Below are 40,418 nucleotides of genomic sequence, written 5' to 3'. Positions count from 1 at the left end.
ATCGCTTGCAGCGCCCCGCCCATCGCGATCAGTGGAAACAGCCACAGCGTGCTAGTCGAAGTCATCGGAAAATCCCTCCGTCGCTAGATGACTGAGCGTGGGCACCGGGCGCTGGCGCGCTCGTGTCGCCGCAGCGCGCCCGCCACAAACCCGACAACCGGCGCCAACTCGCCCAGCTGGTTGCGTCCGTCCGTCAGTGACACCGGTCCGACGCCTACCGCGATCAGCTCCGCAACCGCTGTACTCAGACGACCACTCTCCTGTCCCGCATCGAACCGGGCATTCCGGACGGTGCTCGGTCAATCCGTGTCGAGTCAATTGTGGGCGACCAATCTGAAGTCAGTCTGAAGCTGGGAGTCGCTATTTCGTCGAGGTGATGGGAAGGGTTAGTCGGAATCGCGCGCCGCCGTCGTAGGCGATACAGACGAGATCGCCGTGGTGTGCGCGCGCGAGCGCACGTGCGATAGACAATCCGAGCCCGGCCCCGCCGTGATCGGCGTTCCGCGCGGCATCGAGACGGACGAGTCGCTCGAAGATCTGTTCGCGCTCGCTATCCGGGATTCCCGGGCCTGAGTCGGTAACGGTGAGTTCAGCAGCGCCCGTGCCGGTGTCGGAACCGACGTCGACGACGATCGAGCCGCCGGCAGGGGTATGTCGGCGCGCGTTGTCGAGCACGTTGGAGAGTATTTGGGCCAGCCGGGTGGGATCGGCGCGGACCAGTGCGGCGGCGTCGCCCGTTCGCGCCACCCGCAGTGCGGGCGAAAGCATTCTGGCGCGTTCACATTCGGCATCGGCGATCGTGACGAGATCTGTGTCGGTCAAGTCCAACGCCACGCCGGCGTCGATGCGGGTCAGGTCGAGCATGTCCGATATGAGGCGACTGGCACGACGGGATTCGGCGAGCAGCAGTGCAGCGCGGCGGTACTGGTTCGGGGCGTCCGGATTCTCGCTGTGCTGGACGGCAGCGTTGTGCAGTTGCTCGGCGGCTGCACGGATACCGGCGATCGGAGTGCGGAGTTCGTGGGCGGCGTCGGCGATGAAGCGGCGGGTGGTGGCCTCTGCGTGCCGCGCAACCGCGGCCGAGTGCTGGGCGCGTTGCTCGGATGCCTCCAAGGTGTCGAGCATGCCGTCGAAAGCCGCTGCGGCACGGCCGAGTTCGGTGTCGGGACGGTCGGGCCGCAAACGCCGGCCGCGGTCGCCGCCGGTGATTGTCCGGGCCAGTGCGGTGAGCCGATCCAGTGGGCGCAACGCGGCGCGGGTCACAGCGCTGAACAACGCACCAGCGATGGCCAAAGTGATCAGCCCGGCGGTGAGCATGACCTTACGAAGCCGGCGGATCAGCGCCGTGGTCTGGGTTGTGTCCGCAACGAGGATGAGGCGCCCGCCCGTCTTGAGCGGGTGCACGATGACAGTCGCGGTGGCATCCGGCCGCGGCGGTGGTGGCGGCGGCCCCCAGGGCGGCGGGGGTGGCGGCGGCCCCCACGGCGGTGGCGGCGGTGGTGGGGGCGGAACGATCGGGCCCGTCGTGGTGTCCGGTCGGATTGCGCGGTCGCCGTAGGTGGAGCCGTCCGCGGTCACCAGCAACGCCCTGATCCCGCCACCGCCCAGTTGGGCGACCAGTTGGTCAGGCGGGGTGTGGACGCTGGCCAGCGCATCGGCCCTGGACACGCCGGCCATCAATCGATCATGTCGATCGCGCTGAGCCTGTACGCCCACCAGCGCATCGATAGTCACGCCCAGCACTAGTAACAGCACGGCCAGCACGGCCAGCACGATCAAGCTGACCCGCCGATGCAGGGACGGTGTGGCAGTTACCGAGCTCAGCGCGGCGCGATCAGCCGTCATGATCGCTGAGGTGCCATGCGGTAGCCGATCCCGCGCACGGTGTGAAGGATGCGTGGGCCGTGCGCTTCGAGCTTGCGGCGCACGGCACTGATATGGACATGCACCAAGTTGGCGTCGTAGGCGTCATACCCCCACACCGCGGTCAGGATTTGGCTGGTGCTGACAATGCGGCCGCGCTGCTCTACCAAGAAGGTCAGCAGACGTAATTCGGTGGCAGTCAGATCTAACCGGCAACCTGCGCGGGCGATGACGCCGGCGTCCAAGTCCAAGGCCAGATCGCCATATTGAAGCACCGACGGCAATCGGCCGAGTCGACGCAGCACCGCCCCGATGCGTGACACCAACTCCGCCAGCTCGAAGGGCTTGACAACGTAATCGTCTGCACCGCCGTCCAATCCGCGTAATCGGTCGGGCAGTCCGTCCCGTGCGGTGAGCAACACGATTGCCGCTTCGCCCCAATCGCGGACCACATCGATCAACGCGAAACCGTCGCGGCCAGGCAACATCACGTCCAGCACCACCAGGTCGGGCCGAAATCCGTCCAGGACATCTTCCATCTCGGCCCCGTCCGGACGAGTCGCGGTGAGATATCCGACGTCGCTCAACGCCTCGCTGACCATCTCACGTATCGCCGCGGAGTCTTCCACGATCAAGATCCGTGTCGGGTGCGCTTGTCGCAGCTCACCGGCGCGCCCTAGCCGATTCTGCGGACCGCCAACATCAGTCATCGTCTCATTCTCTTTGCTGCCAACGCCGGCTTCTGAAGCGAACCTGAAGAAATCTCGAACGGCCGCGCTCTTCAGGTTGACTTCAGCTGCGCTTCTTAGCGTGGCGGCCACTGGTAGACATTTTCAACTGTTCACAGGGGGCAAGCATGGCCGACGACGAATTCGTGCAACGAACCTCGGATCCGGGTGGGCAGGCGTCCCAGGCTCGCGGCGGCGAGCCGGAAACACCGTTGCCGGCAGCACGCGCCGTCACCCCGCCGGTGGTCACCTCGATCGTGCACCGCAACCCCGTCGGTGTGGCGATCGGCGCGGCGGTCGCCGGCTTCCTGGTCGGTGCCCTCCTGGCCGGCGTCTTCGCCCGTTTCTTTGCACCGGCGCCCAGCCCCTGGGACGGTCCTCCACCACCGAGGAGCTGGTCGAACCAGCCGGCGCCCGGCTGGGGCCCGCCGCACCCACCGCCGCCGCACTGGCACCCGGCTCCCCCGCCATGGGCTTGCGGGCCACCGCCCGCTCCGGGCGGTCCGGCCGGTCCGCCGCGACCTGGACCCGGCGAACCTCCGCCTCCGCGGCCTGCGCCGCCAGCGGGCTGACCGTCGAAGGAGTCGCGTGATGATCTCATTCAAGCAGGCACTTGCCGCCGCCGGGCTGGCCGCGGGGTTAGGTCTGGCCGTCGCAGGGGCGGTGGCACATGCCGATCCGCTGCCTCCGCCGCCGGCGCCCTGGGGACCACCGCCACCACCCCCTGGGCAGTGGGGACCGCCGCCGCCGCCGGCGCCTTGGGGACCGCCGCCACCCCCTGGACAGTGGGGACCGCCGCCGCCGCCGGCGCCCTGGGGACCACCGCCACCACCCTGAAGGACCAGCAGATGGAGGACACGGTGATTTTCTTGATACTGACGGCTGTGGCAGCGGGCGCGTATTGGGTCGGCGCGCAGAGTAAATCGTCACGGATCCGCGGTGACCGGAAGGCCGCCCAGGCTGCCGGTCATCCGGTGGCACCCACCCCGTACCCGGCGCGGGCCTGGCTGATCGCAGCAGCGGTCGGGACCGTGCTGCTGCTGGCCGCACTCATCGGTGCGCCGGCATCGCTTGGTCCGATCGGCGGGCCCGGGCTGTTTGGCCCCTGACAATGTTGCGCTGCAACGGGTTTGCGGGATGCCCGCTGCCCCAGGAGGTGTTGCCAATGCGTGCAAGTAGGTACGAACGTCGACGGACAGGCGTCACATGTGAGCGGTAACGAATTACTACGACCCGAGGCGGCCTCGCCCGCAAAGAAGCGGCCTGGCGCTGTAGTCGCCGAGAAGGCGACTTCCAGAAAGCCTAGCAAAAAGGCTGTCGCTAAAAAGGCCGCTAAGAAGGCAGCTCCGGCTAAAAAGGCAGCCAAAAAGGCGGCCAAGAAGGCGCCCGCCAAAAAGGCGGCCAAGAAGGCGCCCGCCAAAAAGGCAGCCACGAAGACCCCACCGGGGTGTTCGCCACGACGAGGACACGCCGAGAGAGCCAAGCCGAAACTGAGCCTGCCCGAATTACCAGCCCCACCAACAGATCCGGTGGAGGTGCTCGGGCTGTGTGAGTCGTTCACCGCGGTCGATCTCCGTCGAGCTTGGCGCGCCTTCGCCGCACGCCACCACCCCGATCAAGGGGGCGACGGGACGACCTTCACCCGCGGACGCGAGGCCTACGACGAGCTGCGCAGCCGACCGCGGTAGTCCGGGCGCTGCGAGGCATCCGGGCGATATGGCTGACATGGCGTCGCATCCCGTGGCCGCGCACGAGGGTGGAAAAGCCGCGCTGACACCCTGCTCGCCCGCGAAGCGCGCGCAGCCAAAACTATTGTGGAGACGTGTCGGACGCGGTGCTTGGTGTCTCAATGACGCCAACCTCGGTGCGCACCGTTCTGGTAGCGGGGGCAAAAGCGGACGGCGTCGTGGTCAACCACGGCAATTTCGACATCGCACACGGTGCCGACCTGCCGTCTGGCACCACGATCGAGCAGATTATCGCCACCATCCTCATCACCCGGGAAACCGCGGCCAGCGCCGGCTATCAGGTGGGATCCACCGGGGTGACCTGGGTCGACGCCGCAACGGCGACGGCTCTGCGCGAGGGCCTGGCGACGCGCAGGGTCGACAACGTCTTCCTGGTGTCGCCGTTCCATTCCGCGACCGCTCTGGCCGGCGCGGCCGGTGAGTCGGCCGGCTATCACCACACGGCGCTGCTGTGTATCGAGCCGGACGTCGCGACGCTGGCGGTGGTCGGTACGGCTGACGGGGTGGTCATCGAGGTGCGTCGGCGGTTTTTGCCGGATGACGACGACGAAGCGGTGGCCGCACTCGTGGAGATCGTCAACGGTGCGGGCGAGATGAAGGGTGGCCCGCAGGGCGTCTTCGTGGTGGGCTCCGGTGTCGATATCCCGTTGATCATGCCCGCGCTGGTTGACGCGACGACGCTTCCGGTCAGCGCGCCCGAGCAGCACGATTCCGCGCTGGCCCGGGGCGCGGCGCTGGCATCGGCGAACACCAAGCTGTTGACGTCGACGGCGATCGAGTTGGCCCGCACCGAAGGCCGGGCTGCCGGGCACACGCACATCGCGCTGCTGTGTATCGAGCCGGATTCGGCGACCTACGCGGTGCTGAACACCTACGACGAGTCGATCGCGGAGGTGCGGCGACGGTTCTTGCCCAGTGACGACGCCGAGGCACTGGCCGCACTCGTGGAGATCGTCACAGGTTTCGATGCGACTGAGGGTGGCCCGCAGGGCCTGTTCCTGCTCGGTTCCGGTGTCGACGTCCCGTTGATCATGCCGGACCTTGTTGCGGCGACAGCACTTCCGATCACCACACCCGAGCAGCCCGCGGTCGGGTCGGCGCGCGGCGCGGCGCTGGCATCGGCGAGCGTTGCGTCGTTGGCGTCGTCCGCGGTCGCGTTGGCCCGCGCGGCAGGTGAGTCAGCCGGCTATGACAGCACGGCGCTGCTGTCGATCGAACCGGACACCGCGACGCTGGCGGTGGTCGGCACGGCCGACGGGTTGATCGTTGACCTACGTCGTCGGTTTTTGCCGCATGACGACGACGAAGCGGTGGCCGCGCTGGTGGAGATCGTCAAGGGTGCGGGCGAGATGGAGGGTGACCCGCAGGGCGTGTTCGTGGTCGGCTCCGGTGTGGACGTCGCGTTGATCATGCCGGCCCTGGCCGAAGTGACGTCGCTTCCGGTCAGCGCGCCCGAACAACCGGTGACCGCACCGGTCGACGACGTGACTGCCGCCCGTTCCCCGCTGTTTGCCTCGTCGACCGCTTTCCTCAACGGGCAGGCTCAGGGCGGCACCGCCCCGGGCCAGTTACCGCCGCCCGCCAATGCACGGCCGGTGATCCTGGAAGCCCGCGGCCTGTGCAAATCGTTCGGTTCCGGTGCGACGGCGATACCGATCATCCACGACATCAATGTGCAGATACACGTCGGCGAATTCGTGGTCCTGGTGGGACCTTCGGGCTCGGGCAAGTCGACGTTGCTGAGCATCCTCGGGTTGCTGGAGCCTCCGACGCGCGGCGAGGTTCTGGTGAACCAAATGAGCGTCGCCCAGTTGTCTGCCCGGCAACGGGCACGCGTTCGCGGTCGCCGGATCGGGTATGTATTCCAGTCCTTCAATTTGCTGGCGGGTTTGTCCGTCGCCGAAAACGTGATGCTGCCCAGTCTGCTGGCCGGTCAGGCCGGTCGTGCCCAGCACGACCGAGCCGTCGCGCTGCTGGACCAGTTCGGGCTGGCCGGGATGGCCAACCGGGTGCCCGCGGAGTTGTCCGGTGGCGAGCAGCAGCGCGTCGCAATCGCTCGAGCGCTGTTCATGGCACCGCAAGTCGTGCTCGCCGACGAGCCCACGGGCAACCTCGACACCAAGAACGGCCGCCGCGTGATCGAGGCACTGTACAACCTCAACGCAGCGGGCCAGACCATTGTGTTGGTCACCCATGACCGGTCGATTGCCGACGAGGCCCCCCGGTTGGTCTCCCTGCTCGACGGCCGCATCGAAAGCGACGAGCGGCACGTTCGGCACGCTGGGGCGGCATGGCGAGCACCGCACTAGCCGCGACCGTCAGCGTTGTGCGGCTGATCAACCTCCGGGCCATTCGGCGACACACGCTGCGCGCGTTGCTGGCGGCGCTGTCCCTCGGCGGCGGGGTGGCCATCGTTGTGGCGGTCATGATCGAAACCAGCAGCGTCCGTACCGCTATCGACGACGTCGGCTACCGGATCGCCGGCCCCACGCCGCTGCGCATCGTCGGCGCCGCCACCCAGGGTGGAATCGTGCCGGCGGTGATCCACACCGCGAGCCAGGTGCCTGGCGTATCGGTGCTCGCCCCGGTGGTCCGCGCGGCGACCCAGGTGCACGACGGCGACCGCGAGACCGTCGTGTTGGCGTTGGGGATCGACTGCTCAGCCCGCTGGATGATCGACCCGAAGGTGTGTGGCGCGGGGCAACAAGAGCCGCAAGTGTTGGCAACCTCGACCACTTTCGGCCGCTCGCTGGGTAAGTCCCCGACGTTGGCGACCGACATCGGCCAGCTGCCGCTATCCGGACTCGCTCAGATCCCGCAACTGGACAGCGTCAACAACGGCCGCGTCATCGTGTTGCCGCTCAGCGCGGCCCAGCGGCAGTTCGCCCGCGGCGACCGAGTGGACAGTGTCTACGTCACGGTGGCAGATCACGTCAGTGCGACCGGCGTACAGGGGCGTGTCGCCACGGCGCTGGAAGCGCTCGGACCCGGATACCGGGTGCTGACCCGCACCGACCCGGCCGCAGGATTCAACGTCAACGTCATCTTGTTTCCGCTGCTGGCGATCTTCGCTCTGATCGCGATCGGGATCGGGGTGATCCTGATCGCGCAGCTCACCCGGTTGTCGATTCAAGAACGCCGACGGGAAGTGGCGATCGCCGCGGCTCTGGGCGCCGCACCGCTGCTGACGTTCGGCGGGTTCCTCGCAGAGGCTGGGCTGCTCGGCGCTTCCGGGTCAGTCATCGGAGTTCTGCTCGGAATTCTGATCGCCCACCCTGTCGTCGCCAGTGCCAGTGAGCTGACGCAACAGTTCGTCGGGGTCACCGTCCCCGTCGTGGTCGAGGCGGATGTCGTCGTGGCGGCGCTGGGAATCGGGATCCTGCTCGCCGTGCTCGCCGCCCTCTTACCGAGCCGGTCGGCGTCGAGGACCGCGATAGCGACCGAACTCTCCGGCCGCGCCGCACTCGAGGACAACACGTCGGCGCTGGTGTGGCCCCGGGTGGTGACGCTGCTGGGAATCGGCGTCGCCGGCGTCGTCGCCGTGTGGTGGGCGACGTGGTCGGGTGGGCTGGCGCCATGGCAGGCCGGGATCGCCAACGGCGGGGTCGTCGTCGCCATCGTCGGTTTGCTGCTGGCCACCGCCTATGTGGGCCCAGAATTCCTGGACCTGATCCGGCTCCGGCCGGAAAGAATTCGCCGCGCGGCGCTGGCGATCGCGTTCACCGGACTGCGCGCGGATCCGTCGCGGATGATCGCGATCGGCGGCGCCGTCGCGGTGCCGGTGGCCGTCGCGACGCTGCTGTCCGGGTTCTTGATCGCCATCAACGACGGAGTCGACAACGTGGCGAAAGCACAGGCGACCGGACGCCTGGTACTGACCACCACCCGGTTCACCGACTGGGGCTCGACAGATGCGAAGTTCTCGCCGGACAGCATGGCGAAGCTCGCCGCCCTGCCCGGGGTCGGCGCCGTAGAGCGAATGGCGGAGGTGGAGATCACCCTGGCAAACGGAGAGTTGGCCTACGTACGCGCCGAGGATCGACCGACCTTCTCGTACCGGGCGCTCGCCGGGCCCTCCCCGCGGCGAAGCGTGGCGGCGAATCAGCTTGTCATCGGCGGCATCCTGGCTCGAGAGACCGGTGTCCGCGTTGGCGACACGATGCTGCTGGGTAGCGGACCCAGCGCCCGCAGACTCGTCGTCGGGACGATCGTGGCCACCCCTGAAGTGGGCGGGCGCAGAATTCAGATGTCCTATCCGCTTGCCGAGCAGATCTTCGGCCGGCAGCCGCCCGGGTTGGTGTTCATCAAGCCGGCGGGGGGTGTCAGCCTGCACCGCGTCGCCGACGAGATCAAGGCCGGGCAGTTCAATCAGCCGCTGACCGTCGTGGACGCCCACGGGTATCGCGATGCGGTGGTCAGCGGTGAATCCCGTTTTCTCGCACCGTTGAACACGCTGAAATACGGTCTGCTGGCGATCGCCTTCATCTCGGTGTCCTCGACGCTGCTGCTGCTCGGAATTCGGCGCCGCCGCGAAATCGCGCTGATCCAGGCGCTCGGCGCCACCCCGGCCACCGTCTTCGCGGTGACAACCATCGAGGCTGTCATCGCGAGCGCGACGGGTGCCGTGCTGGGCGGACTGGTGTCGGCCGCCATCATCGGCGCCGTGGCGCGGGCCGCGATCGTCGACGTGGGCGCTGTCGTTCCGCTGATCTTCCCGGCATCCGAAGCGACTGGTTATGCGATCCTCGCCATCGTGTCGGCGGTGTTGGCAGCGATCGGTCCCGCGTGGCAGACCACCCGGGCTGCGCTGGCATCCCAGCTACGCGACGAATAACCGTCAGAAACGGTAGGTCGTGCAGCCGACCTGGAGCCCGGAGCCCACGCTCACGATCAGCCCGACATCGTCCGACCTCACCAGCCCGTGTTGCCAGGCGTGCTGCAATCCGTGCGGCACCGACGACGAAAACGGGTCGGCATCGCCCGCGGGGGCGACGAAAAGCGAACTCGCAATACCCAATCGGGTGGCCAGTTCGTCGCGATCAGCGGGTGACAGATGCGGGGGGAACACGGCGGCGATATCGGCAGAGGCGATCGCCTCCAGTTTGAGCAACTCGCCCACGGCGTCGGCGATGATGTCCAGATAGTGCGCCGCCAGTTCCGGGTCGCGGTCGATCTCGAGCCAGGTACGGTCGTCGGAGTGGCTGGTGTAGGTGACCAGCGCATCGGCGTACTCGGGGTAGTGACGGAAGACGAAGCGGCCAAATCCCTGGCTGCCGTCGGTCGGCGACAGGATCACCGCCGACCCCGTCTCGCTCAAGCCGTAGGCGGGATGCCCGCCGCTGCCGGAGTTGTTCTCGATCTCCGAGGCAACGACCATCGCGTGCCCGGTTCTTCCCGCGCCGATCATCTGGACGGCAACCTGGCAGGCGTTGAGGAAGCCGACTGCGCCGTTGAACACGTCGAAGGCGAGCGTCTTCGGGCCATCGGGGGACCGCACGTCGTCGTTGATCCCGAGTTCGCCGGCAACCAGTGCCGCGATCGCCGGCTCGCTGATGAATTCGTCCCGATAGACACCGGCGTGAATGATCAGGCCGAGCTGGTCGCGGTCGAGCCCGGTCCGGTCGAGGCATTGCTCGGCGGCCTGCGCGGCCAGTTCCACCGAGCCCCGTGAGCCGGGCGGGCCGGCCGGGATGGTGCCGACGCCGGCGATTCCGACCGCCGGGGGCGGCGGAGGCTCCATGGTCGCCGCGTCGCGCGGCGCCTGCAGGCCGCGGTGGCTGTCGGAGCCGCGGCGCAGCCGGTCGGGCAGGTCGTCGAAGGTGTACAGCGCGGCGCCGACGGTCTGGCCGGAGCCGCTGATGCCGAAGACCGCGTTGTCGCCCGAGCGGATTCGGTTGCTCAGGATGTGATCCTTGACGGCGACGAAATGTGTTGTGCTGGCCGTATTTCCACGCTCAGATAGGTTGTAGATGGTGTTGCCCGGGTTGGCGGATCCTTCGCCGAACATCCGGTTCACCGCGCCGACCGCGTCGTTGATCGACGATTCCGACGTCTGGTGCATCACGATGTGGTCGCAGTGCTCCGGGCGCCAGCCGTGGCGTCGCATCACGCCGGCCACGTACGGCACCGCGGCTTGCACCGCGATCGCGGTCGCCGCAATCGAGTCGACCGTCATGATCGCGCCGCCTTCCGGCCCGGCGGTCGCTTTCCCGATGCACATGGGGGCGTAGCGGCTGAGCGTGGCGATATCGATGTCGTGGAAGCCGGCACGATCGCCCCGACCACGCTCCAGGATCACCGCGGCGCCCGCATCCCCGACCGTCAGACACGCGAGCCGCGGGTCCATCGGACCCTCGATTTCCCGTTGCGCGGTGGCGCTGATGTGGGTGATGTATTCGCCGCTGACCACCATGGCGCGACCGATCAGCCCGGTCTGCAGGAACGCGTCGGCGATTGCGATCCCGGTGAACATTCCGGCGCAGGCATTGGTGATGTCGAAAGCCACCGCGTTGTCCAGGCCGCACTGATCCCGCAGCCGCGCCGCGGTGCTGGGCTCGAAGACAAATTTTTGGTCGGGCCCGTCGCAGCGGGAAATGCTGCACGAGATCAGCAGGTCGATCTCCGCCGGCCGGTAACTCGACCGGGACAGGCAGTCGGCCGCGGCTTGTCGGGCGAGATCGATGGCGAACTCGCCGTCGGCCACCACCCGTCGGTGCTTGATTCCGGTCAGCCTTTCCAGCGGTATGCCGATGTCGTTGACGCACCCGGCGAGAAGGTCGGCGGTCGACACCACTGTGAACGGCAGGTAGGTGCCGATGCTCTCGATCACCGTGTTGCGGGTCGGCTTTGTCGACGGCGTTGGCTGGAATTCGCTTGGCGCACTGAGGGGCTGGGGGCTGGCATCGGGCCTGACGGCCGGCGCGTCGCTGGGCGCCTGGTCGCCGTATTCCGCGGCCAGTTCTGCGATCGTGCCGAACAAGAACACCGACTCGGGTTTAAGCGGCAGACCGGCCGTTTCCGCACGGACCGCGACCTCCAGGCTGTGCGTCGAGGAGCCGCCGAGGGCGAAGAAGTCGTCGTGGACGCCGACCCGGTCGACACCGAGAACCGTGCGCCAGATCTCGGCCAGCACTTGCTCGGTCCGGTTGCGCGGAGCGACGTACTCCCGGTCGCGCTGCGCTGCTGTCGAGCCGTCCGCGGCGAGAGCGCGCCGGTCGACTTTCCCGCCGGAGGTACGCGGCAACTCGCTCTTCACGACGAAGTGGGCCGGCACCATGGCCGCCGGGAGCCACTCGAGCAGGAAACGCCGTAACTGCGCGGTGGTCGGCCCGGGCTCGGTGCTGGCCGCGACGTGGGCGGTCAGCCGGGTGTGGCCGCGCTCGTCGGTGCCGGCGACCACCACTGCCTCGTTCACGTCGGGATGCCTGCTCAGCACGACCTCGACCTCGCCGGGCTCGATCCGGACGCCGCGGATCTCCACCTGGCTGTCCCGGCGTCCGAGGTAGAAGATGTTGCCGTCAGACCGATAGCGAGCCAGATCGCCGGTGCGGTAGAGCATTGCGCCGGGCTCACCGGAGAACGGGTCGGCGACGAACCGGGTGGCCGTCAGGTCCGGCTGACCGGCGTAGCCACGGCCCACGCCGGCTCCACCGATGTACAGCTCGCCGGGCACGCCCACCGGCACCGGTTGGAGGTAGGCGTCGAGGAGGTGAATCGCGACATTGGCGATCGGCCGCCCGATCGGAATCGACGGCCCGGGCGCACCGCGCTGGCAGTGCGCGTAGGTGGCCGTCACTGCGCATTCGGCGGGGCCGTACTCGTTCCACAATTCGACGTCGACGGTGTTCAGGAAACGCTGGGCCAGGTCGTAGGGCAAAGCTTCGCCGCCGCACGTCACCCGCCGCAGCGTGACGCAGTCGTTGAGGCCGGGCTCGCCGAGCCAGGACTGCAGCATCGACGGCACGACGTGCACGATCTGGGTGATGCCCTGCTCGGCGATGGTCTGGACGAGGTAGGCGGCGTCGCGGTGCCCGTCGGGTTTCGCGATGACAAGCCGCGCGCCGACGATCAACGGCACGAAGATCTCCGCCAGCGACGCGTCGAAGGTCACCGGCGTGTGGTGCAGCACCCGGTCGCCGGCGTCGAGCCGGTAGTTCGCCTGCATCCAGAGCAGCAGGTTGCGCAGCCCGCCGTGGGTGTTGAGCACGCGCTTCGGTACGCCGGTGGACCCCGAGGTGTGGACGACGTAAGCCAGTCCGTCCGGCCGCGGGACGGGGGAGGACGTGACCGCGCCCGTTTCGGACGCAGCCGGCGGCAGGTCCAGGCAGAGACGATCACCGCCAAATCCTTTGATTGACTGTAGGTTTCGCTGGTGCGTGACCACCACCGACGCGCCGGAGGTCTCGATCATCGCGGCGATGCGGTTCGCCGGCTGTCCCGGGTCGAGCGGCATGAACGCGGCACCGGACTTCGCGACGCCGAGCAGCGCCACCACCAGGTCTTCGCTGCGGTCCAGCAGGACGACGACGATGCTGTCCGGGCGCACGCCGCGGCTCAGCAGTCGAGCCGCCACATCGTCGGCGCGCCGGTCGAGTTCGGCGTAGGTCAGGTCGCGGTCGTCGAATCTCACGGCGATCGCCGCCGGGCTGCGGCGGGCCGCCGCGGTCACCATCTCGGGCAGGGTGTCGGGGCCCTCGAAGCGGACCTCGGTGTCGTTCCACGCCGTCTGTTGCGAGCGCTCAGCCTCGGTGCGGATCGGCAGCTGCGACAGGCTGAGGTCTGGATCGGCGACGATTCCGCGCAGCAGCGTGGTGAAGTGCTCGGCCATCCGCTCGATGGTCGCGTCGTCGAACAGGTCGGTGTTGTACTGCAGGGCGCAGAGCAGCTCGCCGTCCTGTTCACCCATCAGCAGCATCAGGTCGAGCGGCGCACCGCCCTGGCCGATGTGGGTGGTCGTCAAATCCAGCACACCCGGGACCGACGCCGCCCCCGCGCCGTCCTGGAAGCGCCGGGTCTGTTCCCACGCGAACGAGACTTGGAATAGCGGCGTATGACTCACATCGCGTGCCGGGTCCAGCTTTTCGACGAGCAGCGCGAACGGAAAGTCCTGATGCTCGAGTGCTTGCAGGACAGTCGTCTTGACCCGGCCGAGCAGCGAGGTAAAGGTCGGATCGCCGCTGAGGTCGGGCCGCAGCACCACCGGGTTGGCGAGGTAGCCGACCAGACTCGCCAGCCCCGCGTGGTCGCGGCATCCGAACGGCGAGCCGATCAGCAGATCGTCCTGTCCGCTGTAGCGGTGCAGCAGAGTCGCGTACGCCGCGAACAGCGTCATGTAGGGGGTCGCGCCGCCGCGGCGGCCGAGTTCCTTGAGCTGGGCGGTCAGCGTGCGGTCGACGGTAAAGCGTTGTACCGCACCGCGATACGTTTGGACCGCGCCCCGCGGCCGGTCGACGGGCAGCCGGAGCAGCGGCGTCTCCCCGGCCAGCTGCCGGCTCCAGTACCGCCAGAGCCGGTCGCCCTCGGCTCCCTCGATGGCGCGGGTCTGTTCGAGCGCGTAGTCGACGTAGCGCATCGGTGGGAGCGGCGGCGGCGGTGAGCCGCCGTGCTCGGCGGCGTAGAGCAGCCGAAGCTCGTCGAGGATCAGGTCGATCGACCACATGTCCACGGCGATGTGATGCAGCGTCAGCACCAGCAGGTGCTCGCCGGCGCCGTGGCTGATCAGGTGAAACCGCAGCACCGGTCCGGTGCGCAAGTCGAAGGGCCGATCGGCTTCGCGTCGCAGCCAGCGCGGCGTCTCCTCACGGTCCAATTCCAGGTGCGTGACCCGCACCGGCCAACGGGGATGGACGAGCTGGACCGGCTGACCGGCACGCGTGGTGTAGGTGGTCCGCAGGATGTCGTGCCGGTCGACGAGCGCCTGGGCTGCGGCCTGCAGCGCGCTCACGTCGAGGTCGCCGCGGATCTGCCCGGCGTAGGTGATCGTGTAGGCGGGGCTGCCGGGCGCGAGCTGGTAGAGGAACCACAGCGACCGCTGACCATAGGAGAGCGGATGCGCTGACGCCGCAGCTTCCGCCTTTTCCATCAGCAGGCGGGCCAGCAGCACGCGCTTCTCCTCGGCGGAAAGGCCGGCGAGGTCAGTTGTCATCCTGGGCCTCTCGTGCCGCGAGGACGTCGCGAAGCAGCGCGTCGACGTCGTCGTCGGAGATGTCGGGCAACGTGCCCAGGACGTCTATCCACTGCGGCTCAGTGGCGTTGGTCCCGTTGACGGTGGGCGCGTCGTCCGTCTCGACGGGTTCGGGTTTCGCTGTGGCACTGGATAACTGCTCGGCAAGCCAGCCGGCCAGCCCCGTCACGCTCAGACCGTCGAGCAGGCGGACGACCGGCACGACGATGCCGAGGTCGCGTTCGATCTGAGCGCGCAATTCCACCGCGACCAGCGAGTCGACCCCGAGCTGGTGCAGTGCCGACTCGACGTCCAGGCGCGACGGTGTCTGACCGAGCTTGGCCGCCGCCTGTTCGCGCAGATACGACTCGAGCAGCCGTCGACGCTCGTCCTCGTCGGCGCGGACGACCACGTCGCGAAGGTCCTCGAGGCGCTCCCGGGAGTCGCCGGCCGCCGGCGTGTCGAGCAGGTCCGCAAGCAACGCCGGGTCCATTCGCAGCACGGCGACCTGGGTGGCCGACGACCGTAACAGTCTCGACAGCGTCCGCACGCCGTCGGCCACCGGAATCGGAATCATGCCGTGCCGGTTGAGGTTTCGTTGCTGCTCTGGCCCGCTGGCCAGACCGACCTCGGCCCACGGGCCCCAGTTGATGCTCAGCGCGGGCTTGCCCGCCGCACGTCGATACCACGCCAGCGCGTCCAGGAATGCGTTGGCCGCGGCGTAGTGCGCCTGCCCTGGTGAACCCAAAAGCGCTGCGGCAGAGGAGAAGAGCACAAAAAAGTCCAGCGCTGCGTCTCGGGTGAGCGTGTGCAGGTTCCAGGCGCCTTCGACCTTGGGCGCCATCACCTCGCGCAGCCGCCGGTCGTCGAGGCGCGCGAGGATGCCGTCGTCGAGAATCCCCGCCGCGTGAATCACGCCACGCAGCGGCGGCATGGTTGCGCGCATCGAATCGAGCACCGGGGCGAGCTGATCGGCCCGGCTGACGTCGCCGCGGGCGTAGACCACTTCGCTGCCCGCGGTGCGTAAATCGTCGATGGCCCGCAGCCCGTCGTCTGATGCCGGGCCGCGTCCGAGCAACACCAGATGCCTGGCGCCGCGCTCGACCAGCCATGACGCGGCGGCCCGACCGAGGCCGCCGAGCCCGCCGGTGATCAGATAGGTGGCCTCGGCATCGAACTGCTCAGGGAGCCGCTGGTGGTGGACGCCCGGTCGCCCTCGCCCAGGTACCGACACCGCGACCTTGCCGATCTGCCTGCCCTGCGACAGTGTCCGCAGGGCGGTGGCGGTCTGTGCGGCCGGGAAGGCGCGCACCGGCAGTGGGCGGAACGCTGCTTGCTCGAGGTGAGCGACGATGTCACCCAACAGGGCACCCACGTAGGCCGGCCGATCTGTGATCAGCTGTGCCAGGTCGACGACGATGTAGGACGCGTTGTTGCGTAACTGCCACAGCCGAAGCCGGCCTTGCCCGTAGATGTCGGCCTTCCCGATCTCCACGAAGCGGCCGTACCGGCTCAGCGCCTCGAGCCCGTGCGACAGTGCCTCGCCGGTCAGCGAGTTGAGCACCACGTCCACCCCGTCGCCGCCGGTTGCGGCCAACACCTGATCGGCGAAACCAAGTGAGCGCGAATCGAATACATGCTCGATACCGAGGCCGTGCAGGTGATCGCGCTTCTCCGGGGTACCCGCGGTGGTGAGCACCGTCGCGTTCAGCCAGCGGGCCACTTCGACGGCGGCCAGACCGACGCCGCCGGCCGCTGAGTGAATGAGCACCCGCTCGCCGCGCCGCAACCGAGCCTGTTCGTGCAGCGCGTAGTAGGCCGTCAGATACGCGATCGGGATCGCCGCGGCTTGCTCGAAGCTGAGCTGGACCGGCTTGGGCGTCACCAGGACGGCCGGGGTGGTGACGAAGGATCCGACACCCTCTGCTGCCAAGGCGATCACGGCGTCGCCGACCCGCACATCGTCGACCTCGTCGCCCACGGCCGTCACGACGCCGGAGCATTCGACCCCGACCTGCGTCGGGCCACCTTCTTGACCCGGGTATACGCCGAGGGCGCGCATCACGTCGATGAAGTTCAATCCGGTTGCGTGAACATCGATTTCGACCTCTTTAGGCCCCGGCGACCGACGGGCGACCACCCGGGTGTCGATGTCATCGAGCACGCCGGGCCGCGAATACTCCATCCGGAATGGGGAATCCGCTTCCGGCTGAGCGGTTTCCGGTTCCACGACGAACTGGGACAATTTGGCGACGTAACGCCGTCCGCCCCGAAACCCGACATCGGTGTCGCTCACCCCGGCGAGTAACTCCTCGACAAGAGCGGCCAGGTCCTCGGGTTCGGAACCCAGCGGTAGGTCGACCCGCGAGCAGCGCAGCTCCGGATGCTCGTGTGCGATGCTGCGGCCCATGCCCCACAGCGGGGCCTGAGCGAGCGCCACGACGTCCGCGTCCACCTCGACCGGCTGGGCGTGTCGCGTCACCAGCCACAGCCGCGGTGCGGGTGACTGCGGTGCCGGCGTCAACGCCTGCACCAGATGCAGCACGCTGGTCGGGCCGAGGATGCGCGCCGCGTCAAGCGAATCCGTCGACGCCGTCAGGCTGCACAGGTGCACGATGCCCTGCAACTGCGGCAGGTCATCGAGAAGACGCCGGAAGTGTTGCGGCTCAGCCGGATCCAGCTGGTAATGGTCCGGCGCCAGTCGGGCGAAGTCGGTCCCCGGCTCGACCAGGACGCAGGTTTGAGAGCGCTGTTCGAGCAGCATCCGGGTGGTGTCCGCGGTGGCGCCGTCGTCGCCGAAGATCAGCCAGGTGCCCGCCGCCACCGTCCGGCCCGGCGTGACGAGACTCGCCGGCTCCCACCGCGGCAGGTAGAGATCGCCCCGGGTATCGGCCCGCGTCGTGCTCGGCGCCGTCTCGCGGATTCGCGCGAGCCGCAGTCCGCGTACCGCCGTGCAAACCGTCCCGGACCGGTCCAGCAGGAACACATCGCCCTCGACGGTGTCGGGCGCGGACCCGTCGCGCAGCAGCGCATGGCACCACACGCCGTCCGAGAACGCCCCGCGGACAACCAGATCCGCAATGCTGACCGGCAGGTACGTGTCGTGGGACTGCCCGTTGCTCGCAGGAAGTGTGGCGGCGAGGACCTGAAAGCAGCCGTCCAGCAATGCCGCATCGATATCGCTGGCATCGCCCGGCGTCATTCGGGCGATCGCCTCACCGTCGCGGCGCCAGACGTCGGTCACCTTCTGGAAGGCCGGCCCGTACTCCAGCCCATGCTGCGCCAGCCGACCGTAGAATGACGCCGCGGAAACCGTTTCCGTGCAACGAGTTTGGATGTCTTCGGGGTTGTGCGGGTCGGCGTCGCCGACCGGTTCGTCGGCGACCAGCGCGCCGCTCGCCACCAACGACGCAGCCGGATCCATGCCCAGCAGATCGAACGAGACGTCGCCCGAGGGCGCGCCGCGAAGAACCAGCTGCACGGTTCGCGGCTCGGCGTCGTCGAGCACCAGCGACCGGTGGAAGACGACGTCTCGCGGCATCCGGGGAGGCGCGCCGAAGGCTCTCGCGGAGCCTGTGACGACAAGCTCGAGGAGGGTGGCCGCCGGGACGACGACCGAACCGTGCACGCGGTGGCCGGTCAAGAGCGGCATCAGATCGGTGCTGACGTCGATTTCGCAGCACACCGTGTCCGGCTGTGCCGACGAGCGGATCGGCCCGCGCCACGGCGACCCGCCGGCGGCCGCGGCGTCGAGCCAGAACCTCTCGCGTTGCCACGGGTACGTGGGCGCCGAAACCACCCGGCCGCCTAACGGATTCAGCCGGTCCCAGGCAACGGTCTGTCCACTGGTGTAGAGGGCGCCCAGCGCTGCCAGCGCGGTCTCGCGCCCGCCCTCAGCACGGCGCATCGAGGGAATCAGCGTGCCGGCACGACCGAGGTCGTCGGCGTCCTCGCGCAGCGCGCTCAACAACACCGGGTGCGGACTGACCTCGAGGAATACCTCATGGCCCTGCTCGAACAGCCGCCGTGCGGCCGGCGAGAACCGCACTGGCGAACAGAGATTCTCCACCCAGTAGGCGGCGTCCAGAGTCGCGTCGTCGATCGGCTCGGCGGTCACGGTGGAATACATCGGTGTCGCGGGCGCCGACGGACGAAGGCCGTCGAGCGCGACGGCGAGGTCGGCGCGCAGCGCGTCCATGCGCGGACTGTGCGATGCCACGTCGACGTCGATCCAGCGGCAGAACCTCATCCGCTGCTGGATCTCGGTCATCAACTCGGACAACACATCCGAATCACCGGAGAGCACGGTCGAGCGCACCGAGTTGCTCGCCGCGACGGCGATCCGGTCCGAACGTCCGGCGACGAGTTCGTCCGCCTCGGCGAGAGACAGCTCCGCGGTGATCATCGATCCGCCGCGAGCTGCTGCCCGGAGCAGGCGCGCTCGCGCACAGATCACCCGCGCCGCGTCGTCGAGGTGCAAGGCACCCGCAACGTGCGCGGCCGCCACCTCACCCATGCTGTGCCCGATCACGGCGGCGGGTTCCACACCCCACGATCGCCACAGCGCGGCCAGCGCGACCTGCATCGCGAAGATGGCCGGCTGGATCACCCCGATGTCATCGAGGCTGTCGCCGCCCAGCAGCGCATCGATCACCGATGAGTCCAGGTGCGGGCGCAGGGCTCGGTCGCACTCGGCCAGCGCGTCCCGGAACACCTCCTCCTCGCCGTGAAGTTGCTGTCCCATCCGGCGCCACTGGGATCCCTGCCCGGAGAAGACGAACACGACACCAGGCCCGGGCCGGCGTCGTCCGACCGACAACCCGGGCCGGCTCTCGCCCTGCCGGTAGGCGGCGAGCGATTCGGACAGCTCTGTGGCGTCGCGACCGAGCACCGCCAGCCGGTGGTCGTGGTGGTCGCGCCGCGCGCCGGCGGTGTAGCAGAGGTCGGCCGGCGGCATCCCGGCCTGCAGAGCCTGCTGGTAGCCCTCTGCCAGGGCGGACAGCGCCTCGGGCGACCGGGCCGACAACGGCAACAGCTCGACGCGACCGGTCACCGGCGGTTGCGGGGCCCGGACTTCGGGCGCCTCGGTCATCACGACGTGTGCGTTGGTTCCGCCGAAGCCGAACGAGCTGACCCCGGCGACCGCCCGCCGATTGGTCGGCGGCCACGGCGTACGAGTGTCGGCCACCTGCAGCGCGAGTCGTTCGAATGGGATGTGCGGGTTGGGCTGATCGAAGTTCAGGCTCGCGGGGATCTCGCGGTGGCGCAACGCCAGCGCCGTCTTGATCAATCCGGCGACCCCGGCGGCCGCCTCCAAATGGCCGAGGTTGGTTTTCACCGATCCGATCAAGCAGCGATCGTCCGGCGCGCGACCTTCGGCCAGAATCGAGCCGAGGGCGGTGGCCTCGATCGTGTCGCCCAACGCCGTGCCCGTGCCGTGCGCCTCGACGTACGCAACGGTGCCGGGGGACAGGCCCGCGTGCCGGTACGCCTCGGTCAGCACCGCCTGTTGCGCGTGCCGGCTGGGTGCGGTCAGACCGTTGGTCCGACCGTCGTGATTGGTCGCGCTTCCGCGCAGCACCGCATAGATCTGGTCACCGTCGGCCAGCGCCCGACTCAACGGTTTCAAGACGACGACGCCGGCACCTTCGCCGCGGACGTATCCATCGGCCGCGGCGTCGAATGTCTTGCAGCGACCGTCGGCTGCCATCAGCGAGGCCTTGCTGAAGTTGACTCCCAGAGCCGGCGACAAGATGACGTTGACGCCACCGGCAAGGGCCAGCGTCGACTCGCCGTCGCGCAGGCTGCGGCAGGCCAGGTGGACGGCGACCAGCGACGACGAGCAGGCGGTGTCGATCGCCATGCTGGGTCCGCGCAGATCCAGTGCGTAGGACAGCCGGTTGGCGGCGATGCTCAGTGCGCCGCCGGTGCCGCTGTAGGCGTCGATCAGATCCGGCCGGCCGAACTGGAGACTTCCGTAGTCGTAGGTGGAGACGCCGACGAACACGCCCGTGGGGCTACCGGCAAGCCGCTCGGTGACCTGGCCGGCGTCTTCCAACGCCTCCCAGGCCACCTCTAGCAGCAGACGTTGCTGGGGGTCGATGCGCGTCGCCTCGCGGGGCGAGATGTTGAAGAACGCGGCGTCGAACTGGTCGACGTGCTCGAGGAAACCGCCCCGTTGGGCGCCGCCGGGACCGGGGGTCCAGCGCTCCGGTGGAACGTCGCCGACGGCGGCACGGCCTTCGGTGAGCAACTCCCAGAACGCCGCCGGGCCGTCGGCTCCGGGGAATCGGCAGCCGATGCCGATGATCGCGATCGGCTCGTCGGCGCTCTGCGCGCGGGCGGCGGCGGCCGGTGGCGCGGGGTCCGCGGCGGTGCCGTCGGTCAGGTAGGCGCACAGCGTGTCAATGGTCGGGTACTCATAGGGCAGCGTAGGCGAAAGGTCCTGTCCCACATGCTCTGCCAGCGCGGCGGTCAGCCGAACCGCTTGCACTGAGTCGAGCCCGTAGTGAGCGAACGGAAGCGATGTGTCGACGTCGGCCCGGGGGAGGTCGAGCAGTTCCGAAAGCTGCGTGGCCAACCAGGCCGCCAACTCCCCGGCGTCCGGCGCGGCGTGCGCCGGTGCCGGTGCCGCGGTGCCGGAAACGTCGCGGGGCGCGTCCGGCGACGCTGCCTGCCACTGCGCAATCGCTGCGAGCTCACCATCGAGGTAACGTTGCCGGGTCCTGCTGCGCCGGATCTTGCCGCTCGACGTCGTGGGTATCGTCGACGGTTCCGTGAGAACGATTGCGTACGGGCGGATTTCGTGGTGCTCGGCCACCGCGGTGCGGATCGCGGCGAGCACCACGTCGGTGTCGATCGCACCGGCCCGGTAGCGGTCGACTTCCTGCACGACGACGAGTTGCTCGCCGGAATGCGCATCGAGCGTGATCGAAAACGCGGCTCCGCGGCCGCGCAGCAGCCCGTGGTGGCTGTCCTGCGCCGTGGCTTCGATGTCTTCGGGGTAGTGATTGCGGCCGCGGATGACGATGAGATCTTTCAGCCGTCCGGAAACGAACAGCTGACCGTCCAGATGGAATCCGAGGTCACCGGTGCGCAGAAACGGCCCGCGTCCGGTGTCGGCGAGAAATGCGTTGAATGTCTCCTCGGTTTCGGCCGGCTTTGCCCAGTAGCCCTGGGCGACACTGCCGCCGGCCAGCCAGATCTCCCCGACCTGGTCGGCCGCGCATGGTCGGCCGGTCGCCGGATCGACGATGACAGTCTCATGGCCGGGCTGGGCGTGGCCGCAGCCCACCAACGATGCCGAATCTGGATGTTCCGGTGCGACGGGGACGATGCGGTGGTCGCGCAGCGCGTCGCTGTCCAGGTGCCGCACCACGGGCGCGGTTCGATCCGCTTTTCCGGAGACCAGCAGGGTGGATTCGGCCATGCCGTACACCGGATCGAACGCCTGCGGCCGGAAGCCGGCAGGGGCGAAAGCGTCGATGAACCGCCGCAGGGTGGCGGCGCGAATCGGCTCCGCGCCACACATGGCGGTCGACAGCTTGGACAGATCCAGTGCCGCGCGTTCTTCGGGGCTGCTGTGGTCGATGCACAGTTGGTAGGCAAAGTTGGGCGCTGCGGTGATCGTGCCGCCGTTGCGGGACAGCGCCTCCAGCCAGCGCATCGGTCGCTCGATGAATGACTCGGGCGGCATGAAGTAGGACGTGGCCGCGACGTAAATCGAGGTGAGAATTCCGCCGATCAGCCCCATGTCGTGGTGCAGAGGCAGCCAGAACACGCCTCGGGCGCGGTCGTTTCCGTCGCCCCATGCGGTGCGGATGGCCTCCACGTTGTGCAGCAGGTTGCGGTGGGTCACCACAACGCCTTTCGGCGAACCTGTCGAACCCGAGGTGTATTGCAGCAGCGCCGTCGTGGCGGCGTCGATGTCCGGCGCGACCCACTCATCGGCGGAGGCGGTGACCTCGTCGACGGCGCACCACTGCATGGCTGGGCCGTCGGCCATCCCGGCTACCGCGTCCGAAAACTGTGCCCGGGTCTCGGCAGTGGTCACGGTGACCCGCGCCGCGGTGTCGTTCACGATCGACGCGACGCGGCCGATCACCCGGGTGCGGGCGGGCGGGTGCACCGGCACTGGCACGACGCCGGCGTAGATGCATCCGAAGAACCCGACGATGAAGTCCAAGCCCGACGGGCACAGCACCAGCGCGCGTTCGCCGGTAGCGCCCATTCGCTGCAAAACGGACGCGATTGACCGCGCGTGGGCGTCGAGTTCGCCAAAAGTCAGTTGGCTGTGCTCTTCGCCATCGGGCGAATAACGGCAGTAGTCGAAAGCGGCTTTATCGCGGTGAGTTCCGGCTCTATGCCGTACGAGATCCAGGAAAGTCTGGTCCGTCAATCGCGTGCCTTCCGGCGCACATTCTGGAGACCGGGTCGGGGCCTCGACCACGAGGTGACGGCGATACCGCCGTAGGACCATCTGCAACGGTGCGCGCGATGACGCAATTCCCCGCAGCACCTGCGTCGCACTGTGCCTCGCATTTGTTCTCCCGTCCTTCCAGGTAAATCTTATTTGCCGGCAAGGATGCCCGGTCGGGAAATTACGTGGTCGCTGGGCGCGGTGCAGACGCTACAGCGGTGGCTGACCGCCTCAGCGCACCGGCGCTGGCCGCTCACCTAGGAATGGTCTCCCGCCGCCGATCTACCAGCTCGGTGGTAGGTGGACAGCACAACCGGAGCGCCGTTGGTGGGCACCGGCAACGGGTGTTTACGGCTGGGGCGACCGCCGGGTCCACCGTCGACCGCGCCGAGCCTGCGGTGTTGCAGCAGGGTGCGCAGCAGCACGCGAGCCTCGAACAGCACGAACTCGGCGCCGACGCAGCGGTAAACGCCGCCGCCGAACGGTAGCCAAGTGTTGGGGCCCGGCCGCGAGTCCAGAAATCGTTCAGGTCGAAAGGCCGCGGGGTCGGGATGCAAGTCGTCGCGTTCGTGCATCGCCATGATCGCGAGGATGATGTACGCGCCGCGCGGGATATGCAGCCCATTCAGGTCGAAATCCCGCAGTGCCCGGCGCCCGGTGACGGGTAACGCCGGCCGCAAGCGCATCGACTCGGCGATCACGGCATCGAGATAGGCGTCCTCGCCCCGGTCGATACTCTCCTCGAGCGCGGCGAGCGTCTCGGGTTGATGGACCAGCAGCTCAGCCACCCACCCCAAGGTGACCGCGGTGGCGGCGTAGCCGGCCAGCATCAGCCCGCGCATCGAGCGCGCCAGAAACGCGTCGTCGCGCGGATGCTCGTCCTGCTGATTGATCTCCAAGAACAAGCTCAGGCAGTCGTCGGGGCGAGACCCGGTGCGTCGTCGTTCGGCAATCTCTTCGAGAACGATCGCGTCGACCGCGGCGGCCGTCCGAGCGACCTGGGGCACCGCCAGCCAGCTGCCGCGAACCGCCATGGACAGCATTCCGACACCGAGAAAGCTCGGGCTCTCGGTGACCGCGCAGTGCGCGAGCATCGCCCGCTCCAAGCGCTGCATCCGCTCGGGCTTCGAGACGCCGAAGATCACCGTCATCATGACGTCGAGTGACAGTTGGCCGCCGATGTCGCAGAACTCGACCCGCTCGCCGAGCGGCCAGTCCGGCAGCCTGTGCATCACGATGTCGGTCATGGTCTGCTCGTAGGACTTCAGTGCCTTGCCGTGCAGTGGTGGCGCGACCTTGCGCTTCTCTTCCATGTGGGCTTCGCCCTCGAGAAAGATGAACGCGTCGCTGCCGAACAGCCGCTCGTGCGGGGAGAACCGCTTCAGCAGTTCCCCAAACGACAGTGCGCCGTCCCGGTCGGCGAACACGGCCTTGGCGTCGTCGGGGGATGAGGTGACAACCATCTTCGGGCCGAACGGGATGTCGATCAGGAACTGCTCGCCAATTCCGCGAAGCGCCGAGTGTTGCCCCAGCGGTCGGAAGAAACGTCCGCGATCGCGCACCAAACCACGCACGCCGACGCGCGGCAGTGTGTCGATCGTGCGCAGGGAGCGTTGCGGGGTCGGTTCGTGACCGGCACCGGCAGTCATCTTCACCTCCAACTTGAGATCACGGCCTAGCGGGCTCAACCCTGCGGTGTCGACCATCCCGGTCTCGACGTTTCGCTATCTCATCGTACTGACCGGGACTGACCTCATCTCGCGGGCCGCAATGCGGCCATGCCTTCACGACGCGTCGACGGTTCGCTGTGACAACGCTGATCAGCAGTAACGGTCGCAGCCGACCAGGCGGGTCAATGGGGGGTTGATCCAAACCCGCGTGGCCGCGTGGCGCGGTCGACTACCTCAGGGATGCAGGTTCCATTGGCCGCAGTCCTGGGCCAGGGCGTCGTTGACGTCGACTTCTAGCCCACCGACCAATGGCCCCGGGGTAGACGCCGTGCTCACGATGCGCTGGTAGAGAACAGCGGCAGGGTCGACCTGGCCGTGCGACCAGGATCGGGTCTGCCAGGCCCACCGCCGGCCAGGTGTGCTCGAATTGCCGATGACGCCATCGGCGGCGGCCCATTGGCAGGTGTTGATGCCCCCGTAGACGCCGGTGCGCTGCACCCCCAGTACCGAGTTGATTCCGCGAAACCACTGCAGCGCAACGTTATTCCAGGTGTCACGATTGATGTCGTCATCGACGGTGAAGAAGATCGGCGCACTCTGACCGCCGCCCGCCGCGGTATGCAGCTGCCAGGCGGTGCGCGCATCGGCAACCCCGCCGGCGAACCCGCGGGTGAAGTCCGACGGTGCGGTGCCGCCCGGCTTGCCGTATTGGTAGTTGCTGACGATCGCCAACCCGGCGGCGGTCAGCGACTGAGCGTAGGGCCGGGTGATGGGTTTGGCGCCAAACGACGAGCCGGGACGCGACTGCGAGACGTAGCTGATCACGCCGGAATAGCCGGCAGCCCGGATGTCCTGCGCCGGAATCGGACGCATGGCGAAGTCGATCAGTTGGGGAGCGGCCGCGGACGCCGTGGGGATGCCGACACCGACCGCTGCCGCACCCAGACCGGCCAGCGTTGTCGCCGCGGCGGCGTAGCGCAGCGCCTCGCGCCGGGAAACCGGGCGCTGAAGGTTCGTGATCGCCGACGGATCCTGCACCGAGCGATGTTAACAATGTGACTGCTGTCAACGGTGTTGCCGCACTGGTCGAATGTCGCGCTTCTGTACCGTTTCAACCACGCTGGCGTGACCACGTTGCCGCTGCCAGCAGAGTTCAGTCCGTGCGGCGCGGGCCTTCTCGGCAAATGTAGAGCCACGAAGCGATGGCAGGCGGCGCGACATTGCCCGGTGTCGCGGCTAGTTGGCGACCATCATCGATCGCACGGCACTCGACCGTGCCGCACCGGCCGCCATGTCGAACGGTTGAAGCGCGGCATCATCCGTCGCGAAGTCTGCGGCGTACGCGGCGAAGGCCTCGGTGGCGCGAGTGACGAGGCCCTCGGTTGGGCGGCGCTGGCGCGCCGCGTTGGCAACGTCGAGCAGGGTGAGTAGCACCGTCACATTCAATATCGCGGAGTCGTGCGGCAGTCGATGGCCGGATAACGCTTGGCCCAGTGAGCTTTTGAAGACATCCAGCAGTTCGTCGTATGTCAGTGCAGGGTCTCGATGCCCCATGACGCCCTCTCTTTCGATCAAAGTTCGTAACGACGGACGGCTACGCCTCAGCGCCCGTGCAGAACCGGGTGGTACCCCGTTTGCTACCGCACGAAACAGCGGGCGGGTGGTAGCGCCTGACGGCTGCGGGCTCTTTCGCCGTCCCGCACTCCGATGCCAGACCGCCCGCCGTGCCACCTGCGCTATCACGAGGAGTCGCAGGACGACGCGGAGCTTGACGACAACAAAGGCGAGGACGAGGCGCAACGGTCAGCCTTCCAACACGGCGACGACCTTCTTCGCCGTCGCCTTGGCCGACCCCGGATTCTGACCCGTCACCAGCCGCCCGTCGACCACGACGTGTGAAGCGAAGGGAATCAAGCCCTTTCCGTATCGGGCGCCCCGCTTCTTCATCTCCGCTTCGACGTTGTAGGGCACCAGCTTGCTGACCCGGGCCAAGACCTCCTCCGACCAGGCGAACCCGGTGAGCTTCCGCCCGGCAACCAAAAGCTTCCCGTCCGACAATTCGGTGTTGAGCAGGCCGCAGTAGCCGTGACACACCGCGGACACGACCCCGCCGCGCTCGTAAATCGCACGCGTAATACGTTGCAGACCTTCGCTATCGGGGAAGTCAAACATCACCGCGTGACCGCCGGTGAAATAGATCGCGTCGAAATCCGCCGGGTTGATGTCAGCGGGCGAGGCGGTGCGGTGCAGCAGCAGCATTTTCCGGTCGTTGGTCCGCCATGCCTTGGCGCTCTTGTCGTAGTTCGGGAACTTCAGTGAACGCGGCTCCAGTGGCGAAGTGCCGCCGCGCGGGCTGACAATCGTCTGCTCATAACCGGCCTCGGCGAACACGTGGTAGGCGTGCGTCAACTCCGAGAGCCAGAGCCCGGTCGGCTCGGACGGGTCCTCGTAATGGGAGACATTGGTGACGACGTTCAGGATTCGCTTGGTCATCGGTCCAGGATTCCGTTGAAAGCGCCAAATGGCTAGCGACTGTCCGAAACGATCCGTCCGCAGGCGCCCGTCCCGGTTAGCGGTACGCCCCGTACCTGTGCAGGGCGATTTTGTGACGTTGGCCGGGCTCGCCGCCCAGATCGTCGCCGACCACCGCATTCGAGGGCGGGAGCGATCACGGCCGGCTCAAGGTCAGCATGCCTTCCTCGTGGTCGAGCGCTCGTCCCAGGGCCCGCAAGCCTTGGTCCGAGAGCATGCCGGCGTCTCGCCAGCGCACCAGTTCTTCGCGCTGAGCGTCGATGGCTGCTCGACGTGTTTCGAGGAGTGCGTCGTCGTCGGGAAAGGCCGGGATGTTGTCGATGCCTGTCATTTCGAGCACGTCGAGTTGTTGTTGTCGCGTTTTGAGCCGGTCCGAAAGCTGTCCGCGCACGTTATCGATCGCGTTGTGTTCAAGAGTGGTGTGGCTCTGCTGGTCCAGCGTGTCCAGCCGTTCGATCGCGGCCCGGACCGCAGCGATGTCGGCCATTTTGCGCAGCCGCGACTCGTCGGCGGGCTTGGCGCGGATACCCAGGGCGCGGGCCAAGGGGGCGAACGTGAGGCCTTGGCCGATGAGGGTTACGAGGACGACGACCAACGTGCAGAACAGCAGCAGATCTCGGTCGGGAAATGGCTCACCGGTCTCGGTCACCAGTGGCACCGTGAATATGGCGGCGAGGCTGACGACGCCGCGGGTGCCGGCCCAACTTAACACGACGACCTCCCGGAGGCTGAGTCGCCGCGACTCCCGTTCGCGTGCGGACCTGTCCGAGGCTGAAGCCGCCGAGCTGTCCGGATCGGTGCCCGCAACATTACCGAGCCGGGAGTGCAGGGGTCGGGGCAGCATCTGAGTGCCCAGCAACCACAGCGGTCGCACCAACAGCACGACCGCGAGGGTGCCGCCCACCGCCGCGATGATCGTCTGCGGCGGATAACTGCTGAGCCTGCGCAGAATTCGGGGGAGCTGCTGGCCGATGAGCAGGAACACGAAGCCCTCGAGCAGGAAGTTGACCAATCGCCAGACGGCCCGCGTCTGCAACCGGGTGGCGCTGGATTCTGTCCGCGGAAGATCGTGCCCGACGATCAACCCGCACACCACCACGGCGAGCACGCCGGAGGCTGAAATCTGTTCGGCAGCAAAGTAAGCCACGAAAGGAGTGGCGAGCGAAACCGCGTTGGCCGCCAAGCTGTCGGATATCCAGCGGTTGACCAGCCGCCGGCCCACGGCGATCGCCACTCCCACCGCGAAACCCCCGATAGCCGCAAACAGGAATTTTTCGGCTGCGGACGCTGCCGAGAAGCCATCGCCGCTGGCTACCGCGACGGTCACGGACAGCGTGGTCAGCGCCGTCGCGTCGTTGAGCAACCCTTCGCCCTCGACGAGGGTGATGATGTTCGCCGGAAGTCCAACCTTGCGGGCGACGGCGAGTGCCGCGACCGGATCAGGGGGTGCCACCGCCGCACCCAGCGCTGTGCCGATCGCGAACGTTGCGCCGCCGACCAGCAAGGCGAACGTGGCGCCTACCGAGAATGCCGTCACCAGAACGAGAACGACCGAGAGGCTGATCACCGTCCGCAGGTTGCGTCGAATTTGGAGGAGCGACGACTCCAGCGCCGCGTTGTAGAGCAACGGAGGCAAGATGCAGTACAGCGCGGGGTCAGGACGAAGGACGATGTTAGGTCCAGGTAGGAACGCGTAGACGATACCGCCCACGGCGAGCAACGCCGCGCTGGGCAAGCCGGTACGTTCGGCGATCCACGTCACCGCGACGATGACGCCGACGGCGGCCAGCAGCATGACCAGACCCATATGCAGACTCACGCCTACATCATCCTGGCATCTCGAGGCGGCGGCATCCTCAGGCGGGATCATGTGAGTTGCGAGTCGCGGCTGGGGTTGGCGAACCTGCTGTTGGCCGACTTCGACCTCGCGGTTCGGCGCCTCAACCTGTGCGAGCTTGCACAACTACACCGGCGCTCGCGGAAAGAGAGCACGAGCTGGCGCGGGTTCGGCAGCCGGCGGCCGAGATGTACACCGGCTGGCAACACCTGTATCTGATGCGCGGCGTCGACAGGTTGCGCCGAGCCTTCGGAGACGACTTCGTTGATCTGCGGATCGTCTCCGCGGGATACGGATTGATCGCAGCAGACCGAGAAATCTGTCCCTACGATGTGACGTTCAGCAAAATGGATAAGGCCCAGCCGACCGGCTATCGACAGGGTCAATGAAGGCCATTCACAGCATCTGCACAAACGTGGAGTTCTAGGCTCCGCCCGAAGATAAGAAAAGTGCGGTCGTCATCCGGCGCGGGGGATCGGAACCTGCGCTGCTTCTGGACGACGCCAAGTCGTAGCGGGGAGGACGTCACGGTGCTCCAGCGACACATCGACGATGTGGTGGACACCAGCAGCGGCGTGGAATGGTCGATGTCCATCCGGGACACCGCCGGCCGCGAAGTGGCCTCGTGCAACGCCCATCGTGCGATGAACACGGCGAGCGTCGGCAAGCTCCTGTTGCTGATCGAGGTCGCCCGGCAACGCGGCGAAGGTGATCTCAGCGGAGCAACCCTGCTCGGCCGGGAGCCTGGGTTGATGGTGGCCGATTCAGGAGTCTGGCAGCACCTCCGCGCCGAGGCGCTGGCCGTCGATGACCTCTGCGTTTTGGTGGCCAGTGTCAGCGACAACCTGGCGACAAACGTCCTGCTGAAACAGGTGGGACTGCCGGCAGTTCGCCGCCTCGCCGAAACCCTCGGTCTCGTCGACACGGCGCTGCTTGACCGGGTGCGAGACCATCGCGGCCCGAATGATCCACCGACGCTGTCGACCGGCGCAGCATCGGAATGGTCGCGCGTGATGAGTGAACTGTCGCGCAACGAGCTGATCTCTCCGGCGTTGTCCGAACAGGTGAACGCCTGGCTGGCAACAGGAGTGGACCTGTCCATGGTGGGGTTCGCATTCGGCCTCGATCCGCTTGCGCATGGGCCGTCAGATCGAAACATCCTTATGCGCAATAAAACTGGTGCGGATCGGGGAGTCAGGGCAGATGTCGGCAGCATCAGCCAGGACGCCACCTGCTTCTGCTATGCGGTGATCGCTAATTGGGAAGCCTCGGACGCGGCCCTTCGAGACGTGGCGCTGTCCGGAATGAACCGCATCGGTGCGGCGCTGCGAACCTTCTTCGACGGTGATGTCTGGTGACACGTCGCGTCATCTCAGGTGCAGGGATACCCCAGCGTCGGTGAAGATCTCCAGGATCGCCTCGAACAGCGTCTGTCTGCCGCTGCTGACCTTGTCGAGGTAGCGCCGCGACAGCGCGCTGTGCTGCCATTCGAATTCGTATGGTCGTTTCTCCGGGGTGCCGAATCCACCCCGCAGGCAATCGGCCAATGCGTCCAGGTTGCGGCCGAAGTACCCGCCCGCGCCATTGACGGCAGCGCCGATCTCACGGTAGAAGTCGCTGGGGGACTTGATCTTTCGGCCATCAATTCGGTAGACCACCGGGTTGCTGTCGGTCGGTCCTCGCGTCATTGTTGACTTCCCGCGTCGGTGACCAGACAGAACGAGTCGTAATGGTTACCCGTATAGAAATATTGGCTCGGATGCGCCGATGGCGTTCCGCCGGTGACGATACGGCGCATGGACCGGTCTCTGGCACGCGGCGTGATCACCGTGTACTCGTGGTAGTAGCCGCTGCGCTGCTTGGGTAGATGCCCCTCGTGGTTGGCGAACACCGCACCGTCGCTGCGCGGAAACGGAAATGGACCTCCTGCGTGGATGCGTTTCACGGTGTCGACAACCTCGTGCGGCAGCGTGACCATCGGACACGTCGGCTGGCTTGTTCCGTCGACCACCGGTTGGGCAGGATGGTGACGTAACAGTGCCCATCCTGCGACGATGACGACCAGTACGCAGAGGGCGACGATCGTCAGCCTGCGTCTACGCATCTACATTCCTCGTTGTCCGATTGCTCCCATTACATCTCACGACTCGGGTGCGCACACGGTCTACCCATACCGCCTCGGTCCCTCGGTGACATCCGTCGGGCAGGCCGGCAGCGAGACGGTTGGCGATCATCGCGGATATCCTGAAGGTGTAATCAAATCGGGCACTCGGATGGTCCACGAAGCGACCGAGTCCGTGCCACGTGATCCGCTAGCCGGAGGTGGACTGTGAGTTCGACGTTCAACGACTCCAAACACGAGCTCATCCAGCGTGCGCAGGACGTCATGGCGCAAGAATTCGCCGACGCTGATTGGACTTTGCGGCAGAAGGTCGCGCTGACCTGCCGTGCCCTGTTCGACGGCGGACACGACTCGGGACTGGCCGGACAGATCACCGCTCGGGCCGAGCAGCCCGGCACGTTCTACACCCAGCGACTCGGCCTGGGCTTCGACGAGATCACCGCCGGCAACCTGCTGGTGGTCGACGAGGACCTCAACGTCTTATCCGGCGAGGGTATGGCCAACCCCGCCAACCGCTTTCACTCCTGGATCTATCGCGCCCGCCCCGACGTCCACTGCATCGTGCACACCCACGCGTTCCACGTCGCGGCGCTGTCGATGCTCGAGGTGCCACTGGTCGTCTCCCACATGGACCTCACCCCGCTCTACGACGACTGCGCATTCTTGCCGGACTGGCCGGGCGTGCCGGTAGGTAACGAAGAAGGCGAAATCATCAGCGCCGCACTGGGCGACAAGAAGGCCGTGCTGCTCGCTCATCTCGGACATATCATCGCCGGGGCGAGCGTGGCGGAAGCCTGTTCGCTGGCGGTTCTGATCGAACGCGGCGCCAAACTGCAGCTGGCGGCCATGGCCGCCGGCGCCATCAAGCCGCTGCCCGAGGCGTTGGCTCGCGAAGCCCACGACTGGACCCTGACTCCCACGCGCAGCCAAGCCAACTTCGCCTACTACGCGCGGCGCGCACTCGCGCGACACCCCGACGTCCTGTCCGACTAGCGCCGCTTTGCCCGACGAGGAGACCATGATGACCCCCGCACCGGCCATCCACGGCATCATCGCCTACCCGATCACGCCCTTTGACGCCGGCGGCGGCGTGGACACCGCCGCCCTAACGGCTCTGCTCGAAAAGCTCATCGCCGCAGGGGTTCACGCGATCGCACCGCTCGGCAGCACCGGCGAAGCGGCCTATCTCACCGAAGCCGAATTCGACAGCGTCGTCGACGCAACGGTCGACACCGTCGACCACCGAGTGCCGGTGATCGTCGGCTCCGGCGACTTGACCACGGCCAACACCGTTCGCCGCGCCGCCTACGCGCAACGCGCGGGCGCCGACGCGGTGATGATCCTGCCAGTCTCGTACTGGAAACTGACCCCGCGCGAGATTGCCCAGCATTACGCCACTGTGGCTGCAGCACTGGATATTCCGATCATGGCCTACAACAATCCGGCCACCAGTGGCATCGACATGAGCCCCGAACTGCTCGTGCAGATGTTCACCGACATCGACAACGTCACGATGGTCAAAGAGTCCACCGGCGACCTCGATCGCATGCTGCGGATCAAGGAACTCACCGGAGACGCACTGCCGTTCTACAACGGCAGCAACCCGCTCATCCTCGACGCACTCACCGCCGGCGCGAGCGGTTGGTGCACCGCGGCGCCCAACCTGCGACCGCAACCCTGCCTCGACCTGTACGCGGCGGCCCAAGCCGGCGACTACGAGACCGCCAAGACCATCTACGACGACTTGTCGCCGTTACTGCACTTCATCGTCGAACGCGGACTGCCCACCACGGTCAAGGCAGGACTCAGCCTCCTCGGCACCGAGGTCGGTGATCCGCGGCCGCCGCTGCTCCCGTTGACAGAGGCCGGCCTCGACGAATTACGCTCCCTGCTGCTCGATTAGCGCAACCAGTGCGGACACCAGTCAGCGGAAGCGGACGCCCAATGTGGCCATACCGAAGATCTTCTTGCCATCGGATTTCGCGGTGACGATCACGACACCGGAACGGGTCTGCGGGTCCAAAGACTTGATCTTTCCGCCGAATTCGATGTCGCAGCCCGCTCTGGCCGACACGATCGCGGGAGCCGACAGCCGCACCGCGTAGCGCGTGACCGCGCCGGGATCGCCCGTCCAGGTCGACGCGAACCCGGCTCCCAGACCCATCGTCAGCATTCCGTGCGCGATCACGTCGGGCAGGTTGGCCAGCTTGGCGATGTCCTCGTCCCAATGAATCGGGTTCGCATCGCCCGCCACACCGGCATAGTTCACCAGGTCACCGCGAGTCAGCCGGGCGTGGTGCACCGGCAACTCGTCTCCGACGTTGATGTCATCAAACGACGCAGTCCAGGGCGTGCGGGTGAGGCCCCCGTCGGCGATCCGGATCTCGCCCTCGGGGCGGACCGTCTTGTGGTAGTCGTCCTCGCCGATTCCGAAGATGTCGACGTCGTGCATCATCGCGTTCTGCACGGCGGTCTTGATCGCCGGATCGATGTCCGCTGCGGTGACACCGACGACGGTGGTGTGCAGGGTGTGCACCCGCTCGCCCGCTGCGTCGGTGAACGTGTTGGTCACGGTGATCAGGTCGCGGCCGGCCATCCTGCGCACCGATGTCAGCTCCACGTCGACCGTCAACTCGTCGCCGGCCACGATCGGGCGATGCTGCTCGAAGAGTTCCTCGGTCTGCATGTAGGTGTCGTAGCCGACGACGATCTGCTCGAACATTCGGCGATTGCAGGTCATGCCGGGCGTCGAGGTGAAGGTCAGCGGCGCGATCAGGTCGGGGTAACCCAGTTTGGCGGCGGCGTCGACATCCCAGTGGGCGGGGTGATAGTCCTGCACCGCGCGGGCGTATTCGCGAAGCTTTTCGCGGCCGACCAGGTAGGTGCCGGCCATGGTGTAGTGATGGCCGATTCGCTCCTCGAGCGCCGGCGATTCTGCTGCTGCAGTCATGAATTGCTCACCCTAGATACTTTTGCCGTCGAGTGGCCACTTGTAACACCAGATTTGCGAAAACATCGGTCATAACTGGCCAGTCGGCCCGCTAGTGGTGCGCGGCGCGCGCCAAGTCGATCGCGTACTGGTTCATGAAGTGGCCAGGGCCCGGTTCGCCGCGTCCGCAGGATCCGTCCGAGTCACCAGGTCGCTTGACCCATAGGTAGGCGTCGGCGTGCGCGCCCGCAGTCGCGGTGGTCGGCGGAGTGCCGAGCGCCCGACCGCTGGGGTTGCACCAGTTCAGCGGGGCTTCGGGCGCGGGCCCGGCGCCGTTGCGCGACGTGTCGACGACGTAGTGCGCACCACCGGTGCGTCCGGCGACGTCCTCGCCGTAACCGATCTCCTCGTCGGTGCCGAGGAAGTTCGAGGTGTTGAGGCTGAATCCTCGTGCCTTGTTGACGCCGACCTGGTTGAGCCGGTTGGCGATCTCCGCGGCGGGCAGCCAGCGCGAGTGACCGCCGTCGATGTACACCGCGGCGGCCGGGTTACGGGTGAAGGAGTCGATGGCGTAGCGGATCAAGCTGTAGCGCTCGTCGCGTTGTCCGCCCGACAGGCAGTCGGCCATGTCCAGCGCATCGGGCTCGACGATGAACGTCGCCGGCGTGCCTCCCACGGTGGCGGCGACCCCGTCGATCCATTGGCGGTAGGCGTCGCCCGACCCGAATCCGCCGGCGGCGAAGCTACCGCAGTCGCGATGCGGGAGTGCGTAGACGGCCAGCACCGGCATGGCACCGGCGGCGTTCGCGCCGTTGACGTACCTGCCGATCGCGGCGGAGGGAACCGCGTTGTCGATCCAGAACGCCTGCGGCGTGTTGGCGATCGTGTCGAGTTCGGCACTCGGCGGGTTGGCGTGGTGGGCGGCGGCCATGGCAGCCGACGTGGGGTCGACGTAGAGGTTGTGGCCGGCGATCGGGTTACCCGAATCGACCAGGCGAATCGTCGGCGCGGTGCCGGTCAGCGTCGAGGTGGCGGCAAAAGTCACGGCAACGACTGTCAGAAAAGGAACGACCCACCGTGAGACTGCGCCAGTACCAGAGGACATCACCTGAGAAAAGTTAGTGCGCCGACGCACGTAGTGCCAATCCGGGCATGATCCAAGGCGTGACCAACCGCATCCAATCGCTGCTGGGCGTGCAGTATCCCGTCGTCCAGGCCCCGATGACCTACATTGCCCGGGCCGAGCTGGCCGCCGCCGTCTCCGCGGGTGGCGGCTTGGGCATGATCGAGACGCTGACTCCCGAAGGGCGCGCTGACCTGCACAGGGTGCGCGAACTCACCGACCGCCCGGTCGCGGCGAACCTGATGATCCAGGGCTGGAAGCGGGATCCGTCCATCGTCGACGAACTGGTCGCCGCCGAGGTGCGCCACGTCTTCACCTCTGCCGGCGACCCGGCCCTGTTCACGGCCCGACTGCACGAAGCCGGCATGACGGTCGTCCATGTCATCGGATCGCTGAAGGGCGCGATGAAGGCCCTGGACGCGGGCGTCGACGCGCTTGTGGTCGAGGGAGTCGAGGGCGGCGGGTTCAAGTCGGCCCTGGGCGCATCGACGTTGGTCTTGCTTCCGCTGGTCGCCGACCGAGTCGACCTCCCGATCATCGCGGCCGGAGGGATCTGCGATGCGCGAAGCGCCGCGGCCGCCGTCGTGCTCGGCGCCGAGGGTGTGCAAATGGGCACCCGGATGCTGGCCAGCCACGAAGCCGCCGTGCACGCCAACTTCAAGAACGAAATCATCGCGGCCGGCGACGACGGCACCGTGATGCTGGATCTGCCCGGAAATCCGACGATGCGGGTGCTGCGAACCGGCCTCGCCGCTCGGGTCGCCGCCGCCGAGCCCGGGATACAACTGCTCGGCCGCATCACCGATCTGTACTTCGACGGCGACATGGAAGCCAGCGTCGCCAACACCGGGCAGGTGTCGTCGCGGATCACCGAGCTGCAGCCGGCGTCGAAGATCGTCGAGCAGACATGGTCAGAGATCGAGGAAGCTTTGAGCAACAGCCGATCTCGGCTTGGTTGAGTCAGTGTGCAGCGAACCAGTCGAGCAGCAGGCCGGCTAGCTTGTCGGGCTCTTCGTCGGGTATCCAGTGCGAGACGCCGGGCATGACCTCGAATCGGTATTCCGCGGTGACGTAACTGCCGGTGTTGTACGCCGCCTTGGGCAGCAGTGCGATGTCTTGGTCGCTCCACACGTATAGCGTTGGCACTGAAACCTTTTGGTTGATCGAGCGCGGATTCGACAACGGCATCGCGCGATACCAGTTGATTGCCGCGGTCAGGGCTCCGGGTTCGAGCATGGCCCGTGCATCACGCTCGGCGACAACGGGCGTCTGGCCGGCCCGCCGCAGCGACTTCGCCAGGAAGTTGCCGTTGCGACGCAGCATCATCCACTCCGGGAGGCGCGGCAACTGAAAGAGGTACATGTAGTACGACGCCAGACCCTGTCGACTGGTCAGGAACGACTTGAGGAACGCCGCGGGGTGCGGCACGGAGACCGGCGATACGGTCTTGATCCGCTCGGGCATCTCGGCCGCGGCGGCCCAGGCCACTGCGGCGCCCCAGTCGTGCCCGACCAGGTGCACCCGCTGTGCGCCGCCGGCGTCGATCAGCGCGCGGAGGTCGCCGACCAATTCGGGGATCCGGTAGTCACGGCGGCGTGGGGGGCGGGCACCCGCGCAATAGCCTCGCTGGTTGGGCGCCAGGCAGCGGTAGCCGTGCGCGGTGAGCCGGTCGATGACGGCGTCCCAGCTGTCGTTGTGTTGCGGGAAGCCGTGCAGCAGAACGACGACGGGTCCGTCGGCGGGCCCGGCGTCGCGGACGTCGAAGGTCAGCCCGTTATGGGTGTAGCGGTACATACCTCAAGCATGTCGCATCGCCCCGCCGGGCCGGTGGCCCGGAGGGTTTGACCTTGGGGGTGAGCATTTTCCCCAGGACCAAGGGCCAGCATCCGCGTTCGGTTCGGCCTGACGTGTAGAGGTAGCGATCCAGGTGGACGCGGCCGGTATGGTGATCGATTTGGTACTTGTTGCGTTGCCCTCGCGGGATTTCGACCGTCCCTTCTACTGAGGCAGTCAGGTCTTCTCCTCCGTGTGCGGGCCTATCCGGAAATTGGTGCGGTCGAGGGCCGGTGGATGTGGCGCCCATGTTCCCGGGGGCGGGGCGCCTTGGTGGGGCTGGGGGACGCGGTCGTCGGGAACGGTGAAGCTTTGGCGGGTGGGTGGCATGCCGCTGTCGCCGCGGGCGGTGGTTTTGACTGCGATGATCTGGTTGACGCCGATGCGGTTGGCGTCAAACGCCACCGCGCAGCCTGCCATATAGAGCCGCCAGACCCGGGCACGACCTGGACCGCCCGCCTCGATCACCTTGCCCCAGTTGGCTTCGAGATTGGTCAGCCACGCCCGCAGGGTCCGTCCGTAGTGTTCACGTAGCGATTCCATATCACGCACTTCAAAGCCGGCGCCTTCGAGGGCGTCGACCATGGTGGCGACGGGTTCGAGCTCGCCGTCAGGGAAAACGTAGCGGTCGATGAACGACGATCGTGAGCTTTGCGGCGCGGACACGGGTCGGCGCGCTATCGCGTGGTTGAGCAGTCTGCCGGTAGGGACCAGCAGCTCGTACAGTTTCTGGGCGTAGCGGGACAACTGTGCCGCTCCGACGTGCTCAGCCATGCCGATGCTGGCGATCGCGTCATAGGGCCCGTCGGTGACGTCGCGGTAATCCTGGACGCGGATCTCGACTTGTTCGCTCAGACCCTGAACCGAAATTCGGTGGCGAGCGTAATCGGCTTGTTCACGCGACAGGGTGATACCGACGACCGTGACACCGTAGGTGCGCGCTACGTGCGCGGCGAAAGTCCCCCAGCCACAACCAACGTCGAGGACGTGCATCCCCGGCGATAGGCCCAGTTTTCGTGCCACCAGATCGCACTTGGCGTATTGAGCCTCGTCGAGTGTGTCGCCGGGTGCGGCCCAGTAGGCGCAGGAGTACGCCATGGACTGGTTGAGGATGAGACGGTAGAAGTCATTGCCGACGTCGTAATGATGGGCAATAGCGGCGGCATCGCGCGCCCGGCCATGGCGTGTCCCGCGCCGAGTGGATCCTTCTTCCGGCGGTGCTTTGGGGGGCACGCCGATGGCGCGCAGACGTAGGGCGGCTTTGAGGAGTTCAACCGCTGCTGCCGGACTGATGTGGACCCGCGGGCCACTGCGGGCATCGGTCGACTCGTCAAGAGCCGACATGAATTCGTGCAGGTCGCCTTCGAAGTCGATGTCTCCGCTGACATAACCGCGCGCCAAGCCGAGTTCATTTGGCGCCCAGAGTAATCGGCGAAGAGCGCGACGGTTCCGGAAGGTGAGAAACCACGTTGCGTCAGCCGGTCCTGACTGGCTGCCGTCCCATCCGCGTACCGCGATCGGCACCTGGCTTGCGAAGATGGCGCCCACAAGCGGGGCAAGTGAATCGGCGACAGTCACCGCTGTACCCCAGTCAACGTTGCGGCAGCATCGTGTCGACGGACTGAGAAGCGGATCGATGTTGAGACAGCTTGTGCAACAGGCTGTCTCAACGCGATACATCGATAAGGCTGATGTGTTTGATGTCCGATGACGGTGCCTGCCGAGCTGGGCAGACGGGCGGCGGGCCGCGTAGAGCAGGAAAGAACCCGTGGCCCTCGACGCGGGTGAGCGCTGGATGTCTGTGCATATCGCCGACCCGGCGGTACGTGATTCAAGGCCACTCCTCCAGAACACTGCCGCACGGCAGGATCATGTGGGGTAGAAGCTATCAGCGCTGTCTGCGCAACGGGGCGAGCCTCATCGCCAGCCGCCTGGTCGCCGTGGCCCATATCATGCATAATAACAGTTATCCAGGAAGCATGGTTTAATAGCGCTGTTGCACAGTATCTTTGGGACCGACAAACGTCACCGTGACGTATGGGCGGCATACGGCAGCGAGGCGGGTGCAGCCCGCCACGTCGCGTCGTCGTGGGTTGCTGCTGAAACTGGTCCACGCCAGTCTTGTGGACGGGCAGACCTCACCGTAGCCGGACAGCGTCGGGCCGGTTTCACATTTGATGCCGACACAGTGCCGAATCCCCCGGCGGGGGAGAGGCTTTAGTAATCCGCACAGACTCCGAGACACAGTCCCGGCCGACCTGTTTCGGCCCAGTGAAGCAAATGCCACGCTCCCACAGGACGCAGATGCGCCCAATCTGACTGTGAAAACCGAACATCACTTTTTCTGGATTACGCGCGCGGAATAATTAAGCTGTAATCTGTTGTAAAACAACATAATTAAGTGTAATGAGGATTTTACTGACACAATAATATATATTATAGGCACGCAACCACTGCGAGTTGCATTAGATGAAAGTGTTCGCACTTCTTAACGATTGGCCTATCTGAGCACGTCACGGCAAATGATTCGGGCCCTCGCTTCTAATGGGCTGCTTGCATCGGCTGTGCATACGCCGAGGTCGCCGTACAGTTCAATCAGTTAATGAATGATTCGGGTGTTAGGTGAAACCTTGAGCGTGCCTCAGGCGGCCGGCCCTGTAGTCGACGATCGACTACCCGCCCTTCCCCTGTTCGCGTCACCAGCAATACGGCACTGTGACAAATTACGTTGTGGAGCAGGGACTTAAGGCTCCGTATTCGCTTGATAGTCGACGAAGATTCGGGCAACCGCCGGCATGGCTGACGAGCTGCCAGGGTTCATTCCACACGTGGGCCTTGACCAGGTCTCGTGGCTGTTGCCGGTGCGGTGGGGTTTCGCGGCCTCGGCGTCGATGGTCGATCTGCGCACCATTGACCCGCTTATGCCCGGCGACCGGCTGTGGCTACATGCGCTGCGCTATTGGTTGGAAGATACCGGCCTGCTGGTGCTGCTGGGGGCTGTGGCCGCTGGCTTCGTCCGCTTCCGGCTGCGCGTGCGCACTCGCGCTGGGTGATGACAACGTCAAACTTACCGCTAACAAGTGACGATACGGGTGCAGCCGGGCTGCTGCGATCATCTCGTTGCTGTGTTGAGTAGGCCCGCCGCGCCGCCAAACCGCAGCCGCTCCCCTAGCCTGTAACTCGCACCTCTTGAGCACGCACCGTTAACAGTTAAACTATTGCGAGTTCTATTGTTACACAACAAATTTTAGTATTCACTTACTGGCAGCAATCCTGCTCGCCCTGTGTCCGATCCACGAAAAGGTGCAAGTCGGCGGCGACGTCGCACGCCTGAACTGCCCGGAACGTGATTGCTAAACTCTGCCGTCTGCGCCTGGGGGACTGTCCGATATTCGGTGTAAGCGGCGTTTCTCGGATTTTCTTTCGGTCAGCGTTCTTCGGCGGCTGGCATG

The 40,418-nt window shown here is 66.8% G+C and carries 25 protein-coding genes, 1 pseudogene and 1 riboswitch; of the genes and pseudogenes, 10 read left to right on the top strand and 16 right to left on the bottom strand.

Annotated features, from left to right (window positions below; all coding sequences use genetic code 11):
- Positions 1-360: 360 nt before the first annotated feature.
- Together ABDV69_RS11220 and ABDV69_RS11215 are read right to left on the bottom strand one after the other, a co-directional pair.
- Positions 361-1,845 carry a HAMP domain-containing sensor histidine kinase gene (locus tag ABDV69_RS11220; RefSeq protein WP_343574209.1) on the bottom strand — a complete coding sequence of 495 codons (1,485 nt, stop codon included), beginning with the start codon at positions 1,843-1,845 and terminating at the stop codon, positions 361-363.
- A complete protein-coding gene (locus ABDV69_RS11215; protein ID WP_343574207.1) occupies positions 1,842-2,573 on the bottom strand; it encodes a response regulator transcription factor in 732 nt (243 codons plus the stop codon). Before ABDV69_RS11215 ends, ABDV69_RS11220 begins: the two co-directional genes overlap by 4 nt.
- Before the next feature lie 146 nt (positions 2,574-2,719).
- On the opposite strand from ABDV69_RS11215, the gene ABDV69_RS11210 reads away from it, so the two are divergent.
- The 5 genes from ABDV69_RS11210 to ABDV69_RS11190 all read left to right on the top strand — a co-directional run bounded on the left by ABDV69_RS11210 (position 2,720) and on the right by ABDV69_RS11190 (position 9,173).
- Positions 2,720-3,163, top strand: a complete 444-nt coding sequence (locus ABDV69_RS11210) for a hypothetical protein (protein ID WP_343574205.1) — start codon at positions 2,720-2,722, stop codon at positions 3,161-3,163.
- A gap of 159 nt (positions 3,164-3,322) precedes the next feature.
- Positions 3,323-3,700 (top strand): hypothetical protein, encoded by a 378-nt coding sequence (locus tag ABDV69_RS11205; protein ID WP_343574203.1) that lies wholly within the window; start codon positions 3,323-3,325, stop codon positions 3,698-3,700.
- 60 nt (positions 3,701-3,760) lie between these two features.
- Entirely contained in the window at positions 3,761-4,279 is a 519-nt protein-coding gene (locus tag ABDV69_RS11200; protein ID WP_343574202.1) for a hypothetical protein, read from the top strand.
- 161 nt (positions 4,280-4,440) lie between these two features.
- A complete protein-coding gene (locus ABDV69_RS11195) occupies positions 4,441-6,648 on the top strand; it encodes an ATP-binding cassette domain-containing protein (RefSeq protein ID WP_343574200.1) in 2,208 nt (735 codons plus the stop codon).
- On the top strand, positions 6,630-9,173 hold the full coding sequence (locus tag ABDV69_RS11190) for an FtsX-like permease family protein (protein ID WP_343574198.1): 2,544 nt from the start codon (positions 6,630-6,632) through the stop codon (positions 9,171-9,173). The genes ABDV69_RS11195 and ABDV69_RS11190 overlap by 19 nt, the downstream gene beginning before the upstream one ends.
- A gap of 3 nt (positions 9,174-9,176) precedes the next feature.
- On the opposite strand, the gene ABDV69_RS11185 is transcribed toward ABDV69_RS11190, so the two are convergent.
- From ABDV69_RS11185 to ABDV69_RS11155, 7 genes are all read right to left on the bottom strand, one after another.
- Positions 9,177-14,483 (bottom strand): amino acid adenylation domain-containing protein, encoded by a 5,307-nt coding sequence (locus ABDV69_RS11185; protein ID WP_343574197.1) that lies wholly within the window; start codon positions 14,481-14,483, stop codon positions 9,177-9,179.
- The gene (locus ABDV69_RS11180; RefSeq protein WP_343574194.1) at positions 14,473-22,899 is read right to left on the bottom strand and encodes an SDR family NAD(P)-dependent oxidoreductase; all 8,427 of its coding nucleotides are present in this window, start codon (positions 22,897-22,899) and stop codon (positions 14,473-14,475) included. Before ABDV69_RS11180 ends, ABDV69_RS11185 begins: the two co-directional genes overlap by 11 nt.
- Positions 22,900-23,177: 278 nt before the next feature.
- Positions 23,178-24,569 carry a cytochrome P450 gene (locus ABDV69_RS11175; RefSeq protein WP_343574193.1) on the bottom strand — a complete coding sequence of 464 codons (1,392 nt, stop codon included), beginning with the start codon at positions 24,567-24,569 and terminating at the stop codon, positions 23,178-23,180.
- Between the two features lie 255 nt (positions 24,570-24,824).
- On the bottom strand, positions 24,825-25,628 hold the full coding sequence (locus tag ABDV69_RS11170) for a DUF1906 domain-containing protein (protein WP_343574191.1): 804 nt from the start codon (positions 25,626-25,628) through the stop codon (positions 24,825-24,827).
- Positions 25,629-25,826: 198 nt separating this feature from the next.
- On the bottom strand, positions 25,827-26,144 hold the full coding sequence (locus ABDV69_RS11165; protein ID WP_343574189.1) for a hypothetical protein: 318 nt from the start codon (positions 26,142-26,144) through the stop codon (positions 25,827-25,829).
- Positions 26,145-26,393: 249 nt separating this feature from the next.
- Positions 26,394-27,083, bottom strand: a complete 690-nt coding sequence (locus ABDV69_RS11160) for a type 1 glutamine amidotransferase domain-containing protein (RefSeq protein WP_343574187.1) — start codon at positions 27,081-27,083, stop codon at positions 26,394-26,396.
- A gap of 175 nt (positions 27,084-27,258) precedes the next feature.
- Entirely contained in the window at positions 27,259-28,929 is a 1,671-nt protein-coding gene (locus ABDV69_RS11155; protein ID WP_343574232.1) for a sodium:proton antiporter, read from the bottom strand.
- Positions 28,930-29,516: 587 nt separating this feature from the next.
- Between ABDV69_RS11155 and ABDV69_RS11150 the strand changes: the two genes are divergently transcribed.
- On the top strand, positions 29,517-30,317 hold the full coding sequence (locus tag ABDV69_RS11150; RefSeq protein WP_343574184.1) for a serine hydrolase: 801 nt from the start codon (positions 29,517-29,519) through the stop codon (positions 30,315-30,317).
- A 9-nt stretch (positions 30,318-30,326) separates the two neighbouring features.
- Here ABDV69_RS11150 and ABDV69_RS11145 read toward each other — a convergent pair whose 3' ends face one another.
- Together ABDV69_RS11145 and ABDV69_RS11140 are read right to left on the bottom strand one after the other, a co-directional pair.
- Complete coding sequence (locus ABDV69_RS11145; RefSeq protein ID WP_343574181.1) at positions 30,327-30,647, bottom strand: barstar family protein; 321 nt, start codon at positions 30,645-30,647, stop codon at positions 30,327-30,329.
- Positions 30,644-30,937, bottom strand: coding sequence for a ribonuclease domain-containing protein (locus ABDV69_RS11140; RefSeq protein WP_343574229.1), 294 nt, complete (start codon positions 30,935-30,937; stop codon positions 30,644-30,646). Before ABDV69_RS11140 ends, ABDV69_RS11145 begins: the two co-directional genes overlap by 4 nt.
- 351 nt (positions 30,938-31,288) lie before the next feature.
- On the opposite strand from ABDV69_RS11140, the gene ABDV69_RS11135 reads away from it, so the two are divergent.
- Both ABDV69_RS11135 and ABDV69_RS11130 read left to right on the top strand, forming a co-directional pair.
- Positions 31,289-32,074, top strand: a complete 786-nt coding sequence (locus tag ABDV69_RS11135) for an aldolase (protein WP_343574179.1) — start codon at positions 31,289-31,291, stop codon at positions 32,072-32,074.
- Between the two features lie 28 nt (positions 32,075-32,102).
- Positions 32,103-32,984, top strand: a complete 882-nt coding sequence (locus tag ABDV69_RS11130) for a dihydrodipicolinate synthase family protein (protein ID WP_343574177.1) — start codon at positions 32,103-32,105, stop codon at positions 32,982-32,984.
- A 21-nt stretch (positions 32,985-33,005) separates the two neighbouring features.
- Here ABDV69_RS11130 and ABDV69_RS11125 read toward each other — a convergent pair whose 3' ends face one another.
- Together ABDV69_RS11125 and ABDV69_RS11120 are read right to left on the bottom strand one after the other, a co-directional pair.
- Positions 33,006-34,031 (bottom strand): fused (3R)-hydroxyacyl-ACP dehydratase subunits HadA/HadB, encoded by a 1,026-nt coding sequence (locus ABDV69_RS11125; RefSeq protein ID WP_343574176.1) that lies wholly within the window; start codon positions 34,029-34,031, stop codon positions 33,006-33,008.
- Positions 34,032-34,122: 91 nt separating this feature from the next.
- Positions 34,123-35,115 (bottom strand): glycoside hydrolase family 6 protein, encoded by a 993-nt coding sequence (locus ABDV69_RS11120; RefSeq protein WP_343574173.1) that lies wholly within the window; start codon positions 35,113-35,115, stop codon positions 34,123-34,125.
- Between the two features lie 59 nt (positions 35,116-35,174).
- On the opposite strand from ABDV69_RS11120, the gene ABDV69_RS11115 reads away from it, so the two are divergent.
- Positions 35,175-36,092 (top strand): nitronate monooxygenase, encoded by a 918-nt coding sequence (locus ABDV69_RS11115; protein ID WP_343574171.1) that lies wholly within the window; start codon positions 35,175-35,177, stop codon positions 36,090-36,092.
- Position 36,093: 1 nt separating this feature from the next.
- Here ABDV69_RS11115 and ABDV69_RS11110 read toward each other — a convergent pair whose 3' ends face one another.
- The 3 genes and pseudogenes from ABDV69_RS11110 to ABDV69_RS11100 all read right to left on the bottom strand — a co-directional run bounded on the left by ABDV69_RS11110 (position 36,094) and on the right by ABDV69_RS11100 (position 38,544).
- A complete protein-coding gene (locus ABDV69_RS11110; RefSeq protein WP_343574168.1) occupies positions 36,094-36,927 on the bottom strand; it encodes an alpha/beta fold hydrolase in 834 nt (277 codons plus the stop codon).
- Positions 36,928-37,039: 112 nt separating this feature from the next.
- A pseudogene (locus ABDV69_RS11105) lies at positions 37,040-37,147 on the bottom strand (inorganic diphosphatase); the annotation flags it as partial.
- Positions 37,144-38,544 (bottom strand): cyclopropane-fatty-acyl-phospholipid synthase family protein, encoded by a 1,401-nt coding sequence (locus ABDV69_RS11100; RefSeq protein WP_343574166.1) that lies wholly within the window; start codon positions 38,542-38,544, stop codon positions 37,144-37,146. The pseudogene ABDV69_RS11105 and the gene ABDV69_RS11100, both read right to left, overlap by 4 nt.
- A 294-nt stretch (positions 38,545-38,838) precedes the next feature.
- A riboswitch (Fluoride riboswitch) is annotated at positions 38,839-38,900 on the bottom strand.
- Between the two features lie 861 nt (positions 38,901-39,761).
- Here ABDV69_RS11100 and ABDV69_RS11095 point away from each other — a divergent pair.
- A complete protein-coding gene (locus ABDV69_RS11095) occupies positions 39,762-40,019 on the top strand; it encodes a hypothetical protein (protein ID WP_343574163.1) in 258 nt (85 codons plus the stop codon).
- The last annotated feature ends 399 nt before the right edge of the window (positions 40,020-40,418 follow it).

The sequence above is a fragment of the Mycobacterium sp. genome (assembly GCF_039583785.1).
Lineage (GTDB): Bacteria > Actinomycetota > Actinomycetes > Mycobacteriales > Mycobacteriaceae > Mycobacterium.
The sequence above is the reverse complement of the archived record's forward strand: the minus strand, read 5'-3'. Positions and strand labels throughout refer to the sequence as shown.

Bases quoted from the DNA above. Each gene is read 5' to 3' on its own strand.
- ABDV69_RS11220 (WP_343574209.1), bottom strand. From the start codon at position 1,845: ATGACGGCTGATCGCGCCGCGCTGAGCTCGGTAACTGCCACACCGTCC.
- ABDV69_RS11215 (WP_343574207.1), bottom strand. From the start codon at position 2,573: ATGACTGATGTTGGCGGTCCGCAGAATCGGCTAGGGCGCGCCGGTGAG.
- ABDV69_RS11210 (WP_343574205.1), top strand. From the start codon at position 2,720: ATGGCCGACGACGAATTCGTGCAACGAACCTCGGATCCGGGTGGGCAG.
- ABDV69_RS11195 (WP_343574200.1), top strand. From the start codon at position 4,441: ATGACGCCAACCTCGGTGCGCACCGTTCTGGTAGCGGGGGCAAAAGCG.
- ABDV69_RS11190 (WP_343574198.1), top strand. From the start codon at position 6,630: ATGGCGAGCACCGCACTAGCCGCGACCGTCAGCGTTGTGCGGCTGATC.
- ABDV69_RS11185 (WP_343574197.1), bottom strand. From the start codon at position 14,483: ATGACAACTGACCTCGCCGGCCTTTCCGCCGAGGAGAAGCGCGTGCTG.
- ABDV69_RS11175 (WP_343574193.1), bottom strand. From the start codon at position 24,569: ATGACTGCCGGTGCCGGTCACGAACCGACCCCGCAACGCTCCCTGCGC.
- ABDV69_RS11165 (WP_343574189.1), bottom strand. From the start codon at position 26,144: ATGGGGCATCGAGACCCTGCACTGACATACGACGAACTGCTGGATGTC.
- ABDV69_RS11160 (WP_343574187.1), bottom strand. From the start codon at position 27,083: ATGACCAAGCGAATCCTGAACGTCGTCACCAATGTCTCCCATTACGAG.
- ABDV69_RS11155 (WP_343574232.1), bottom strand. From the start codon at position 28,929: ATGGGTCTGGTCATGCTGCTGGCCGCCGTCGGCGTCATCGTCGCGGTG.
- ABDV69_RS11145 (WP_343574181.1), bottom strand. From the start codon at position 30,647: ATGACGCGAGGACCGACCGACAGCAACCCGGTGGTCTACCGAATTGAT.
- ABDV69_RS11140 (WP_343574229.1), bottom strand. From the start codon at position 30,937: ATGGTCACGCTGCCGCACGAGGTTGTCGACACCGTGAAACGCATCCAC.
- ABDV69_RS11130 (WP_343574177.1), top strand. From the start codon at position 32,103: ATGACCCCCGCACCGGCCATCCACGGCATCATCGCCTACCCGATCACG.
- ABDV69_RS11125 (WP_343574176.1), bottom strand. From the start codon at position 34,031: ATGACTGCAGCAGCAGAATCGCCGGCGCTCGAGGAGCGAATCGGCCAT.
- ABDV69_RS11120 (WP_343574173.1), bottom strand. From the start codon at position 35,115: ATGTCCTCTGGTACTGGCGCAGTCTCACGGTGGGTCGTTCCTTTTCTG.
- ABDV69_RS11110 (WP_343574168.1), bottom strand. From the start codon at position 36,927: ATGTACCGCTACACCCATAACGGGCTGACCTTCGACGTCCGCGACGCC.
- ABDV69_RS11095 (WP_343574163.1), top strand. From the start codon at position 39,762: ATGGCTGACGAGCTGCCAGGGTTCATTCCACACGTGGGCCTTGACCAG.